General features: G+C 43.0%; 53 protein-coding genes, 1 tRNA gene and 3 riboswitches (1 of these 57 running past the window's edge). Of the genes, 38 read left to right on the top strand and 16 right to left on the bottom strand.

Annotated elements, in window-relative coordinates:
* Positions 1-14: 14 nt before the first annotated feature.
* Together CHH91_RS11635 and CHH91_RS11640 are read left to right on the top strand one after the other, a co-directional pair.
* Positions 15-96: transfer RNA gene (locus tag CHH91_RS11635), tRNA-Leu, on the top strand.
* Between the two features lie 110 nt (positions 97-206).
* Positions 207-833, top strand: coding sequence for a hypothetical protein (locus CHH91_RS11640; protein ID WP_095223625.1), 627 nt, complete (start codon positions 207-209; stop codon positions 831-833).
* 177 nt (positions 834-1,010) lie between these two features.
* Here the strand turns inward: CHH91_RS11640 and CHH91_RS11645 are convergent, their stop codons facing one another.
* Entirely contained in the window at positions 1,011-2,081 is a 1,071-nt protein-coding gene (locus CHH91_RS11645) for an aldo/keto reductase (RefSeq protein ID WP_095223626.1), read from the bottom strand.
* Positions 2,082-2,424: 343 nt separating this feature from the next.
* Between CHH91_RS11645 and CHH91_RS11650 the strand changes: the two genes are divergently transcribed.
* From CHH91_RS11650 to CHH91_RS11670, 5 genes are all read left to right on the top strand, one after another.
* Complete coding sequence (locus tag CHH91_RS11650) at positions 2,425-3,618, top strand: hypothetical protein (RefSeq protein WP_095223627.1); 1,194 nt, start codon at positions 2,425-2,427, stop codon at positions 3,616-3,618.
* Between the two features lie 15 nt (positions 3,619-3,633).
* Entirely contained in the window at positions 3,634-4,863 is a 1,230-nt protein-coding gene (locus CHH91_RS11655) for a Zn-dependent hydrolase (protein WP_095223628.1), read from the top strand.
* A 206-nt stretch (positions 4,864-5,069) separates the two neighbouring features.
* Entirely contained in the window at positions 5,070-7,151 is a 2,082-nt protein-coding gene (locus CHH91_RS11660; protein ID WP_095223629.1) for a bifunctional metallophosphatase/5'-nucleotidase, read from the top strand.
* A gap of 389 nt (positions 7,152-7,540) precedes the next feature.
* Positions 7,541-8,569 (top strand): AraC family transcriptional regulator, encoded by a 1,029-nt coding sequence (locus CHH91_RS11665; RefSeq protein WP_095223630.1) that lies wholly within the window; start codon positions 7,541-7,543, stop codon positions 8,567-8,569.
* A 2-nt stretch (positions 8,570-8,571) separates the two neighbouring features.
* A complete protein-coding gene (locus CHH91_RS11670; protein WP_095223631.1) occupies positions 8,572-9,366 on the top strand; it encodes an SDR family NAD(P)-dependent oxidoreductase in 795 nt (264 codons plus the stop codon).
* 64 nt (positions 9,367-9,430) lie between these two features.
* On the opposite strand, the gene CHH91_RS11675 is transcribed toward CHH91_RS11670, so the two are convergent.
* Both CHH91_RS11675 and sfnG read right to left on the bottom strand, forming a co-directional pair.
* Positions 9,431-10,615, bottom strand: a complete 1,185-nt coding sequence (locus tag CHH91_RS11675; RefSeq protein WP_095223632.1) for a DUF4317 domain-containing protein — start codon at positions 10,613-10,615, stop codon at positions 9,431-9,433.
* A 285-nt stretch (positions 10,616-10,900) separates the two neighbouring features.
* Positions 10,901-11,983, bottom strand: coding sequence for a dimethylsulfone monooxygenase SfnG (gene sfnG, locus CHH91_RS11680; protein WP_095223633.1), 1,083 nt, complete (start codon positions 11,981-11,983; stop codon positions 10,901-10,903).
* A 99-nt stretch (positions 11,984-12,082) separates the two neighbouring features.
* Positions 12,083-12,187: riboswitch (SAM riboswitch) on the bottom strand.
* 127 nt (positions 12,188-12,314) lie between these two features.
* On the opposite strand from sfnG, the gene dhaK reads away from it, so the two are divergent.
* The 6 genes from dhaK to CHH91_RS11710 all read left to right on the top strand — a co-directional run bounded on the left by dhaK (position 12,315) and on the right by CHH91_RS11710 (position 18,042).
* On the top strand, positions 12,315-14,057 hold the full coding sequence (dhaK, locus tag CHH91_RS11685) for a dihydroxyacetone kinase subunit DhaK (RefSeq protein WP_095223634.1): 1,743 nt from the start codon (positions 12,315-12,317) through the stop codon (positions 14,055-14,057).
* Positions 14,058-14,271: 214 nt separating this feature from the next.
* Entirely contained in the window at positions 14,272-15,075 is an 804-nt protein-coding gene (locus tag CHH91_RS11690; RefSeq protein WP_095223635.1) for a zinc-dependent metalloprotease, read from the top strand.
* Positions 15,076-15,197: 122 nt separating this feature from the next.
* Positions 15,198-15,680: a VOC family protein gene (locus CHH91_RS11695; RefSeq protein WP_095223636.1), complete on the top strand. Its 483-nt coding sequence runs from the start codon at positions 15,198-15,200 to the stop codon at positions 15,678-15,680.
* A 16-nt stretch (positions 15,681-15,696) separates the two neighbouring features.
* A complete protein-coding gene (locus CHH91_RS11700) occupies positions 15,697-16,752 on the top strand; it encodes an NAD(P)H-dependent flavin oxidoreductase (protein ID WP_095223637.1) in 1,056 nt (351 codons plus the stop codon).
* Between the two features lie 30 nt (positions 16,753-16,782).
* Positions 16,783-17,397: an NUDIX hydrolase gene (locus CHH91_RS11705; RefSeq protein WP_483372399.1), complete on the top strand. Its 615-nt coding sequence runs from the start codon at positions 16,783-16,785 to the stop codon at positions 17,395-17,397.
* Positions 17,398-17,448: 51 nt separating this feature from the next.
* Positions 17,449-18,042 carry a histidine phosphatase family protein gene (locus CHH91_RS11710; protein ID WP_095223696.1) on the top strand — a complete coding sequence of 198 codons (594 nt, stop codon included), beginning with the start codon at positions 17,449-17,451 and terminating at the stop codon, positions 18,040-18,042.
* Between the two features lie 33 nt (positions 18,043-18,075).
* Here CHH91_RS11710 and CHH91_RS11715 read toward each other — a convergent pair whose 3' ends face one another.
* The 6 genes from CHH91_RS11715 to CHH91_RS11740 all read right to left on the bottom strand — a co-directional run bounded on the left by CHH91_RS11715 (position 18,076) and on the right by CHH91_RS11740 (position 24,783).
* Positions 18,076-19,077 (bottom strand): ABC transporter ATP-binding protein, encoded by a 1,002-nt coding sequence (locus CHH91_RS11715; protein ID WP_095223639.1) that lies wholly within the window; start codon positions 19,075-19,077, stop codon positions 18,076-18,078.
* On the bottom strand, positions 19,074-20,090 hold the full coding sequence (locus CHH91_RS11720) for an ABC transporter ATP-binding protein (RefSeq protein ID WP_095223640.1): 1,017 nt from the start codon (positions 20,088-20,090) through the stop codon (positions 19,074-19,076). The genes CHH91_RS11715 and CHH91_RS11720 overlap by 4 nt, the downstream gene beginning before the upstream one ends.
* A gap of 13 nt (positions 20,091-20,103) precedes the next feature.
* Positions 20,104-20,952, bottom strand: a complete 849-nt coding sequence (locus tag CHH91_RS11725) for an ABC transporter permease (protein ID WP_095223641.1) — start codon at positions 20,950-20,952, stop codon at positions 20,104-20,106.
* Positions 20,953-20,973: 21 nt separating this feature from the next.
* Positions 20,974-21,918 (bottom strand): ABC transporter permease, encoded by a 945-nt coding sequence (locus CHH91_RS11730; RefSeq protein WP_095223642.1) that lies wholly within the window; start codon positions 21,916-21,918, stop codon positions 20,974-20,976.
* Between the two features lie 69 nt (positions 21,919-21,987).
* The gene (locus tag CHH91_RS11735; RefSeq protein ID WP_095223643.1) at positions 21,988-23,574 is read right to left on the bottom strand and encodes an ABC transporter substrate-binding protein; all 1,587 of its coding nucleotides are present in this window, start codon (positions 23,572-23,574) and stop codon (positions 21,988-21,990) included.
* Positions 23,575-23,586: 12 nt separating this feature from the next.
* Complete coding sequence (locus tag CHH91_RS11740) at positions 23,587-24,783, bottom strand: M20 metallopeptidase family protein (RefSeq protein ID WP_095223697.1); 1,197 nt, start codon at positions 24,781-24,783, stop codon at positions 23,587-23,589.
* A 110-nt stretch (positions 24,784-24,893) separates the two neighbouring features.
* Positions 24,894-24,997: riboswitch (SAM riboswitch) on the bottom strand.
* A gap of 198 nt (positions 24,998-25,195) precedes the next feature.
* Positions 25,196-25,299: riboswitch (SAM riboswitch) on the top strand.
* An 80-nt stretch (positions 25,300-25,379) separates the two neighbouring features.
* Here CHH91_RS11740 and CHH91_RS11745 point away from each other — a divergent pair.
* The 8 genes from CHH91_RS11745 to fucO all read left to right on the top strand — a co-directional run bounded on the left by CHH91_RS11745 (position 25,380) and on the right by fucO (position 35,125).
* The gene (locus CHH91_RS11745; protein WP_095223644.1) at positions 25,380-26,480 is read left to right on the top strand and encodes a methionine biosynthesis PLP-dependent protein; all 1,101 of its coding nucleotides are present in this window, start codon (positions 25,380-25,382) and stop codon (positions 26,478-26,480) included.
* A 14-nt stretch (positions 26,481-26,494) separates the two neighbouring features.
* A complete protein-coding gene (locus tag CHH91_RS11750) occupies positions 26,495-27,799 on the top strand; it encodes an aminotransferase class I/II-fold pyridoxal phosphate-dependent enzyme (protein WP_095223645.1) in 1,305 nt (434 codons plus the stop codon).
* Positions 27,687-28,793, top strand: coding sequence for a 5-methyltetrahydropteroyltriglutamate--homocysteine S-methyltransferase (locus CHH91_RS11755; RefSeq protein ID WP_095223646.1), 1,107 nt, complete (start codon positions 27,687-27,689; stop codon positions 28,791-28,793). The genes CHH91_RS11750 and CHH91_RS11755 overlap by 113 nt, the downstream gene beginning before the upstream one ends.
* A 257-nt stretch (positions 28,794-29,050) precedes the next feature.
* Positions 29,051-29,809 carry a lipoate--protein ligase family protein gene (locus CHH91_RS11760; protein ID WP_095223698.1) on the top strand — a complete coding sequence of 253 codons (759 nt, stop codon included), beginning with the start codon at positions 29,051-29,053 and terminating at the stop codon, positions 29,807-29,809.
* 12 nt (positions 29,810-29,821) lie between these two features.
* Complete coding sequence (gene lipA, locus CHH91_RS11765; protein ID WP_095223647.1) at positions 29,822-30,742, top strand: lipoyl synthase; 921 nt, start codon at positions 29,822-29,824, stop codon at positions 30,740-30,742.
* A 133-nt stretch (positions 30,743-30,875) separates the two neighbouring features.
* Entirely contained in the window at positions 30,876-31,781 is a 906-nt protein-coding gene (locus CHH91_RS11770) for a DMT family transporter (protein WP_095223699.1), read from the top strand.
* Positions 31,782-32,313: 532 nt separating this feature from the next.
* Positions 32,314-33,819: an aldehyde dehydrogenase gene (gene aldA, locus CHH91_RS11775; RefSeq protein WP_483372400.1), complete on the top strand. Its 1,506-nt coding sequence runs from the start codon at positions 32,314-32,316 to the stop codon at positions 33,817-33,819.
* A 133-nt stretch (positions 33,820-33,952) separates the two neighbouring features.
* Positions 33,953-35,125 carry a lactaldehyde reductase gene (fucO, locus tag CHH91_RS11780; RefSeq protein ID WP_095223649.1) on the top strand — a complete coding sequence of 391 codons (1,173 nt, stop codon included), beginning with the start codon at positions 33,953-33,955 and terminating at the stop codon, positions 35,123-35,125.
* A 274-nt stretch (positions 35,126-35,399) separates the two neighbouring features.
* On the opposite strand, the gene CHH91_RS11785 is transcribed toward fucO, so the two are convergent.
* Positions 35,400-36,644 (bottom strand): hypothetical protein, encoded by a 1,245-nt coding sequence (locus CHH91_RS11785; RefSeq protein ID WP_095223650.1) that lies wholly within the window; start codon positions 36,642-36,644, stop codon positions 35,400-35,402.
* Positions 36,645-36,815: 171 nt separating this feature from the next.
* Here CHH91_RS11785 and CHH91_RS11790 point away from each other — a divergent pair, with 171 nt between their 5' ends.
* The 4 genes from CHH91_RS11790 (at position 36,816) to CHH91_RS11805 (ending at position 40,429) form a co-directional block, all read left to right on the top strand.
* Positions 36,816-37,361: a hypothetical protein gene (locus CHH91_RS11790; RefSeq protein WP_095223651.1), complete on the top strand. Its 546-nt coding sequence runs from the start codon at positions 36,816-36,818 to the stop codon at positions 37,359-37,361.
* Positions 37,362-37,458: 97 nt separating this feature from the next.
* The gene (gene pdxS, locus CHH91_RS11795) at positions 37,459-38,343 is read left to right on the top strand and encodes a pyridoxal 5'-phosphate synthase lyase subunit PdxS (protein ID WP_095223652.1); all 885 of its coding nucleotides are present in this window, start codon (positions 37,459-37,461) and stop codon (positions 38,341-38,343) included.
* Between the two features lie 18 nt (positions 38,344-38,361).
* Positions 38,362-38,943 (top strand): pyridoxal 5'-phosphate synthase glutaminase subunit PdxT, encoded by a 582-nt coding sequence (gene pdxT / locus CHH91_RS11800; protein ID WP_095223653.1) that lies wholly within the window; start codon positions 38,362-38,364, stop codon positions 38,941-38,943.
* A 190-nt stretch (positions 38,944-39,133) separates the two neighbouring features.
* Complete coding sequence (locus CHH91_RS11805) at positions 39,134-40,429, top strand: aldehyde dehydrogenase (RefSeq protein WP_095223654.1); 1,296 nt, start codon at positions 39,134-39,136, stop codon at positions 40,427-40,429.
* Positions 40,430-40,523: 94 nt separating this feature from the next.
* On the opposite strand, the gene CHH91_RS11810 is transcribed toward CHH91_RS11805, so the two are convergent.
* A complete protein-coding gene (locus tag CHH91_RS11810; RefSeq protein ID WP_095223655.1) occupies positions 40,524-40,892 on the bottom strand; it encodes a hypothetical protein in 369 nt (122 codons plus the stop codon).
* A gap of 137 nt (positions 40,893-41,029) precedes the next feature.
* Here CHH91_RS11810 and CHH91_RS11815 point away from each other — a divergent pair, with 137 nt between their 5' ends.
* Positions 41,030-41,233, top strand: a complete 204-nt coding sequence (locus CHH91_RS11815) for a zinc ribbon domain-containing protein (RefSeq protein ID WP_095223656.1) — start codon at positions 41,030-41,032, stop codon at positions 41,231-41,233.
* A 70-nt stretch (positions 41,234-41,303) separates the two neighbouring features.
* On the opposite strand, the gene pdxR is transcribed toward CHH91_RS11815, so the two are convergent.
* Positions 41,304-42,764: a MocR-like pyridoxine biosynthesis transcription factor PdxR gene (gene pdxR / locus CHH91_RS11820; protein ID WP_095223657.1), complete on the bottom strand. Its 1,461-nt coding sequence runs from the start codon at positions 42,762-42,764 to the stop codon at positions 41,304-41,306.
* Between the two features lie 99 nt (positions 42,765-42,863).
* On the opposite strand from pdxR, the gene CHH91_RS11825 reads away from it, so the two are divergent.
* Positions 42,864-43,388 carry a hypothetical protein gene (locus CHH91_RS11825; protein ID WP_095223658.1) on the top strand — a complete coding sequence of 175 codons (525 nt, stop codon included), beginning with the start codon at positions 42,864-42,866 and terminating at the stop codon, positions 43,386-43,388.
* Positions 43,389-43,553: 165 nt separating this feature from the next.
* Here CHH91_RS11825 and CHH91_RS11830 read toward each other — a convergent pair whose 3' ends face one another.
* Entirely contained in the window at positions 43,554-44,096 is a 543-nt protein-coding gene (locus CHH91_RS11830) for a TetR/AcrR family transcriptional regulator (protein WP_095223659.1), read from the bottom strand.
* A 223-nt stretch (positions 44,097-44,319) separates the two neighbouring features.
* Between CHH91_RS11830 and CHH91_RS11835 the strand changes: the two genes are divergently transcribed.
* The gene (locus tag CHH91_RS11835; protein ID WP_095223660.1) at positions 44,320-46,500 is read left to right on the top strand and encodes an MMPL family transporter; all 2,181 of its coding nucleotides are present in this window, start codon (positions 44,320-44,322) and stop codon (positions 46,498-46,500) included.
* 161 nt (positions 46,501-46,661) lie between these two features.
* Positions 46,662-47,426, top strand: coding sequence for a GTP pyrophosphokinase (locus CHH91_RS11840; protein ID WP_095223661.1), 765 nt, complete (start codon positions 46,662-46,664; stop codon positions 47,424-47,426).
* 65 nt (positions 47,427-47,491) lie between these two features.
* Here CHH91_RS11840 and CHH91_RS11845 read toward each other — a convergent pair whose 3' ends face one another.
* Positions 47,492-47,737: a hypothetical protein gene (locus tag CHH91_RS11845; protein WP_095223662.1), complete on the bottom strand. Its 246-nt coding sequence runs from the start codon at positions 47,735-47,737 to the stop codon at positions 47,492-47,494.
* 152 nt (positions 47,738-47,889) lie between these two features.
* Here CHH91_RS11845 and celB point away from each other — a divergent pair, with 152 nt between their 5' ends.
* The 8 genes from celB to CHH91_RS11880 all read left to right on the top strand — a co-directional run bounded on the left by celB (position 47,890) and on the right by CHH91_RS11880 (position 55,006).
* Complete coding sequence (celB, locus tag CHH91_RS11850; RefSeq protein ID WP_095223663.1) at positions 47,890-49,203, top strand: PTS cellobiose transporter subunit IIC; 1,314 nt, start codon at positions 47,890-47,892, stop codon at positions 49,201-49,203.
* A gap of 168 nt (positions 49,204-49,371) precedes the next feature.
* Positions 49,372-49,956 (top strand): hypothetical protein, encoded by a 585-nt coding sequence (locus tag CHH91_RS11855; protein ID WP_095223664.1) that lies wholly within the window; start codon positions 49,372-49,374, stop codon positions 49,954-49,956.
* A gap of 84 nt (positions 49,957-50,040) precedes the next feature.
* On the top strand, positions 50,041-50,328 hold the full coding sequence (locus CHH91_RS11860; RefSeq protein ID WP_095223665.1) for a hypothetical protein: 288 nt from the start codon (positions 50,041-50,043) through the stop codon (positions 50,326-50,328).
* 225 nt (positions 50,329-50,553) lie between these two features.
* On the top strand, positions 50,554-50,715 hold the full coding sequence (locus tag CHH91_RS20595) for a hypothetical protein (RefSeq protein WP_176465773.1): 162 nt from the start codon (positions 50,554-50,556) through the stop codon (positions 50,713-50,715).
* Entirely contained in the window at positions 50,712-51,122 is a 411-nt protein-coding gene (locus CHH91_RS11865; RefSeq protein WP_095223666.1) for a GNAT family N-acetyltransferase, read from the top strand. The genes CHH91_RS20595 and CHH91_RS11865 overlap by 4 nt, the downstream gene beginning before the upstream one ends.
* Positions 51,123-51,261: 139 nt before the next feature.
* Complete coding sequence (locus tag CHH91_RS11870; protein ID WP_095223667.1) at positions 51,262-52,248, top strand: LacI family DNA-binding transcriptional regulator; 987 nt, start codon at positions 51,262-51,264, stop codon at positions 52,246-52,248.
* 121 nt (positions 52,249-52,369) lie between these two features.
* A complete protein-coding gene (hisD, locus tag CHH91_RS11875) occupies positions 52,370-53,650 on the top strand; it encodes a histidinol dehydrogenase (protein WP_095223668.1) in 1,281 nt (426 codons plus the stop codon).
* Between the two features lie 36 nt (positions 53,651-53,686).
* Positions 53,687-55,006: a GntP family permease gene (locus CHH91_RS11880; protein ID WP_095223669.1), complete on the top strand. Its 1,320-nt coding sequence runs from the start codon at positions 53,687-53,689 to the stop codon at positions 55,004-55,006.
* A gap of 57 nt (positions 55,007-55,063) precedes the next feature.
* Here the strand turns inward: CHH91_RS11880 and CHH91_RS11885 are convergent, their stop codons facing one another.
* A complete protein-coding gene (locus tag CHH91_RS11885; protein ID WP_095223670.1) occupies positions 55,064-56,074 on the bottom strand; it encodes an STAS domain-containing protein in 1,011 nt (336 codons plus the stop codon).
* Positions 56,075-56,355: 281 nt separating this feature from the next.
* Entirely contained in the window at positions 56,356-57,204 is an 849-nt protein-coding gene (locus CHH91_RS11890; protein ID WP_095223671.1) for a YitT family protein, read from the bottom strand.
* Positions 57,205-57,436: 232 nt separating this feature from the next.
* On the opposite strand from CHH91_RS11890, the gene CHH91_RS11895 reads away from it, so the two are divergent.
* On the top strand, positions 57,437-57,671 hold the beginning of the coding sequence (locus tag CHH91_RS11895) for an acrylyl-CoA reductase family protein (protein ID WP_095223672.1). 764 nt of this gene lie beyond the right edge of the window; 235 of the gene's 999 nt are visible here — the first part of the coding sequence; its start codon is at positions 57,437-57,439; its stop codon lies off the right edge, out of view.

A 57,671-nucleotide genomic window follows, 5' to 3' on the forward strand; every position in this document is an offset into this window, starting at 1 on the left:
TATACTTTTAACGTGCCGGTGTGGCGGAATTGGCAGACGCGCACGACTCAAAATCGTGTTCCGTAAGGAGTGCCGGTTCGACCCCGGCCACCGGTATCACACAGATTATCGCATTGCCAAGCGATGATAAAGGACTTCAGAATTTCTGAAGTCTTTTTTTGTGGGAAAAAAGACTTTAGTAAGGTTAAACGAAGGGGGAAACAAAAATGAAAAAATCGGCTTATATTCTTTTCTTATTATTACTTACCTTTCTTGCAGCGTGCTCATCAAATGATGATACTGTGAGCAGCTCAGAGAAGGAAACAGCAAAAGCCTCAGCGAGTGAAGCAAGTGATGAAGAAGGTGGCGTTGAAGTAGATAAAAACCTGCTTAGTGTTGAAGTATCCTTGCCGGCTTCGTTTTTTGAAGGGCAAAGCGCAGAAGATGTTATAGCAGATGCAAAAGATAAGGGAATAGAAGTTACAGCAAATGACGATGGGTCTTATACATATAAGATGTCTAAATCAGAACATAAAAAATTGATGGACGAAATGAGTGCTGAACTTGAAAAATCCACTGCTGAGATGGTATCAAGCGGTGACTATCCATCAATTAAAGATATCAGCTATAACAAAGATTTCTCAGAATTTACTATGGTAGTGGATAAAGAAGCTTATGAGAATAGCATGGATGGATTTGCTAGTTTCGGGTTAGGAATGTCCGGAATGATGTACCAGCTATTTAACGGAGCTGATCCTGATGAATATTCTATAACTATCTCTATAGAAGATGAAGCAAGCGGCGAAGTTATTGGTGAAGTTGTGTATCCAGATGCAATGGAAGATGTGGAATGAATAATAGACTACCTACAGCACTATGACTTTTTGTCATAGTGCTCTTTCTTTATATTATAGATGATAGGAAATAGTCAGTACCAATTAGTATTACGATAAAGTAATTTGCGTTGAAAAGAGTAAGTACAAATAAAGAGATCCCAGTTTTTTTTAGAGCTGAGATCTCTATGTTTAGGATTAGCCATCCAATCCCATCGACTGCTTATAACCCTGCAAATAAGTCATTTCCGCTGGGCTTCCTTTTTCAAAGCTGCTCATAGCGCGGTGCCAGAGCGGGTAAATTGGTACTGGACGGGCTGCTGATTCAATAAGGTCATGCTCTTCTTGTGTTAGTTTTATTTCGAATGAAGCAATGTTTTCCTTCAATTGTTCTTCATTGCGAGCTGCAATAACAATCGGCTCTACGTTTGGACGGTCTCTGACCCATGCGTAAGCGATTTGCGGCACAGAAGCATTATGATTTGCTGCTACTTCTTCCAGTGCATCAATCACCTTATAGAGTCGTTCCTGATCCTGCACATAAGGCTCTGACCAACCGCCGCCTTGGCGGGTGTTTTCGGGTGCAGTTTTATTCCGTCCGATTTTACCGTTTAGCAGTCCTTCACCGAGCGGACTCCAAATCATATTGCCAATGCCGAGTTCCGTTCCTGCTGGAAGCAGCTCATATTCTGATTCACGAGCTTCTGGTGTGTAATAGATTTGCTGCGTGATCGGCGGGATATATCCAGGCTGCTGAGCAACAGTGAAAGTTCTCGCAAGTGCCCAGCCGCTGTAGTTAGAAACACCCCAGTAACGGATTTTTCCTTTTCTAATGAGGTTCGTCATCGTTTCAATCGTTTCCTCGACTGGTGTCTGTCCGTCCCATAGATGGACAAAATATAAATCAAGGTAATCCGTACCAAGTCTTTGCAGCGATTGATCGATGCTTGCTTCAATATTAATGCGCGAAGCCCCTCCATTGTTTGGACCATCTCCTAGTTGGAAGCCCGTCTTCGAATTAATTAGAACTTCGTCCCGGCGTCCCTTGATAGCAGCACCTAGTACGCGTTCTGAATCTCCCTCGGAATAAAGGTTCGCGGTATCAAACATATTGATCCCAGCCTCTAATGACATATCCACCATTCTGCGTGCTTCATCTTCTTTTACATTACCGGCAGCTTCAAAGCCATTCGTACCGCTGAATGGGATCGTTCCGAGTATATACTTTGGAACTCGAAGACCGGAGTTTCCTAAGTTAATATATTCCATGGTCGCCTCCTAATTAAAAGTTGTTTAATATCATGCATCTTAGCTACAATACCCGACCTCCAATTTAGTAAAACTATCCAATGACTAGTGTATATAACTCTCCATTATGCTGAGAAATTGGGCATGCTGTCCTTTCATAATAGGGAAAGAGAAATCCAGAAAAAAGTGTTGTTAGGACAATAATACGGAAAGACTCAAATTGTAAAAGGATATCCAAAAATAATGAAAAGAAAAATTTAAATTGACTGAAAACTTGAAATATATTATCATTCATACATGTCTTTATTTGAATATTAACTATTCAATTGTTTTAAAAATACAGCAAGAAGATAGGAGACCCCTCATGTCACAAATGCTAGCGTTAGTAATACTTACCCTTATTTTATTTATTGGTGATTTAGTCGCGGTTCGGACGAAGGCTTGGGTGCCATCTATATTCATTTGTGCAATTTTATTTCTTGTAGGTTATTGGACTTTCTTCCCTGCAGATATCGTGGCAGTGGCTGGTGTTCCTCCAGTTGTGGCGACGATGATGATGTACCTTTTGATTACCAATATGGGGACATTGCTGTCAGTTAAAGAATTGAAAGCGCAGTGGAAAACGATTGTGATTGCACTGTCTGGTATTTTGGGAATCGTTGTTTTGCTGCTATCGGTTGGAACACTTATTTATGGCTTTGAAACAATGGTCGTTGCAATTCCGCCTTTAGTCGGCGGAGTAGTTTCTGCCCTGATCATGTCTGATGCAGCTAGTGCGGCAGGTCTTTCATCATTAGCGGTGTTTGCTATCGTCATTTACGTGATGCAAGGGTTTGCCGGCTATCCGATTACATCTTTTGTATTGAAGAAAGAAGGGAAAAGACTGTTGAAGCTTTACCGGAATGGAGAGCTTCAGGTGGACGTGACTGATAAAGCAAAAGAAGAAATAGCTGCTACTGTGGAAGCAGCACCATCCAAATGGAGATTGCCTGAAAAATACAACACGGATTTCCTTAAGTTCTTTAAGCTGGCACTAGTTTCTTATGCAGCCTATCTTGTATCAACTCTGGTGGCACCATTATTCGCAGTCAGTCCATTCGTCCTTTGTTTGTTGTTCGGAGTTATTGCCTCTAGTGCCGGTTTCCTTGAGAAACAGGCATTGCAAAAGGCAAATGGATTTGGAATTGCAATCTTAGTGCTGATGCTCTTCATCTTCGACGGATTGAACCAGGCTACACCAAGCATGATGCTTCAGATCTTGTATCCGCTGGTTGGAACTATCGTTATCGGAGTTATTGGCATGTACATCTTCTCCTTTATTGCAGGTAAAATTTTAGGAGTAAGCAAGAATATGGCATTTGCGGTTTCCTTGACGGCTCTTTACGGTTTCCCAGCTGATTACATTATCACAAACGAAGTTATCAAGTCCTTGACCGAAGATGAAAAAGAAAGAGAAGTATTAACAAGCCGGATGCTGCCGCCAATGCTTGTCGGGGGCTTTATCACAGTAACCATCGTGTCAGTCATACTAGCAGGAATCTTTGTTGGTTTCTTGTAATAGGGAGAGAATAGCTTGAGTAAAACAAAAGAACGTATCGAACAGCATATAGAAGCATTAGAAAAGTTTACAGCAACACCTGGAAATGGTACGACTCGGCTCACATACAGCCAAGAGGATGTAAAGGCCCGCAGCTATATTAAAAAACAAATGAAAGCATCAGGATTGAATGTAACGGAAGATGGATTTGGCAATATTTTCGGAAAGCTGGAGGGCACTCTGGAGGATGCACCTAGTGTAATGATCGGTTCCCATTTCGACTCCGTACCAAATGGAGGAGCGTATGACGGACCAGCTGGAGTGGTGGCAGCACTCGAGGTTGCGAATCTTTTCCAAGAATATGATTTGAAACCGAAGTATCCGCTTGAAATTGTAGCATTAGTGGAAGAAGAAGGCTCCCGTTTTGGCGGAGGGCTGATGGGTTCACGAGGAATTACTGGACTGCTAAGTGAAGACGATTTTACTAGCCTAAAAGATAGGGATGGAGTTTCTACAGTAGAAGCGATGCAAAAAATAGGGCTGGACCCTTCGCTACCAAAGGGAAGAGACTCCAAAACGATGAAAGCTTTCCTTGAGCTCCACATTGAGCAAGGGCCGATCTTAGAGGAAAAGAATATTCCTATCGGTGTTGTTGATGCAATCGTTGGGTTGACTCAATATGAAGTGACGGTCAAAGGGCAGGCAGGCCATGCAGGGACCACTCCAATGGACCGTCGTGCGGATGCTTTGATAGCAGCAGCCAAAATCATCAGTCAATTGCCAGAGCTTGCTGTGGAAGAAGGGAACGGCACGGTTCTCACTATAGGGCGGCTGAATGTGTTTCCAAATGGTGCTAATGTGATTCCTGACAAAGTTGTATTCACAGTCGATTTAAGGTCAGGGAAAGAAGAACATGTACGGAATGTGATTGAGAGGATGAAGGAATGCTTAAACACGCATCAAATGGATGGGATTGAGATATTGGCTGAAGAGCAGTTGTACATCCAGCCTAAAGCATTAAATGAAAACATCCGTACACTTCTAGAAAATAAGAGCAGAGAAAGTAATGTATCATATTGCTCCATCAATAGCGGCGCGGGACATGATGCAATGATCTTTTCTGACTTTACAGATGTTGGCATGCTATTCATACCGAGTCGGGCGGGACTAAGTCACTGTCCTGAAGAATGGTCTGATTCAGAACACATTGCAAAGGCCACCGAAATCTTCTACGAAGCTGCGAAGGAGTTAACGGAGGCTGAATAAACTTCTATTTATGAGCTAGACGCCACGAAGCGTCTAGCTTTTTATTTTATAAACATAAAACTTAGAAATTATATATATTATTCACAATATTTTAATGATAAATTAATAGTATACTTCTACAATTATGTAGAAGAGTCGACAATCTTGCATGGTGGATAAGTGTGTATATTGTCGGCGATTCATTAAAAATTTGGGGGTATCTATTTATGAAAGGTAAGAAGCGTTTCCGTTTTCCACTGCGTACTGCCGCAATTATTGCTATTCTATCATCAATAGTTCTACCGACTAGTACATACGCAGCTGATGAAAATGGAGAAGATTTTTCTTTGACGATCATGCATATGAATGATACGCACGCGCGTGTAGAGCCGCTGGCGAATATGGTGACAGCGGTAAAAGAAGTTCGGGAAAATAAGCCAGGGGCTTTGTTATTTAATGCCGGAGATGTTTTTTCTGGGACACTTTATTTCAACCAATTCCAAGGGCAAGCGGATTTGGCGCTTTTAAATATGATGGATATCGATGCAATGACATTCGGTAATCATGAGTTCGATCTTGGTTCCAGTGAGAACGGTCATGCTTCTTTGAATAAATTTATTGAAGGTGCGAACTTCCCATTTGTGTCTGCGAACGTAGACTTATCTGCTGATCCTTTTGCCGGTGGCCGAGTGAGCAGCACATTTACAGAAGATGCGCAGGATAGCACTGTATACGATGGAATGGTGAAAGAAATAAACGGAGAGAAGATTGGTATCTTCGGACTCACTACGGAAGAGACTTTGATGACATCCAGCCCAGGTGCTGCAAAAATCACGAATTACGCAGCCGAAGCAGAGCGGGCTGTTGCAGCGTTTGAAGACATGGGAGTCAATAAAATCGTTGCTATCTCCCACCTTGGCTATGACAGCAACCCTTCAGTCGGTAATGATTTGATGCTGGCAGAGCAGGTTGACGGGATTGATGTCATTGTTGGCGGTCATTCTCATACACAGTTAAACGAGCCGACTGTCGTTACGACGGATGAAAATGGTGCTGCAAAAGATCCGACAGTTATTGTACAAGCATATCAGTATGCGCAATATCTAGGAGAGCTTGATGTAAACTTCAACGAGCAAGGGGTTGTAACCGGCTCCTCTGGCCATTTAATCGATGTAACACAGAAACAAGCTGATCCAGAAGCACTTAACACACTTAGTGCTTATAAATCGGAAGTTGATCAGTTATCTAATCAAGAGACAGGTGCAGTAGCACAAAAACCTCTTACCAATCCAAGACTTACTGACAGTGATGTCAGTGTGCGTGCAAACGAAACGGAACTAGGTAACTTAATTACAGATGCAATGCTCACTAAAGCACAGGAAAAAATGCCGGAAGTATCCATTGCTATGCAAAATGGCGGCGGAATCCGGGCAGCAATCGATCAAGGGCCGATTACAGTCGGTGAAGTTATTACAGTTTTACCATTCGGAAATGACCCAGCAGTTGTGCAATTGACTGGAGATGAAATCAAGCAGATTCTGGAGTACAGTGTTCGCCTGGCACCGGAAGAAAGCGGCGGTTTCCTGCAGGTTTCCGGTATGAAATTTGCTTATGACAGCACGAAGGAAGCAGGTTCCCGTGTTGTAAGCATGCAAGTGAAAAATGGTGAAGAATATGTGGATATCAATCCTGACCAAACCTATTTAGTAACAACCAATAACTTCACTGCCAAAGGCGGGGACGGTTATGAGGTATTCGCCCAAGCGTATGCAGAGGGACGTGTACAGGATCTTGGTGAAATCGATTGGGAACAATTCCGTGACTACATGGTGGAAGATTTGAATGGTGTGGTTGATCCTGTCATCGAAGGTCGTATTACTGATTTATTAGGAGCTGATCCAGCACCGACAGAACCGCCGGCCGAAGATCCGAATGATGAAACACCAGAGGATCCAGGAACTCCAGTAACGCCTGATCCAAATGATGACGGTAATGATCAAGATGAGAATCCAGGGGACAAACCACAGGAAGATCCTAAAGATGATACTAAACCTTCAGACGAAGATAAAGATAATCCAGACGATAAAGACAGCACACCCCCGCCGGGCAGTCAAAATAATGGCGGTGACGGCAGCAACTCAGGTGGCAGTATTGTAAAAGTTTCTGATGACAAAACTAGCCCGATCAGCAGTGGAAGTAAGCTTCCAAAAACGGCTACGAATATGTATACGTACATGCTGGCGGGAGCAGTGTTGCTTGCGGCAGGTGCAGTTCTCTTTATCTTTAAGAGAAAGAAAGCGAAAGCTTAATTAATACAAACAAGGATGCTGCAACGCGCAGCATCCTTGTTTGTATTAATAAGGACCCTATTCATGATTGCTGTGACTGTTGCTGAGCGTCAGCCTAGGTTTACAACCATTGAGGGTATCTTGTTTGGAACTATAGGATCAAAGTCTATTCTCACTAAACAACACGCATCTAAAATAACACAGAAATTCATCCTTTTAATAAAGTACACTTATTTAGAAAGGTAACCATTTATGTGCAGCATAATATTGACGTCTATTACAAGTGTATTGTCACTGAATGCTAATTACTTAACTAGATAATATATTTAAAATAAAAATTGCTATCCCCTTAACTAATCATGCTGATTCACTATCTGCAATAATGGGTTGATAGATAGAGAGGTACATATATGACTTTACATAGTTATATTAGGATTCCGGATGGACTCTGGGCAGGATTTACACAGCTTGGGATTTCGGCTCAAGAGGTAGTTAGAAAAGCAAAAATGCCACTCACTGTGATCACAGATTCAGAGGTGACTACGGAACAATATATCGCTATATGGAGAGCTTTTTCCGACATTATGGGGGACAAAGAAGATGGAATGCTTATGCTTCCCCAAGTCATTGAAACTACTCAATATCCACCACCTGTCCTGGCAGCTTATCATGCTCGTGACTACAGAGATGCTCTTAACAGGATGGCCCGTTACAAAAAAATGTGCCCTCCGGAAAATATTCGAATTGTAGAAGAAGGAAGGCAATGCACGATTGAAATTAATTGGCAGAACACCGATCAACCTATTCCGCTAGTACTGATTGGAACATTACTTGTATTTCTGCTGGAACTAGGACGTCGCGGCACTGGGTTACCTATAAAAGCAACTTCAGTAGAATTTACACACTCAATGAATCACGTACAAGTGCTTGAGAATTACTTTGGTTGTCCTATTCAAGTGGGGGCAGAACGCAACCGATTAATACTGGATAGAAGAGAACTTGATCATCCATTTGTTTCTTACAATGATGAATTACTGAAGATTTTAACCCCGGTATTGGACGAAACATTAAAAAAGCATAGACGCAGTAACTCTTTGAAGGAAATAGTTAAATGGATTTTAGAACGCAGCTTAACGAAGGAAAAACTAGACTTACAAGATGTAGCAGGTGAGTTGGGTATGAGCGAACGAACCTTACAACGGCGGCTGACTGGTGAACAAACCAGCTTTAAAGAATTAGTAAGAGATGTGCGCCACAAGCAGGCAAGAGAATATTTAGCAGATCCATCTTTAGATCTTAAAGAGGTAGCTTTTCTTTTAGGTTATAAAGATCAAAGCTCATTCTATCGGGCATTCCGTTTCTGGGAAGGAAATACACCCTTGAAATGGCGAGCTGAACATAAAATGAAACAGCTTAAAATGATATCAAAGGAGAAATAAAAATGGAAATGGGATTAAACAATAAAACTGCATTAGTTACTGGTTCTACAAAAGGAATAGGGAAGGCAATTGCATTAGAACTGGCTAAGGAAGGAGTGAACGTCCTTGTAAATGGTCGGAATAACGAAGAAGCAGAACAAATAGTCAAGGAAATCAAATCAGCTTATCCCACAACTTCTCCGCAAAATGCTGCAGCCGACATCGTTGATATGCAACAAAGAGAAGCATTATTAGAAAAGTTTCCTTATGTAGATATTTTAATTAACAGCATGGGTATCTATGAAATTATGCAATACGAAGATATAACCGATGAAATATGGGAGAAATACTTCCGTACCAACGTATTAGCTGCAAACAGCTTGTCCAAATATTATTTGCCAAAGATGTTGGAAAAGAATGATGGCCGCATTATCTTCATAGCAAGTGAGGAAGCCATAATGCCTTCGGGGCTGATGCCTCAATATGGTATGACAAAATCTATGCTTTTATCATTAGCTAAAAGCATATCAATGCTGACAAAAGGATCCGAAGTTACAATTAATACAATTATGCCTGGGCCTACTCTTTCTGAAAATGTGCAGCAAATTATCGAGGGAATATACGCTAATGAAGAGATGACGTTTGCAGAAAAAGAAAAACATTTTATGATCCATAATCAACCCCAATCTGCCATACAGCGATTTATCAGACCAACCGAGGTAGGAAGACTAGCTGCTTTCTTGTGCAGTCCATATGCTTCTGCTTTTAAGGGATCACCAATCCGTATGGATGGAGGAATGATTCCGACTATTTATTGACAGGAAAGAGCAACTATATGAACGCTCATAGCAAAACAAAAAGCAGAGTTCCGATGAACTCTGCTTATTCTTCATTTACTTTATTGACCAAAGCTTCCTCCGCCATCTTAAACCCTTCAATAACAGTGTCTTCCTCAACCTCAATCATAATACAGCGTTTGTTATTGAAAACAACTTGCCGTACATAACGCAGATCTTCTGGGCTTATTGCGATATTGGCAACCTTCGTTTTGATTTTAATGGATTTGGAATTGTACTTCGGCAATACACTGGTTGCCTTCATTTCATATTTCTCATCGTCAATAACCTTTTGATAAGCAGTTTCGACTTTTTCCGGGGTCACGTCTTCTACGCCGCTCATAGTCAGGACGCGCTGGATATCCTGTTTATCAAGCTTCGGTGCTTCATCTTCTTCATTTTCTTCTACTACACGATTAATTTCCTCATATACACTAGCAAGGGCAGAGGTATTAAGCTGATCGCCAGTTATATCTTTGACTATCTCTTCAAAGACACTTTTATCATCTCTTGCGGTCATGATTTCTTCAGCATTTAAAACATCCTCGATAAATGCCGTGTCTGGCTCGAATGCTTTTGCTGTAGAGTAGAGCACATGATTCACATCAGCGGCGCTGTCGTTGAAGCATGGGAACAAGAATCCTGATAGCGGTGCTTGCAGATTGATAACAGGATTTACTGTGACATTGTATTTGAATTCTCTTTCCACATAATCAAATTCCAATTCTTTTTTCGGTTCCTGTGTCTTGTTAATACTGCACAGCAGGAAGGAGTGGGAGTACATTGTATCATTGGCGCTTTCCTCTGGATCATCACCCTGGCGTTTCTGGGCTTTCAGGTATTCTGCCTTGATGAATGAGATGACCACATCATGCTCATACTGTCTGTCTTCTAGCATCTTAGCAACAAGCTTCAGCATGTCGTTCGTCCATTCTTCTACATCATTTGTTAGTAAGCCGCGGTGCAGGATGAATTGGCTGCTGTCCTCCACATCCCGTTTGAATTTCAGTTCAAATAGTTTCTCATCAGGCTGACCTGCTAGTACTTTTTTGAAATTGCCCAAGAACAGCTCCTGTTGATCTTCATCCAGCATGCCAAACGGCATACTTTCGTGATGATAGATGTCACTGGATTCTTTCATGATATATACATTGAAAATATCAGAGATTTTAAGTTTATCATTGCCTTTTTTAAATTGCCTGCGAATCGTTGCGATGTCCTTTTTATTCATATCGTTTCCCGTTCCTTATTGATAGAGTGAAAAGCATGTTCACTTATTTTAACATAGAGATAGATTGCGAAACGGGACTTTTAATGTAGGTTTTTGAAATAAATAAGATTAGAAGTTCAAGTAATGAGTATAAGGAGTTTCAAATGAAGCCAAATTCTAAGAGATGATTTGCTTCTAAACAAACGAGGAAAATCTAGTTTTATTTTTGTGAAAGAAATAGAGAGCTAAAAAATAGTATAGAATAATCTGCTATCATGGAAGCTTATTAAGTTAAAACAGCCCATATTAAATGGGCTGTGTCACATCTTCCAGTGCTGCTTCTTTCTCACGTACAAGTGGAATGACTTCACGGCCGAAGCGCTCTAGATCTTCTTCGTAATGGAAGTGACCAGTTAGAACAAGATCGACACCAATTTGCTTCAGACGAATGATTTGCTCAGCCACTTGTTCTGCCGTACCTAACAGACCGGTTTTGAAACCGTCATTATATTGAACAAGATCCTCATAGGAAGAGTCTGCCCACATGCCTTGCTTGCTTTGGGTTGCTTGACCAGCGTCCTTGACGGACGCACGAAAGCCTTCGACTGCTTCCGTATCGGCATGGCTGACAATATCACGCAGCAGTGATACTGCTTCTTCTTCTGTGTCACGGACGATGGCGAAGCCGTTTACAGCGAACTTTACATCACGGCCTTGTTTGGCTGCACGGGCTTTCACGTCTTGGATTTGCTGCTGTAAGCCTTCGAGTGTATTGCCGTTCATGAAATAATAATTGGAAACACGAGCAGCCATGTCACGAGCTACATCGGAATTGCCGCCTTGGAATATAGGAATCTGCTTTTCTGGTTTTGGTTTTAAAGGGGCGTCTGATAGCCTGTAAAAGTCTCCTCGATAGGTAGCTTGTTCTTCCTCCCACAACGCCCGGAGCACACGGATGAACTCTTCGGAACGACGGTAGCGTTCATCATGATCGAGCCAATGCTCACCGTAGCTGATGAATTCTTGTTTGAACCAGCCGCTGACGACATTGACAGCGGCGCGACCTCCGCTAATATGGTCCAGTGTAGCGAGCATTTTGGCGTAGACGCCTGGATGCCAAAGACCTGGGTGGACTGCCGATATTAAGTTTAATTTTTCGGTGACGCTTGCTAGGGCAGAGGCGAGGGTTATTGCTTCAAGCTGTTTATCAGCGCCGTAGCTTGCGATAAAACGTGTTTGCAGAAGGGCATATTCAAAGCCGTTCTGCTCAGCGATTTGCGCGTAGCGTTTATTCGCTGCAAAACTCCAGTCCGTTTTCTGCGGCAGCTTGGATATGACTAGCCCGCCGCTCACATTCGGTACCCAATAAGCAAATTTCACTTTTGTCATGCTTTACCCTCCAGCAGCTCACTTATCAAGAGTGTACGAAAACAGCCCTTCTCCATAAAAGAGAAGGGCTGCGGGTATGTAACTACCATCCGTTCACGCTTCTCATCTTCAGGATGTAATATCCTTCTGAAATTGGCACCGTGCTAGTAACAGTCGGTTGCCGAGGCTTCACTGGGTCAGTCCCTCCGCCTCTCTTGATAAGAAAACTATTTTTTTAGTGATTGTAAACAAATTATTCAGACTTGTCAACCTATTTTGTGCAATTGCTGGATTGTTCTGTTAAGCTGGAGGTAGAAAGACACTTTTGCTTTGTATTAGAGGAGGATAACCAATGAAAAAAATCATTAACCGACCTGAGGATGTTGTCCTGGAGATGTGTCACGGATTGGTATTGGCTCACCCGGAACTCGAATTATTGAAGAAGTATAAAGTGATCAAAAGAAAACAGCCGCAAACAGATAAAGTTACCTTGATCAGCGGCGGTGGCAGTGGGCATGAGCCGTCCCATGCAGGCTTTGTCGGAGAAGGTATGCTGGATGCAGCGGTTTGTGGCGATATGTTTGCTTCTCCTTCTCAAATACAAGTGTATCAAGCTATCAAGGAGACGGCAGGAGAGAAAGGTACACTTCTTATTATCAAGAATTACAGCGGGGATATTATGAACTTCAAGAACGCGGCCCACCTCGCTAAGGAAGATGGGCTGGAAGTGGATTATGTGAAGGTAGATGATGATATCGCAGTGGAGGATAGTCTGTATACAGTTGGAAGACGTGGTGTTGCTGGAGTGGTACTTGTACATAAAGTCGCTGGAGCAGCTGCGGCTGAAGGGCGTGACTTACAGCAGGTAAAAGCGGTAGCGGAAAAAGCTGTCTCTCGGACACGCAGTATCGGTGTGGCCTTGACATCCTGCACATTGCCAGGAGGTGAACCGACCTTCAAGCTTGCAGAGGATGAAATGGAGTATGGCGTCGGGATCCATGGGGAACCTGGTATCCGACGGGAAAAGGTTCTATCAGCTGACGAATTAGCCAAACGGATGGTCGAGGATCTGCTGAAGGAAGGACAGCCAGAGGAAGATGCAGCTTTATTGATTAACGGATTTGGCGGGACACCATTACAGGAATTGTATCTGTTCAATCAATCGGTCAATCGTGAACTGGCTGAACGGAATATAAAGGTAAACCGGATATTCGTAGGAAACTATATGACCAGCATTGATATGGCAGGTGTTTCCGTTACAATCATGTCACTGGATGATGAGCTGCGTACACTGCTTTCCAGCCAGTCTGATACACCGGCCTTCAAGATTGATGGACCTGTGGAGCAGCCAGCATTTTCTGATTTCAAAGAAATAGCAGATAATACCGATGTATCCTACCAAGTAGAAACGGATAATTCATATGCAATAGTAAAAGAGGACTCTATCACACTGGAAAACATCATCTATTTAGTGGATAAGATGAGTGAGATTATCATTGAAAATGAAGCTGCCTTCAACAAGCTGGATACACATGCTGGAGATGGGGATTTCGGTAATAGTGTGGCAAAAGGCTTCCGTCAATTGAAACGGGAATGGAAACATATTCTCGATGAAGACAACCTTACGATTGGCAGCTTCCTTGATGCCTCTTCCATGGTGATCATGGAGCATTGCGGTGGTGCTTCAGGTCCAATATGGGGTGGCGCATTCCGTGCTGCCGGAAAAGCAGCTGGTGAGAGGAAAGAGCTCACTGTAACAGAATTCGCAGATATCCTGCAGCGTGTCGTAACGGCAATCCAGGATATTGGAGAACGCTCCTTTGGCCGCGGAGCTGAGGTCGGGGATAAGACATTGATTGATGCACTCGCACCATGTGCGGATAGCTGGAAGCAGAGTGCTGCAGCTAATGAAGATGTGAAGACAGCCTTCAAAAAAGGCGCAGAGGCTGCTGTTACTGGTGCGGAGAAGACGAAGGAAATCGTTGCACGGATGGGTCGTGCTGGAACGGTAGGAGAGCGCAGTCTTGGTTATCCGGATGCTGGAGCGCATGCACTGGGGGTCATTTTTACTAAATTAGCTGCTGCATTGAAATAATCCTATGCAGCAGAGAGTGAGTTTCCTAGATTAGTTCAGGTTTTGGGTTGCTTTGGTTAGTAAGTAGTATATCTTTGTCAAAAACCTTGTAAAGGGAAGGTGACAAAAGCTATCTTTTCCCGACAAACTAGGTCTTTCTTTCCCAATCCAGATAGACAGGAATCTGACAGAAAATCATAGAATTCTACTTTAAATCTATTTAAGGAGGATTCATATGAAAAAGAAATCGATTCTTGCTGGAGCTCTGCTTATCACGTCCTTATTATCAGTCCCTTCTGTATCGTTAGCTGACGAAGTGCATGATCATGGGCATAACCATGAAACAGTCGGTTTTGACCATATTGGAGACAAGCTCCCTAAAGCAGGGGATTTCAAAGACTTGGAGTCTGCACCGTCTATTGAGCAATCAACGGATGTAGTCGAGTTTAACAGTAAAGGAAAAGAAGTGGAAAAACACCGGACAGAAAGTAATACAGGCGGATTTAGTATAGCGGATACAGGCAGCCAAAAGGTGACAGTCCTGGCTGTTGCCGATGAAGAATATCGAGCTGCTTATCCAGATTGGCAGCAAAGGATTATTTCAATTGTGGAACAAGCAGACAATGCTTTCAACCGTGATCATGATGTGGACTACGTCGTCGAGGCTGTTGGACAATGGTCGTCCAGCGGATCAAATAGCTCTGCTTTGCTGCAGGACTTACAGCGTGACTGGGATGGACGCGGGTATGATTTTGTTGCTGGTTTTACAAGAGACAGCCGATTTGATGCAGGTGGTATTGCATATGTTTATAGCGGAGCACCTTCCGGAAGTGCGATTAGTGTAAACCTTGATCAAGGAACAAGAAATACTGCATACGCAGCACAGCATGAATTTACGCATAACTATGGCATCGGTCACGATGCGCAGGGAAGCGGAATCCGCTGCATCATGAACTATGATTATTCATACACAGTAGACTACTGGGATGAAGGTCATGATCGTGTGCTGTCACAAAATAAATTCTGGTACGGATCTTAAGAAAAGCGGCGGCCGATATGGCCGCTTTTTTTATTTTCTATTTTCAGAAAATACTTTCAATCTTTTTTTATGATGGATTTTTTGTTATATATTGGTAGTGGGGCGAGGGAGGAGCGGAACTAATGATAGAATGTTTGTACGAAGCACAACTCCCAGTTAGTAATCTGCAAAAATCTATTACATTTTATCAGGGGTTAGGTATAGAGCTATCACATATTCATGAAGATAGGCTAGCTTTCTTTTGGATTAAAAAGGACCGTAGCTGGCTTGGTCTCTGGGAATCGGATAAAGCGGAGCTTGTCTATCATCCATCCATAAGACATGTCGCATTTCAAGTGAGTTTAGAAAATCTAAAAGGTGCATCCGGATGGTTAAGAGATAGAGGCTATCAGCCGAGAGAGGCTTTCGGTTTTGGGCCTCATGAACCTTTTGTGATGGCGCATGATGGAATGGCACATGCTAAGATTCATTTCAATGATCCAGATGGAAACAGTCTGGAGCTGATTACGAAGATAGGCAACCCAAACAATGTCACTTCCAGGATGTATTTGAGTGAATGGGAGAAAGAGAACGCTAATAAGCAGAGTAGGGATAGAAGTTTGTGAAGGGAGAAATCAGAGAATGGCAAATCGTTTATTTGAAGCCTTATCTATTACTCATCCAATTATTCAGGCACCTATGGCGGGAGGAATAACAACAGCAGAATTAGTGATAGCTGTATCTGAAGCGGGCGGATTAGGGATGATTGGTGCTGGTTATCTAAATGCGGAAAGTACGCGGCATCAAATACGGGAAGTGAAAGCTAGTACAGACAAGCCCTTTGGTATCAATTTGTTTGTACCGAGTCCTTACAAAGAAGAAAAGGACGCAATTGCCAGGGCGCAACAATCACTAAAGCCCTTCTTAGATAAACTAGGCTCAACTAGAATGGGAAGTGGATTCATATCTTATGAACAGACCATAGAAATCTATCATAAACAGGTGGATGTTATCATTGAAGAAAAGGTCCCCGTTTGCTCATTCACATTTGGTATGCCTTCATCTGTAGTAATCAACTCTTTAAAGCAAGCGGGCACATTCATTATTGGCACAGCAACTACTCTGTCAGAGGCGTTAGCAATCGAGGCCGCTGGAATGGATGCGGTTGTCCTTCAGGGGAGTGAGGCAGGAGGCCATCGCGGCAACTTCTTAGCTGGAGTGGAACAAAGCATGATTGGACTGATGGCTCTCATACCCCAAACTGTCGATCAAGTGAATATCCCAGTCATTGCAGCAGGAGGTATAATGGACCGTCGCGGTGTTCGTGCGGCTCGCTGTTTAGGCGCACAAGCAGCGCAGCTCGGCACCGCATTTTTAACATGTAAAGAAAGCGGTGCAAACCCCTTACATAAGCAAGCAATTCTGGAGGGGCAGCAAGAAGACAAGACAACATTAACGAAAGCTTTCTCTGGCAAGGCGGCCAGAGGCATCGAAAATGATTTCATCCGTGAAATACGGGAAGTTGAGACGGAACTGCCGGAATTTCCTATCCAGAATACATTGACAAAGCCTATTCGATCCGCTGCTGCACAAAACAATGATAGAAACATGATGTCCTTATGGTGCGGGCAAAACCCAAATTTAGCAGAGCCTATCACTGCTAAGGAACTGGTGCATAAACTAGTAGACGAGGAATGAAATACGATAACGGGATAATAGGTGATAGTCTTGGAAAAATGGCTCGAATGGGCAAGAAGAATACAGGCGATTTCCCAGGCAGGACTGCATTTCTCTAAAGATGTATTCGACCAAGAGAGATACGCGGAACTGCAGCAGCTCAGTGCGGAGATTATCGCAAACTACACAGGCCAGCCGGAAGATGAGATCGGGGAAGTTCTTGCTGCTGAAAAAGGGTATCCGACACCAAAGCTGGATATCCGAGGAGTTGTGTTTCAGGATGGAAAGCTGCTGTTGGTGAAGGAGAAGATGGATGAACGCTGGTCGCTGCCAGGCGGTTTTTGTGAGGTTGGGCTATCGGCCAGTGAGAATGCTGTGAAGGAAATCAAAGAGGAGTCGGGGTACGATGTTGTACCTAAGAAGCTTTTAGCGGTGCTTGATTCGGATAAGCATACCGACAAGCCGCAAATGTTCCATTACTACAAGATTTTCCTGCAATGCGAGCTTGTCGGCGGAGGAGCACAGGAAAGTGTGGAGACGAGTGAAATAGGCTTTTTTGGTGAATCGGAGCTGCCGCCATTGTCGTTGAAAAGAAATACAGAAGCTCAAATCAAGATGCTGTTCGAAGCTCTGCGCAATCCGAGGAAAGAGAGTGTATTTGATTAAGTGAATTCTGCCCTGGAGCTGATAAGTTATTTAAAGATTGGAGGTGCAAACATAACTACTATAATTTATTTGGTTAGACATGGTGAATCGCCTAAGCAAGGTAATGAAAGAACAAGAGGTTTGACTGAAAAAGGAAAGCAGGATGCTTTAAAAATTGCCGAATCTTTAAAGGACGAAGGGATAGAGGTCTTTGCTTCAAGTCCTTACACGCGTGCAGTTGAAACAATCCGAGGCTTGGCAGAACATGCGGGAAAAGAAGTAGATGAAATCGAAGATCTGCGGGAGCGCGTCTTTGTTTCCGGTGATGCGCGGATTTCTGATAAGGAGCTATTACCTTTGTTGAAGAAATCTTTTGCTGATCCAAACTTCTGTTTACCAGGAGGCGAGTCGAATGCTGCTTGTCAAAAGAGGGCTATAGCAGTATTGGAGGATTTATTGAAAACCTATCAGGGATCTAAAATAGCGATAGGCACACATGGTGCTGTTATGACCTTGATGATGGGGTATTATGACAGTCAGTATGGTTTGGATTTCTTATTACAATCGTCTAAGCCGGATTTATATAGGATGGAGTTCAATGGTTATAAACTGACAGGGGTAGAAAGATTATGGATGAATCCATGGGAGAATGGTTATAGTACATAAAAAGCAACCTGCCAACGCAGGTTGCTATTCAATTTATAACGTAATTCTCGCTTTCTCCTCCGCTCCAACAGGATAGAAGCAAGCCACTTCCTGTCCAGGTACGCCGCGTTCTTCCGGAACGGGGACGTTGGTCTTACAGAACTCAGTTGCTTTCGGACAGCGAGTATGGAAAACGCAGCCCGATGGCGGATTAGCAGGGGAGGGCAGTTCTCCTTTTAGGACGATGCGTTCTCGCGCGCGTTCTTTGTCTGGATCTGGCAGCGGCACAGCGGATAGCAGTGCATTTGTATAAGGATGCTGCGCATGTGTCTGGAATGAATCCCGATTGGATCTTTCCATCACTTTGCCGAGATACATGACGGCGACACGGTCAGCAATGTGATTAATGACGGAAAGGTCGTGTGCAATGAATACATACGTCAGATCCAACTTTTTCTGAAGATCCTGGAATAAGTTGATCACTTGGGCCTGGACGGATACATCAAGCGCACTGACTGGTTCGTCACAGACGATCAGCTGCGGCTCCAGAGCAATAGCGCGGGCAATACCAATCCGCTGGCGCTGACCGCCTGAGAATTCATGAGGCAGCCGGTTATAATGGTCATCTGGATTCAAGCCGACGAGTTCCATCAGCTCTTTCACGCGCGATTCCAGGTTCTTAGTCTTTTTGTACGCTTTAAGCGGAGCGGCGATGCTCTCGCTCACTTTCATGCGCGGATTCAAGCTTGTATACGGATCCTGGAACACCATTTGCATATTGCGCCGCAGCTCGTATAGCTCTTTGGCAGATGCGTCTGTATATGTGTTTCCTTCAAAAAGAATGTCTCCAGAAGTAGGCTTTTGCAGTCCGACGATGCTTCGGGCGAGTGTGCTTTTCCCGCAGCCGGATTCGCCTACAATTCCTAGTATTTCCCCTTTTTTTACTGTCAAATCTATGCCATTCAAGGCTTTCACATGACCTGTTGTCCTTTGTAAAACACCGTTCTTAATTGGGAAATGGACGTGAAGATCCTTTATTTCCAATAATGCAGTCATGACAGCAGCACTCCTTTACCTTCGGCTACAGCTCGTTTTTCTTTATCGAATTCAGGCTTGCTGAGCATACACGCAGCCAAATGATTTGTTCCGCGTTCCGAGAGCGGCGGGTCAGTCTGAAGGCAAGCATCTCTCGCAAATGGACAGCGAGGATGGAAGTTGCAGCCTTTTGGCGGGTGAATCAGATTCGGCGGATGCCCCTCGATATGGAGCAGCCTCTCGGGAGCCCCTGCATCGAGTCTTGGGATTGAGCGCAGCAGCGACCATGTATATGGCATTGCCGTTTTATAGAAGATGTCAGCTGTACTGCCGGATTCAATAATTTTACCGGCATACATGACAAGAATCCGGTCTGCTAGATTTGCCACAACGCCTAAATCATGGGTGATCATTATTATTGCGGTACCATATTTCTGCTGAATGCTTTTCAATAACTCGATGATTTGAGCTTGGATTGTTACATCCAGTGCTGTTGTCGGCTCATCAGCTATAAGCAGTTTCGGTCTGGCAGCCAGTGCAATGGCGATCAGAACGCGCTGGCGCATACCGCCGGAGAATTGGTGCGGATAATTTTGCATACGTCGTTCGGGATCCGGGATGCCGACATCTTTCAGTAACTCGATTGCTTTTTGCCGAGCCTCTTTTTTAGGGAGTTTCTGATGCGTCTGGATGGCCTCCATAAGCTGTCTGCCAATCTTGAAAACAGGATTGAGGCTCGACATTGGATCCTGAAAGATCATGGCGATTTCTTTTCCACGCAAATTGCGCAGGCGTTTTTTATCCATTGTCAGGATGTTCTCGCCTTCGAACAGAATTTCACCCTTTGGATAGGTTGCGGGCGGTTCTGGATTAAGCTTTGTCAGCGAGTGGGCGAGTACACTTTTCCCGCTGCCGGATTCCCCGACAATGCCGACTGTCTGCCCGGCTTCCAGCCGGAAGGATACACCATCAACTGCTTTGACGAGGCCAGCTGCGGTATCCAGGTGTACATGCAGATCATTTACTTGTAGCATAATGAAACCTCCTCTAGGCAGCTGGTGCTGTCTGCTTTGGTTTTCGTTTCCGTTTTTTCTTGACGCTATGCGGATCAAAAGCATCCCGTAGCCCGTCCCCGAGTATGTTCAACGACAAAACAGTAATGACGATCGCTATACCAGGGAAGATCGAGAACCATGGAGCTATCGTGATATAAATTTGTGATTCCTGCAGCATATTTCCCCATGTCGGTGTGGACGGATTCACTCCGACACCAAGAAAGCTCAGGGCTGCTTCAGCCAGGATTGCTTTAGCAAAGATGAATGTGCTTTGCACAATGATTGGAGAGAGTACATTCGGCAGGATATACCGGAAAATGATCACCATATTATTCGTTCCTGTCGTTCTTGCAGCTTCAATGTATTGTGCGTTTTTTATTTGCAGCACGGCAGAGCGTACGACTCGAGCCATGACTGGGAAGAAGGCAATTGTCAGGGCGATGACGATATTCGTAATGCTTCCGCCTAAAGCTGCAACTAGTGCTAATGCAAGCAAAAGGGCAGGGAAGGCGAGAAAGCCATCCACAATCCGCATCAGAATGAAATCTGTCTTACGGAAATAGCCGGATACAAGTCCGATCAGTGTGCCAATCACAGTTGCTACGACGGCTACTATGACGCCGACAGCCAGTGACACGCGTGCAGCTACAATAACCCGTGCAAAGATGTCCCGGCCAAAATCATCTGTACCAAACCAATGGGTGCCAGATGGTGAAAGCAGACGCTGGTTGGCATCTATCGCCGCAGGGGAGACCGGCAGCCACAGATTTGCCGTTATGGTTGCCAATGCAACGAGTAAGAAAATAGTAAGTGCAATTATATTTCGTTTCTTGGACATCATCGTGTATGTACCTCCTTCGGCTCAATCATAGCGGATTCTCGGATCAAGGAATGCATACAAAAGATCGACGATCAAGTTGACCAGGACATAAATCGCGGCGATGAATAGCACGACACCTTGAATCACAGGGTAATCCCGTCGGTGAATCGAATCGATAAGCAGCTGTCCGATCCCAGGGATGGTGAAAAGTGTTTCAATAATAACCGTTCCGCCAAGCAGACCAGCCACTGTGGCACCTAGAACAGTTGTTGTCGGGATAAGCGCATTGGAGAATACGTGCTTCATCAATACATCACGTTCACGGACGCCTTTCGCCCGTGCTGTTTTTGTATAATCCTGGTTCACGGAATCAAGCATGCTGTCGCGCAGCATTCGGGCAATGATGCCGATTTCCACTAATGCCAGCACTAAAGCAGGCAGCAGCAAATGATAAATCCATGGACCAAAGCCTTCCGCAAGCGGCATATAGCCTGCAACCGGGAAAATCGGGAATGTTACGCCAAAAACGAGTACAAGCAAAATCGCAAGCCAGAATTCCGGAATTGATACGCCTAGAAGGGAAGCGTTAGTAAATAACGGATCCAGAATCGTCTTACGCAAAGACACAATCAGGATTGCAAGCGGAATGGAGATGACCAAAATAAAGAGCAGGGACAATACCATCAAGCTGATTGTCGGTCCAAAGTTGCCAAAAATCAGTTCCGTCACTGGCTGGGCAGAATAGACACTCGTCCCGAGGTCGCCGGTGATGACTTGTTTGAGCCAGTCGAAGAATTGGATATACAAAGGCTCATTCAAACCAAGCTGCTCTTCCAGCTGCGCAATAGCTTCAGGAGAAGCGTCTTCACCAAGGATGATGAAGGCTGGATTTCCTGGCGTTAGGTGAACGAGCAGGAATACAATGATGCTGACGACTAGCATAACCGGTACAACAGATAACAGTCTTCGGATCGTGTAACGAAGCACGTGCGTCACTCCTTCATTTAGAAATGGAAGAAAATCGCCAGCGGTAACGCAGGCGATTTTCTCGGGGCATTACTGTGATTTCCATGTATTCCAGAAGCGAGGACCATACCAATCATCATAATCCTGCAGCTTGGAAGTTCGTGCATCCAATGTGGAAAGGTTGCTTACTTTCTCAAATGGAAGCTCGTCATAAATCGTCTTATTCAGCTCAGCGAGTATTTCTTGCTGAGCAGCCTCATCTTCCGCTTCACCCCACTGGGCGATTAGCTCCTGCCAGCGTTCGCTGTTGTACCAGCCGCTGCTGTTGGAATCCTGGCTCACTACACCAGCTTGGTTTGGCGAGAAGAAAGGAGACCAGCCTACTACGACCATATCCCAGTTAGCGCCATCGCTCCATTTTTCCAGGTAAGTTGCCCATTCATAGGACTCCAGCTCGACGTTGAATCCAACTGCCTCAAGCTGCTGTTCTGCGATTTCGGCAATTTTCTTATACTCTGCATGGTCATTGGAGAAGATGATTTTCACCGGCTGCCCATCATAGGAGCTGTCTTCAAGCAGTTTTTTAGCTTCATCCTGATCAAACGCGTCGAAATTATCAATGTTTTGATCTGAGTAAAGAGCTGTCTGATCTGGTGTGAACAAGGCGCCGTCCAGATTATAAAATTCGCTGTTGCCATATGTTGCTTTCGCGATTGCTTCTTTATCCAGTGCAGCATGCAGTGCTTCTCTGACCTTGATGTCATCGAAGGGTGCTTCTGATTTATCCGGTGTAATGACGGAATAGCCATTGCTGGAAATAGCTGGTTCAACATTCGGTGTCGTATCAACTACATCATATAAATCAAGCGGAATGGACTGTACGTAATCATAAAGATCTGTCTTCAGACCATTGAGCATTACTTGCGGGTCTTTTACGATTTTAAAGTGAATCGTATCCAGGTATGCGGTCTTCTTACCAGTCAAACCTCCCCAGTCTTCCTCCTCACGAGATTGATAGTCTTCGAATTTGGATAATACAATCTCATTCCCGCGCTTCCACGAATCAAATTTGAATGGACCTGTACCGATCAGCTGCTCGTTTGTCAGCGGCTGTTCACCTGCAGCTTCCGCAATGTCAGCTGGAAGGATGACAGCTGATGCTTTTGGTGCAGACATATCAGTAAGCAAAGCGGTATACGGATCGTTAAGCGTAATGACCAATGTCAGGTCATCCGTTGCTTCTACGGAATCAACATGCGTTGCAGTGATCTTACCGACAGAGGAGACCTTCAGCCAGCGGTCGATAGATGCTTTTGCGTCTTCCGCTGTTACGTCTTGCCCGTTATGGAACTTAAGTCCGTCACGAAGCGTGATCGTATAGGTTTTCTTATCATCACTAACGGTATAATCATCAGCAAGCAAAGGGCGTACTTGATAATCATGATCTAGTGCAAATAAACCTTCGTAAATATGCCAGCCAATTTTTCTGGTGGCACTTTCTCCGGAATACATCCAGTCAAGCGTATCAGGATCAGCAGTCATGGCAACGTTCAAGTCACCGCCTTCAACGGGCTCTCCGCCGCTTGCGCCGGAACTGCTGCTGGAACTGCTGGAGCACCCGAACAGGGCGATGGTGGCCATCAGGCCGAATAATATAAGTGCAAGCTTCTTATTCAATATACTTCCTCCTTAGCTTCCCAATAACGAGAATACGATTTTCGTGAATGCTTTTTCCGTGATGAGCAAAGCTCGCTCATCGATGTCGAATTTAGGGTGGTGATGCGGATAATGGGTGCCTGTATCGTCATTGCGGGAGCCGACTTTAAAGAAGCTTCCCGGTTTCTCTTGCAGATAGTAAGCGAAATCCTCTGCTCCCATCCCGGTTTCAAGTGGAATAACCTGTTCTTCACCGAATTGTTCGCTAAAAAGACGCTGCAGAAGTGCAGTTTCTTCTGGATAGTTATAAAGAGCAGGGTAGCCATGTAAATAATCGATGGAATAGGTTGCGCCGAAACCAGTTGCGATACCAGCTACAATGGACTCTATTTGTTTCCTTACCTGCTGGCGTATGTCTGCGTTGAATGTCCGTACTGTTCCTTCCAATCTGGCGGTATCCGGAATAACATTGAATGCTTGGCCAGATTGAAACACACCAAGTGTCACAACTGCTGATTCCAGCGGATTGACTCTGCGGCTGACAATTTTTTGCAGGGCGCTGACGATATCACTTCCGATGACAATTGGATCGACAGCCTCATGAGGAGCTGCACCATGACCGCCTTTTCCTTGGATAGTAATCGCGAATTTATCTACTGCTGCCATCTTGAAGCCTTCGCCCACACCGATCTTTCCGATAGGGGCAGCTGAATTAAGGTGGGCACCATAAACATAATCCACACCATCAAGTGCACCATCTTCAATCATCGCTTTTGCGCCGCCTGGAGGAACTTCCTCAGCCGGCTGGAACAGGAAGACTACTTTACCTTTCAGGCTATCCTTATGCTTGATCAGTGCTTTGGCAGTTCCAAGCAATGCCGCTGTATGGCCGTCATGACCGCAAGCATGCATCACGCCAGGAGTCTTGGATCGATAGGCTGTTTCTTTTTCATCTTCTATCGGCAGGGCATCGAAATCTGCTCGCAGCGCAATCGTCGGACCTGCTGCCTTACCTGATAGGGAAGCGACGATACCAAATCCGCCAATATTTGTCTGGATATCTTCATAGCCGAAGCTGCGCAGCTTGTCGGCGATAAAACGGGCAGTCTCTGTCTCCTGGAAACTCAATTCTGGATGCTGATGCAAATAACGTCTCCACTCCACGACTTCTGCGAAATTGTCTTCCAGCTCCGTATGTACTTCCGCAAGTGTCTGCTTGATCTGTTCCATTTTCAAACCTCCTGTAACAATCTTGATATTTCCAATGAAAATAATCGGGATTAAGATCAAAAAAAGACCCTCTTCTAGACAGAAGAGGGTCTTTTAAAGATTTTCCGCTCTTCTTATCTTCAGTGTTAAACACCTGGAATTAGCACAGTACTGCGGCTTGCAGCCTGTTGCTTTGGTTTCGTTGGGCCATTCCCTCCACCAATCTCGATAAGAAATATCAGTTGTAAGGAAAAGGATAGACTGAAAAGTTCTAGGTGTCAATCCTATTTTTTTTTGCTATTTCTCCTGATCGGCATGACTACGCCAAAAATTCCATTAGTAAAAGAGTTATTTGGCAGAAAATTTTAAATACTGCTTGACTGTTCATTCTTTTGTGATAACATAGCTTTAATATAAAAATTATATAGAACTTTTCTTATCAAGAGAGACGGAGGGACTTGGCCCAGTGATGTCTCAGCAACCAGTCTGAGAAGACACGGTGCTAAATCCAAAAGGTATCCGCCTTAAAGATAAGAAGCTGATTCGGTCATGACTGAACCTTCTTCCTTTTTGGGGAGAAGGTTCTTTTTTTGTTGAAGAGGAGGGGGAGAAGCGGTATGGGAAATAGTTTAGAAACAGCATTTGTACAGCTTGGAAATCGCAGTGATGGAGTAACTGGGGCAGTCAACCCGCCAGTTTATCTGTCCACGGCTTATGCACACACAGGAATCGGCGAATCTACAGGATATGATTATTCACGGACGAAGAACCCCACTCGATCAGTTCTGGAAGAAGGGTTTGCAAAGCTGGAAAAAGGCGATCAGGCATTTGCGTGCAGCTCAGGCATGGCGGCAATCCAGCTTGTATTGTCACTTTTCCGTTCGGGCGATTCCCTGCTGGTGCCGGAGGATATTTATGGAGGCACCTATCGGCTGTTTGATTTCTATTCAGACGCCTATGACGTCTCGCCAATTTATACACCATTTCATTCCGTCGAAGAGACTGCGATATTGATAACGGACGATACAAAAGCAATTTTCCTTGAAACACCGACAAACCCGCTCATGCAGGAAATTGATATTGCTGCCTATGCGCAGCTGGCAAAAGCAAACAACCTGCTGTTAATTGTGGATAATACGTTTCTGACACCTTATTACCAGCAGCCGCTTACAGAAGGAGCAGATATTGTCATCCATAGTGCAACGAAATATATTGGCGGCCATAACGACGTTTTAGCCGGAATTGTTGTGAGTAAAGGCATCGAGCTATCAGACCGGTTAGCTGCATTGCATAACGGTACGGGAGCTGTCTTGTCTCCGCTCGATTCCTGGCTTCTCATCCGAGGCTTGAAGACGCTGCCGCTTCGAATGCGGCAGCATCAAGCAAATGCACAGCGCATCGCAAGTTATCTTGCAGAGGAGCCGAAAGTGAAAGACGTCCTGTATACAGGAAAAGGCGGCATGCTTTCCTTCCGGGTCCAGGAAAGCAGCTGGGTCGATCCATTCCTTCGAAGCCTGGAAATCATCACCTTTGCCGAAAGTCTTGGCGGAGTGGAAAGTTTTATCACATATCCTACAACCCAGACACATGCAGACATCCCTGTTGAGGAACGGGAGGCCAGAGGAATTTGCGATTGTCTGCTTCGTTTCTCGGTCGGGATTGAAGAAGCGGAGGATTTGATTGGTGATTTACAGCAAGCATTCGCCAAACTGGATTAGGAGGCCATCATCATATGGGAGAACAACATTCAGAAACGACATGTATACGGGGATTACACAAAGAGCAGCAAACAGGTGCGGTGAACGTCCCGATTTATCTATCGTCTACCTTCCACCAGGAAAGCTTCGATGATTTCGGTCCATTCGATTATAGTCGTTCTGGTAACCCGACACGAGAAGCGCTGGAGCAGAAGGTAGCTACACTAGAGGGAGGTACAGATGCTTTCGCATTTTCATCTGGCATGGCAGCAATATCCTCCGCATTCATGCTGCTGTCAGCAGGGGATCATGTGATAGTGACCGAGGATGTGTACGGCGGAACGTATCGTTTTGTGACAGAGATCCTTCCGAAATTCCAGATCAGTCATTCCTTTGTTGACCTAACCGATTTGGATGCTGTAGAAGCAGCTGTACGACCAAACACGAAGGTCATTTACTTGGAGACACCGTCCAATCCGTGTTTGAAGGTGACTGACATTCGGGCCGTGGTCCAGATAGCAAAGCAACATGATTGTTTAACTTTCTTGGACAACACATTTTTGACGCCGCTGTATCAGCAGCCATTGGCATTCGGTGTGGATGTAGTCATCCATAGTGCAACGAAGTTTCTTTCAGGGCATAGTGATATTATCGCAGGACTGCTGATCACTAAGGATACAGAACTCGCAGGAAGACTGGCTTTCATCCAGAACACATTTGGTGCTATTCTCGGAGCTCAAGATAGCTATTTGCTGCTCCAAGGAATAAAGACGTTAGGTACAAGATTGCGTCAGTCATCGGAATCGGCGGAGAGGATAGCTTTGTTCCTGCAGGAGCATTCGCTTGTGGAAGATGTCTTCTACCCTGGCTTGCCCACTCATAAAGGACATGACATACATACCGGGCAGGCCAGTGGAAATGGAGCAGTAGTATCATTTGCTCTGCCAAGCAGGGAACACGCAAAGATTTTTGTTGAACAGCTTCGCATTCCTATTTTCGCTGTCAGTCTCGGCGCTGTGGAATCCATCCTTTCCTATCCAGCTTCGATGTCACATGCTTCCATGCCTGAAGCTGAGCGAAAGAAACGAGGTATAACAGATGGGCTCTTACGTTTATCTGTTGGCCTGGAGCATGTGGAGGACCTCATGGAAGATCTGCTGCAGGCCTTGAAGGCTGCTGAAGGCGTAATAGAAAAAAGTAGAAAACTAAAAAATGGGAGAGATGAACATGACAACGAAAACAAAAACGGCACCATTCAGAGCAGATCACGTAGGGAGCCTGCTTCGTCCAGATGTACTGCACAAGGCCAGACAGCAATTCAAAGAAGGCCAAATCAGTAAACAAGATCTTCGCGAAATCGAAACGTCAGAGATCAAAAGAATCGTAGACAAGCAAATTGAAGTCGGCTTGGAGCTTGTGACAGACGGAGAATTCCGGAGAAGATTCTGGCATACAGACTTTTTGGAACATCTTAACGGCATCACAGGTTATGTTCCGGACACTGGTTACCTGTTCAAAGGAGAAGAAACAGAACGATATAACATTAAAAATACGGGCAAAGTTTCGTTCAATCCTGATCATCCTTTCCTCGAGGACTATAAGGTATTCCAAGACATCGTTGCGGGAAGGGCGGTAGCTAAACAGACAATTCCTAGTCCGAATCAGCTCTTCCATACAGATATTCGTGATCACTCCATTTATCCGGATATTGAGGATTTTGCAGCTGATGTTATTCAGACTTACAAAGATGCCATCCAAGCATTTTATGATGCAGGGGTACGCTATTTGCAGCTAGATGATGTTTACATTGCTACACTATCTTCTCCTGATGCGAAATTCGATGGAGAGCATTCCAGAGAGTTCTTGATTGATTTGGCACGCCGGGTGATCAATGGTGTATTGGAAGGTAAGCCGGAGGATCTTACTGTGACGACGCATCTCTGTCGAGGAAACTATCGCTCTACATATATGTTCGGGGGCAGCTATGACTTGATTGCAAAGGATCTGTTAGCAAAAGAGAAAGTCGATGGTTTCTTCCTAGAGTATGATGATGAGCGATCAGGTACATTCGAACCGCTTCAGTATATCCCGCAGGATGGTCCAAGAGTCGTTCTAGGCGTTGTAACTTCAAAATTTGGGGAACTGGAAGATAAGGATGCTGTAATCAGCCGGATTGAAGAAGCAACAAAGTATATCCCTCTTGATCAGATTTGCTTAAGCCCGCAATGTGGCTTTGCCTCCACACATCATGGCAATAAATTGACTGAAGAAGAACAATGGGAGAAACTGCGCTTCATCGTCGATGTTGCGAAGACTGTTTGGCCCCAAGCGTGAGAAAAAGCCGTCCATTTTGACGGCTTTTTTACTTGCCATAAGATCCTCACAGTTAAGTAAGTACTCTGGGAATTGGTAAGTAATTGGGAGTATTTAATCCTAGTAGGAAAGTAGGCTTTTGAGAAAGCGGTTGCTTCACCGTCTTGCCGTTCGTTAGAATTGAATTGTTAATATTATTTGAACTTTGTAAATGAGAAGGTGACAGCGTGCGGAAATGGGTTTTCTGGGACGACGGTGATCATTCGCCTGCCTTTAATATGGCGGCGGATGAAATGCTTATGCAATGGCACCGCGAGGGACGGATCGCCCCAGTGTTACGTTTTTACGGTTGGAATCCTGGCGGGTTTTCCGTTGGGTATTTCCAAAAGACAAACAAATTCAATTTAGAAGAAATCGAGAAGCGAGGATTTGAACTGGTCCGACGGCCTACTGGCGGCCAAGCAGTACTGCATCATCAGGAACTGACGTACAGCATTATCGTATCGGAGGATTATCCAGGAGTACCATCGACTATCAAAGAAGCGTACAAAGTTTTATCACAAGGGCTGCTGATCGGCTTTGAAAATCTGGGCATCAAAGCGGAATTCGCTTTACCTGCTGACTCGAAGCCGAAGGGGACAGCAAATTGCTTTGAGGAAGCTTCTTGGTATGAGATCAATGTGGACCGAAAGAAAGCAGCCGGAAGTGCTCAGACGAGGCAAAAAGGTGTCATCCTCCAGCACGGATCGATTCCAATATGGCTGAAGCAAGAGGATTTGCTGGAATTGTTCCTATACCCAAGTGACCGTGTCAAAGAGCGTGCTTACAAGAGCTTTAGGAACAAAGCTGCCAGTCTGCAGGAGTTTATCTCTGTGCAGACAACTATGGAAGATATAAGAGGTGCCTTTTATGATGGTTTTCAAAAGGGATTAGGTGTAACATTCGAAAGACTTGAACTGGATGAAGTACAACTAAAAACAATCGAAGAACTTGCCAAAGAGAAATACCAAAATCACGAATTCTTATATGCACGTTAAGGAGGAACGAAAATGGTAAAAAAAACGATGGCGCAACGTCGGGAAGGTATGCTCCGTAAGCCCGAGTGGCTGAAGATTGATTTCAACACGAATGAAGACTATATGGATTTGAAGAAAATGATGCGGGAAATGAATTTACATACTGTATGTGAAGAGGCGAAATGCCCCAATATCTATGAATGCTGGTCGGTCCGGAAAACGGCAACATTCATGATCCTTGGTTCCATTTGTACAAGAGGCTGCCGCTTCTGTGCGGTTACTTCAGGCAAGCCGACAGAACTGGACTGGGCAGAACCAGAGCGTGTCGCGGATTCTGTTGCTAAAATGGGACTGCGTCATGCCGTTGTCACAGCTGTTGCCAGAGATGACTTGGAAGATGGAGGTTCAGCAGTATTCGCGGAAACAGTACGTGCCATTCACCGGAGGATGCCTAATACAACAGTAGAGGTACTGCCGTCCGATATGAAAGGAACGTATGAAAGCATCAAGACACTGATGGATGCCAAGCCGGATATTTTCAACCATAATATCGAGACAGTACGACGATTGACTCCTTCTGTCCGTCATCGTGCAACATATGACCGCTCACTCGAATTACTTGACCGTGTCAAAACAATCTCTCCGGACACACCAACAAAATCAAGCATCATGCTGGGCTTGGGAGAGACAAAAGAAGAGATTGTGCAAGCCATGGATGATTTGCTGGAACATCGTGTTGATATCATGACAATCGGCCAATACTTGCAGCCATCATTCAAGCATCTGAAAGTACAGAAGTACTACCATCCAGATGAATTTGCTGAACTGAAGGAAATTGCCCTGCAGAAGGGCTTCCGTCACTGCGAATCAGGCCCGATGGTACGATCCTCCTATCATGCAGATGAACAAGTAAATCCAGAAGCGAGACAGCGCCAGTTCGGCGGCTGTTCGTAAAAAAGAGGTCATGCATATCATGCATGACCTCTTTTTATCAAAAGTTAAAATTTTATCAAGACAATTTGGCAAGCGAAGAGCTAGAATGAATGTACTCGATATCATTATTATAAAGCTTGAGAAGGGGCTGCATATGAAACAAAATCAAACTGCCATTTTATTAGTTATATCCATCGTGGCCATTTCTTTCGCGGCCATCTTCGTCAAATGGTCTGATGCACCGGCTACTATCCTCAGTATGAATCGAATGTATTTAGCGTGTCTTTTGCTGGCTCCGATTGTATGGATAAAAAGAAAGGAGTTTAAAAAGATTGGAAGAAGAGAAGCGCTGGCCTTCATATTATCAGGTGCATGTCTTGCAGCGCATTTTGCTCTCTGGTTCAGTTCCTTGAAACTGACGACTGTGGCAAGCTCGACGATCATTCTTTCACTTCAGCCGATTGTCGCGATGATAGGGGGATTTCTGATTTATAGAGAGAGGGCGTCAAAAGCTGTAATCTTGACTATCGGTATCTCGATTATTGGAGTTGTGATGGTAGGGTGGGGAGATTTCGGTTTGCAAACGCCATCCGTTTTGATCGGTGACCTCTTATCCTTGCTATGTGTAATTGCTGTTGTTGGCTATTTATTAATCGGGCAGAACAATGTAAAAAAAGTATCACATTGGATATACAGTTTCTGTGTCTTCCTTTCAGCAGCTGTATGGCTCAATATCTATAATCTAGTGACCGGGGTTCCTGTTCGCGGTTATGACTTCGATGAGTGGAAGATATTCTTACTGTTAGCTATTTTCCCGACAGTAGCGCATGTCATATTCAATATGCTCTTGAACTATGTGAATTCGACTACGATTTCGATGAGTGTTTTGGGTGAACCGGTAGGTGCAACCCTTCTGGCTGTCTGGTTATTAGGGGAGAAGCTAAGTCCATTGCAAATTGTTGGGGGAGCCATTGCATTGGTTGGAGTTCTTATGTTTTTGATTCGACAAAGTAGTGAGTATCGTGTGGTGGAAGAAGAAAGTAAACAGGAAGTACGTTAACAGATAAGAACTAATAGTAGAAAGGAAGCACGCCCGCAAATGGGACTGCTTCCTTTTATTTGTCTGATTAATAAGAAGACAATACTGGAACCAAAGAGATAGTTTAGAAATTCACATTACATAGGGAAATTCATAAGTTACAAATTGACAAATATATCTAGTTAATGTTTAAATAGCAGTAGATATTTAGTCATCTGATGACTAGATGATTAGATGTCAAAAAAAGGAAAGGTGGTTAAAGCTGACCGTATAAACGAAACGATAAAAATAACTATTTTACCTCCTCGAAAATCTTTCTAATTGAACTATCTAGAAGGAGCTATGTACTTTTTTCTCCTGACCCCTTAGATGAATTTGGCATACGCAGTTTTTCAACTAAACTTCTTTGACTAGTACAGCATCGTTTATAAAAGATAAGCAGTACTTAATATCTTTTCGGCCCCTAAAAGAACCTGACTCCTTTTTTATTTCCTGACATCTTAGATGAATTTGACTATATAAGTCAGTTAAAACGTATCAATGATACTAAAAAATGACAGCGCTTGCATTGAGTGCGATATTTGAAAGGAGAAAAACTATGGAGATTACTACGAAGAAGTATCAAATGTTCATAGATGGTGAATTTGTAGACTCTAGTTCCCAGGAAACACTAAACGTTGTGAATCCTGCTACTGAGGAAATTATTTCAGAGATTCCTAGAGGAACTGTTACAGATGTAAGAGCAGCAATTGACTCAGCTAAGCGTGCACAGAAAAAGTGGAAGAAAATACCCGCCTTTGAAAGAGGGAATTACTTACTGGAAATTTCTAAAGAGATACGTAATAACGAAGAAATCTTAGCACAAACAATATCAGAGGAAATGGGAAAAACGCTGGCTCTAGCTAAAACAGAGGTAAACTTTACAGCCGATTACATCGATTATATGGCTGGGTGGGCAAGACGCTATGAAGGAGAAATAGTCCAAAGTGATCGGCCAAATGAACAGATATTTGTTCATAAAGAGCCTATTGGAGTTATTGCCGGTATTTTACCTTGGAATTTTCCTTTTTTCCTCGTTGCTCGTAAAGCAGCGCCTGCTTTAGTCACGGGGAATACAATTGTCTTGAAGCCAAGTGATTTATCCCCTAATAATGCTTTGGAGTTTGCAAAGATTATTGAAAAAGTGGGTCTGCCTAAAGGTGTTATCAATATCGTAACAGGCAGTGGACGTACCGTTGGTCAAGAATTGGCGAAAAATGAAGATATAGGCATGGTTAGTTTGACAGGAAGTTATAATGCTGGAGCAGCTGTGATGCGTGCTGCGGCAGATAATATTACAAAAGTATCGTTGGAATTGGGAGGGAAAGCGCCAGCGATTGTTATGGATGATGCTGATCTGGATCTAGCGGTGCGTTCCGTTATCGATTCTCGCATCATTAATACAGGGCAGGTATGTAACTGTACGGAACGTGTATATGTTCATGAAAATATTGCTGAAGAGTTTATCTCAAAGGTAACAAAAGCAATGGCAGAAGTAAGCTATGGTAACCCATTAGTTGATGGTGATATTGATATGGGACCTCTTATTAGCAATGATGCGCTTGAATCTGTAGATCGAATGGTGCAAGAGGCAGTAGCTGATGGTGCCAAGATTTTGACAGGCGGTAAACGTGCTGCCCGAGATAAAGGGTACTTCTATGAACCAACTGTTCTCGTAGATGTAACCAATGAGATGAACATTATGCAGCAAGAAATTTTCGGTCCTGTTCTTCCTATTGCGACATTCACGGATTTAGACGATGCCTTAAAACAGGCAAACGATTGTGAATTTGGCTTAACGTCATCTATCTATACACAAAACCTTGATGTAACCATGCGTGCAAGCAAGGAATTGGAGTTTGGAGAGACATATGTCAATCGTGAAAATTTTGAAGCAATACAAGGATTCCATGCCGGATGGAAAAAATCCGGTATTGGCGGAGCTGATGGAAAACACGGACTAGACGAGTACCTGCAAACACATGTTGTGTATCTGCAGTATAACCAAGAGAAGAAATAATTTTGTCATTAAAAACAAGCTGGAATTTTCTACATCGTATGACGGGAAGTACAAGAGGTCAATATGCACATAGCTATATGAAGCAACAAAAAGGAATTAACTAGTCTATTAAAAAAAATGGAGGTCTTTGAAAATGGCTTATCGTTTTATCTTGAATGAAACTAGTTACCATGGTGCTGGAGCTATTAACGAAATCGTTGGTGAAGTGCAAAATCGCGGATTCCAAAAAGCATTGATTGTTACGGACGCTGATTTAGTTAAGTTCGGTGTAGTAAAAAAGGTAACTGATTTACTAGATGACGCTAACCTGCCATATGACATCTTTGACCAAGTGAAAGCTAATCCGACTGTTGCTATCGTTAAAGCTGGTGTCGAGGCCTTTAAAAATGCGGGTGCCGACTATATTATAGCTATTGGGGGAGGTTCTCCTCAGGATACTGGAAAAGGTATCGGTATTATCATCAATAACCCGGAATTTGCAGATGTTGTTTCCTTGGAAGGCACTGCTCCAACAAAAAACAAAGCAGTTCCGATGATTGCTGTTGCTACAACAGCCGGAACAGCTGCTGAAACTACCATCAACTATGTTATTACGGATGAAGAGAAACGCCGGAAATTCGTTTGTGTCGATCCGCACGACATTCCAATCGTTGCTGTCGTTGATCCTAACATGATGTCCTCCATGCCGCATGGGTTATCTGCTGCCACTGGGATGGATGCGCTGACACATGCCATTGAAGGTTATACGACACAAGCTGCTTGGGAGCTTGCTGATACGTTAAACTTAAAGGCTATCGAATTGATTTCCCGTTCGCTTCGGGATGCTGTCAATAACGATCCAAAGGGCCGCGAAGACATGGCTCTTGGTCAATATATGACAGGCATGGCTTTCTCTAACGTAGGTCTTGGCGTGGTTCACGGTATGGCTCATCCATTAGGCGCATTCTATAATACGCCTCACGGTATAGCCAATGCTGTACTGCTGCCATATGTATTGGAATTCAACAAGGATTACACTGGTGAAAAGTTCAAGGAAATCGCTCGTGCAATGGGGGTTGAAGGAGTTGATGATATGACGCAAGACGAATATCGTCAGGCTGCTATCGAAGCTGTCCGTCAATTATCCATTGACCTTAATATTCCTCAAACATTGGACGAAATTGGTGTGAAAGAGGAAGATCTCGATGCGTTGGCAGAAGCTGCTATGGCTGATGTGTGTACAGGAGGTAATCCTCGTCCATGTACAAAAGAGTCGATTCTTGAGGTTTATAAAACTGCCTTCTCACTTCCTGTGAAAAATAAATAAGTTCTGAATTTATCAATATGTCAACCTAACAAAATGTTAGAGGTATAGGTAATATGTCTAAACTTTATCACTTAGAAGTTAAATAAATAAAATGTCTTTAAATTTCTAGATGAAGAAAAGGTATACGCAAACACAAACGTTTACGTATACCTTTTTTATTGGTGGATTTATTATAATTTATCAACTTCAGATAAGTTATTGCTCTTTAAAAGAGCATGATGTGTACGTTTAGGTAGTCTTATTGGAAATATAGAAAAAATAATAACAGAATAAATTAATTAGGATACAAGACATGTGTACCATCAAAGAACATCCAGAAGGGACTTTCCCCCTTTTGCGTCAACGCTGTTGTGACAGTTATTTGTCCATCGCCAAATACGAAGTGGATATCTCCCTGGTTCCCTTGACCGTCCTCATCATAATGAAGTGTAGCTTGATTATCAGTGATTGCAATTGTTCCCTCCACAGATGCCATGCGGATTGCGTTTGGTGGTTGATCGGATGTAACCCTCACTTGAGCTGTATTTTCATCAATCGCTTCAAAGTTCATGTAAGGTGATCCGTCATTATTACCTGTGCTCCAGAAACCATTATAGTCGGAAAGATTCTCCGTTGTAGTTTCCTCTGATACAGTTTCTGATTTTGTAGGTTCAGCGGCTTCTTCCGGTTCCACTGAGTTATCTTCTTCAGATGTTTCGGTTTCATTAGATACTTCTTCAACTGACTCTTCCTCTGTTTCTTGCTCTTCTGTAACAGTAGAATCACTTGCAGAGGCATCGTTATCAGTAGTCTCTTGTTCAGCAGTACTTTGTGTCAGCATGCCATTTGTCGAGTTGACGCCTATTTCCCAATTGGTGCTATTAGTGAAAACGTAAATCTTGTCTCCATCTGCATCATATTCGGAGATACTTTCAAAATCATCTTCGTATGTAGCTTGCAGAAGTGCAGCAGCTTCATCAGAAGTCAATTTAAGATCCTCTTTGGGTTGTTCGGATGACCAATCATCTAATTTCAACTTGTTCTTGTCATTAACTAGTTTTATCGTGTAGACATATGCATTATTGTCCATATCATTCCCAGCCGCTATTGCTGTCACAATATAATTCTCATTTTTTTTTGTAATCTCTACCCGTGAATCGAAAGCAAGGTTCGGTTTTGGATTTGCATCGCATTCACAATATGTAGCTTCGGCTAATTCTGGCATTTTATTTTCTAAGAAACTTTCCGTTGCAACAGGCTGGATAATCTCATTCAATTTATCTATATCATAATTGCCTTTTACAAAACCGTATTCCTCTTGTCCTTTTTGGAATGCGTCATACACTTGCTCAACACTTTTCTCAGCTGCTGTTTTAACTTCATCATCTGTGAATTCTTTTACTTTTTCTTCTTCTTTTGCAGCGGGTGTTTCTGCTGCAGCTTCCTTTTTTTCAGGATTGATAATTTCAGTGTACGTGTAATAACCTCCTGCACCAAGTACTGCAGCTGCTATTATTACAGTCAATAACTTTGAGAACATATGTCTTTTGTCCCTCTCTATTTTCATTTTGGTTCATAATACCTATTATAGAGGGAAGTATTTATTTTAAGTAAATAATTTTCCTTTTTTAATTAAAATTAGTAGATAATGATGGTGTATATCAATATCTTTACGGAACGATTAATAAACAGAATATACAGAGGTAAAAAAATGACTATATTTAACATGAGAATAGAAACACAATATTGGCTTTCCAATGAGGAAGAAGATTTATGCTCACATGGAGAATTATATTTAGAAGTGGATGGTACTGTCATTACACAAGCTGGCAGGGGAGAAGAATGGGGAATTAGTGAATCAGCACTAGCTTTACTTCGGACCTTGGATGCGGACTATATTAGTCATCCAGAGTGTGAGGAAGGGTTAATTCTCCATGGTTGTGGGACGATGCTGATGTCTGGATGTCCAATCTCTATCCACTGGTCAGTTCAGCACAAAGGTGACGAAGTGTTTTTGTCAGACTTCGTTAAATTTACAAGCACTAGTCTGACAGAAGGAAAGGTCGTATACCAAAATGTAAGTGTATCTGTTAAGAAAACTTTGTATAAACAAAAGATCTTGCAGTTTGCTAAACAAGCAAAAGTATTATTCGAGAGTTCGCAGGAGAAAAAGATAGACGAGGAGTTCGACCTGGAAATGTATGAAGATTTCTGGAAAGAATACAACCACCTTCTGCAAAAGCATTCAACAGATTGAATTGTTATACTCCAACCTTGCGTGTTATACCCTGATGATATGTACAATACCCCTATCAAACTTTTCCGACAACGGAAGAGAAATAGGAGGAGTCAACATGGCGAAAACAGGAACTGATTTAGTAAAACGTGGTATGGCGGAAATGCAAAAGGGCGGCGTCATCATGGATGTCATAAATGCAGAACAAGCAAAAATTGCTGAAGAGGCGGGTGCAGTAGCGGTTATGGCACTTGAGCGTGTGCCTTCTGATATTCGTGCTGCTGGCGGCGTTGCGCGCATGGCGGATCCGACAATTACAGAAGAGGTATTGAATGCTGTTTCTATCCCGGTCATGGCTAAGGCTCGAATCGGACATATTGTGGAAGCTCGTGTGCTGGAAGCGATGGGCGTTGATTATATAGATGAAAGTGAAGTGCTAACACCGGCAGATGAAGAGTTTCACTTGAACAAGCGGGAATTCACTGTACCGTTCGTATGCGGAAGCCGCGATCTTGGTGAAGCTGCCCGCCGTATCGGGGAAGGTGCTTCCATGCTTCGTACAAAAGGAGAACCCGGAACAGGTAATATCGTAGAAGCTGTACGTCATATGCGTAAGGTGCAATCCCAAGTACGCAAACTAATATCCATGGATTTGGATGAAGTGATGACATTCGCGAAAGATCTTGGTGCACCATATGATGTATTGCTACAAATTCGTGAAGCAGGCAAGCTTCCGGTCGTAAACTTTGCTGCTGGCGGTGTGGCGACTCCTGCAGATGCCGCACTGATGATGCAGCTTGGAGCGGATGGCGTCTTTGTTGGTTCTGGTATCTTTAAGTCAGATAACCCAGCGAAATTTGCGAAAGCCATCGTTGAAGCAACAACACATTATCAGGATTATAAACTGATTGCTGAGCTTTCCAAAGGACTTGGCACACCGATGAAAGGAATCGACATCGCAAGCCTATCTCCAGAAAACAGAATGCAAGAACGCGGCTGGTAAGGAAAGGAGATCTGCTCAATGAAAATTGGTGTGTTGGCACTTCAAGGTGCAGTGCAGGAGCATGCGCGGACAGTAGAAGCCGTCGGAGCAGAAGCTATTCTCGTCAAGCGAGTGGAACAGCTGGCAGAATTGGACGGTTTGATTTTGCCAGGCGGTGAGAGTACTGCCATGCGCAGGCTTATCGATCGGTATAATTTCCTGGAGCCATTGAGAGCTTTTGGTGAAGGGGGAAAACCAATCTTCGGTACTTGTGCAGGTATGATCCTGCTGGCAAAACGGATCAACAATCAAGATTCGAGTCATCTTGGCTTGATGGATGTGACAGTGGAACGAAATGCTTTTGGCCGTCAGGTGGACAGCTTTGAAACGAATCTTGAAATCAAAGGTGTGGCAGAGGATTTCCCAGCAGTATTCATTCGCGCGCCCTATATTCTCGAGGCAGGACCAGGAGTGGAAGTGCTGAGTGAAGATACGGGCCGCATCGTTGCAGCAAGAGATGGCCACTATTTGGCGACTGCTTTTCATCCGGAGCTTACTGCAGATACTCGGTTGATGGGGTACTTCCTAGAGATGGTAAAAGAAACGGCTGTAAAAGTATAAAATAGCATTTTTCCAAAAAGAAGATCATTTTGTGATCTTCTTTTTGTTGTGTGGATCATTTCCCTTCCAATTCGTATCCCTTGCAATCTATTCTGCTGTGTATTATATTTTTCCTCGTTGAATATTTGATACGTCAACTAATTGGATGCAATGAGGTGGATCATCTCAACATTGCAAAGGAGACCTTAAGATGGAAAACTATCAGGACCTTTTAATGAGTCAGCGTACTTTCTTCAGAAGCGGACAAACGAAAGATGTACAGTTTCGTATAGATACATTAAATAAATTGAAAAATTTAATTCAGACGCATGAACAGAGCATCCTGGACGCAGTGAAGCAGGATTTGAATAAATCTGAAATGGAAGCTAAACGGGCAGAGGTAGGGCTGGTTTTGGCTGAAATCAACTTTACTATAGAGAATTTGGAATCATGGGCTGAAACAAAAGAAGTCCCTACAGCTGCCTCCCATGAAGGTGCAAAAAGCTTCATCAAGCCAGAACCTTATGGATCTGCACTCGTAATCGCACCTTGGAATTATCCATTCCAGCTGGCGGTATCCCCATTGGTAGGAGCAATTGCTGCTGGAAACACTGCTGTATTGAAACCGTCTGAATTGACGCCGAAAACATCAGCAATACTTTCAACAATATTCAATGATAACTTCCCGGAAGAATATCTCCATGTAGTGGAAGGGGAAGTGGAAACAAGTACAGCACTGCTCAAAGAAGACTTTGATTACATTTTCTTCACCGGCAGCACGGGAGTCGGTAAAATTGTAGCAGAAGCTGCAGCTAAGCATTTGACTCCTATGACATTGGAGCTTGGCGGTAAAAGCCCGACAATTGTTCATAAGGATGCAAATTTGGATGAAGCAGCACAGCGAATTGCTCGCGGCAAATTCGCAAATGCAGGCCAAACATGTGTAGCACCAGATTACCTTCTTGTTCATAGCAGTGTGAAAGAAACACTGTTGGAAAAACTGAAGGATGTAATAACTGCAACATACGGCGATAACATCGTCCAAAACCCGAACTTCGGACATGTGGTCAGCGAAAGACATTTTGATCGACTAGCAGGATTCCTGAACAATGGAACAATTGCGGCAGGCGGACAATCCGACCGTTCACAGCTTATTATTGAGCCGACAATTCTTGATTCCATTTCGTGGGATGATCCAATCATGCAGGATGAGATCTTCGGGCCAATCTTACCAGTTATCACATATGATGATCCAGCTGACATCATCGATCGAATTGTAAAACGGCCAAAACCGCTTGCACTTTATCTATTCTCAGAAGATGAAAAATTCCAGGATGAAATCGTAAACAGCATTTCATTCGGCGGTGGTGCAATCAACGATACAATCAGCCATATGACTTCCCACTACCTTCCATTCGGAGGAGTCGGGGCAAGCGGTATGGGAGCATATCACGGTAAAGCAAGCTTTGATACTTTCTCTCATTACAAGAGCATTTTAAAACGCTGATATAAAAATAAAAAAAGAGGAGTATGGCCGATAGGGACTGACTCCTCTTTTTTATTTGACTACTATGAATGGGAGAAATAAGAAATAAGTAAATTCAACCTAGCATTTTATCTTTTAATTTTTTGGCTAATCGAATAGCGATTACCTGAGGAATCAAAAATAGAACACTAGCAAAGATTAATAGTTGATTTGGAGTTAGAGGCTTGAAGTAGCCTCCCCAGTCTTCATTCCATGCCATTTGGCTAATGAAATAAAATGATATTATTACCGAAAAAATATTACCGATTATAAGATAGATTGGATGGCTAAAAAGTTTCCCTAAGAAGGAAAGAAGTAAAGTTGCCACAAGCATAAGTAAATAGCCAAGCATAGAACGGTAAGTAAAATCTTGATACATCGAATTATAAACATAAGGAAAACAGTATAAACAAACTATTAGAATACCAACTACTGCTTTTTTCATAGTTTCACTCACTTTATGTATTATATTAAATTTGTTAGATTTCATATTGTATCATTTATGTAATGATTTGGATATAATTTGAAACCTTGATTCTACTTTCTGCGTATAATTAATAAAAAATAAAGGAAGTGGCATACATGCAAGAAAGAGGCTGTGTGAAGTGTGGCGGGACAGAGGTTTCTGAAAGGGAAGTTGCGATGACAGGAACTGGTCTATCGAAATTATTTGATGTACAGCACAATCAGTTTCTTGTGATTTCTTGTACGCAATGCGGTTATTCGGAATTTTATAATAAGCAATCTTCACAGGGCAGCAATCTTTTGGATCTATTTCTTGGTTAAAAGCTATCCGATTAGGGATAGCTTTTTCCTTGGCATTGAAAAAACATATCCCTATAGGAGAGCCGAGTTGTTAGAAAGTAGGCGAAGAAGAGCTTGCCGGGTGCATTGCCTGCATAATATCGCATAAAATCATGACACCTTCTTGTAATAGCTTTTCATTTGCATATGAATAGCTGAGACGGAATGTACTATGCTCATTTTCGATGGCAAAACAAGCTGATCCTGTCAGAAAAGAGACGTGGCGCTTGTTCGCTTCATATAAAAGAACGTTGCTGTCGATCCATGCGGGCAGCTGAATCCAGATATTCAAGCCACCCTTTGGAATGTGCCATGTAACGCCTGAAGGTGCCTGCTCTGACAGTACTGCCAGCACGGTATCCCGCCGGCTCTTCAGTGCAGCTCGCAGTCGTTTCAAATGCTGCTCCATTTTGGTAGAATCCACTAATGGGAGGATTACCTTCTGCGGCAGGAGCGGGCTGCCAAGATCCATATTTGCTTTTGCGGCATAGAGCCGCTTAAAAATCGATCCAGAAGCTGCAATAAGTCCGATCCGGCATCCTGGAGCAATCGTTTTGCTTAAGCCTTTTAAATAAATGACATGTCCTGTTTTATCCATACTTTTGATCGGCAGCGGGGGCTTGCGGTCAAAGTAGATATCACTGAATGGATCATCCTCCATGATCAGGCAATGATGGCTCTCTGCGATGTCGAGCAATACTTTACGACGCTGCAGCGGCATGATAGTTCCAGTCGGGTTATGGAATGTTGGTGTTGTGTAAATCAGTTTTGGTTTGTGTTTTTCACATAAGCTATGGAGCATATCTACGCGCATGCCATTTTCATCAACCGGAACCGTAAGGATTGTTGCGCCGCGGCTGCGGAAAACATCAATGGCACCTGGATAGGTCGGTGCTTCCATGATGACAACATCCCCAGGGCCGATAAACGTACGGGCGACAAGGTCGATACCTTGCTGGGATCCGCTTGTGATCAGCAAATTTTCTGGCGTGGTTATGATTTTGGATTTCTCCATGTTTTGAGCCATTTTCTCACGTAGTGCCAGATCTCCTTGTATGCCGCCGTACTGCGAAAGAATACGGGGATTTTGCATAAATACTTGTGCAATCAACTGATCCATGTATTGATTCGGAAATAAAGCTGGATCTATCATAGAGGAAGAGAAATGATAACTCGCATTCGAATCTTGAAAACGCGCATATTGGGAACGATGCAAATAATCGGGTATGCTCAGCTGCCAGTCAAAATCCTGTCCAGGTATACTTGGTTCTGATTGCTGCTGTGTTTTTACATACGTGCCTTTTCCCTTGCTTAATTCCAGAAATCCATCTTCTTCAAGCTGTTTATACGCCTTCATAACCGTGACGAGACTAACCTCAAGATCTTTAGACAGCTGTCTTACAGTTGGCAGCTTTGTTCCGCCTGATAATAAACCAGAACGGATCTTATCTACGAAAGAAACATATATTTGTTTGGAAAGCGGAATAGCTTCATTTTTATTGATTGTAATCATATAAACTGCTCCTATGTGTTATAGCTTGTTATAGTGTGCTGTTAGTATAGCATGTTTCTTGTATACTAGGTGTGATGAACGAGGGAGCAGGTGGATGACATGACAGAAAAGCATTATTTAGCCGCTAATAAAAGACTCAAGCAAGGTGATTATGGGAGCAATCCGTTGTGGATTCTTGCTGAACAAATAGATGAAAATGAGCTGAGAAAAGTCTATTTTAGACAGATGCATGAGTGGAAGGGACAGAAGTACTGGCTTATTTATAAGACAAAAGATGATTGTCTTGGTATAACGATAGAACGTCGAAAGGAACTTGTCCTACCGCATGTTACCAATAAGTTTGTGTATGAATTGGAATGTGCTGATGAAAGACACTCTTATGAAGCTCTCTTCCGCTTTGTAGATGAGCAACTGTGTTATGGAGAGAAGGTAGAGCTATATACTTGCTGGGATGGGGAAGAAGATGCTGACCGACTTACAGAGTGTGATACTGTGATTCAATTGGCTGCTGGTCTATACATTTCCGGAGGAGCGTCTTTTCCGATAAGCAGAGAAAATCAGATAGCTGATCTGGCTCGGAAATTCAGATGGCGTGATCGGCAGTATGTTGTGATACAACGTTGATAGAGAATTACTTTTTTTATAATTTGCATTCATTGTATCAAGACTTATGCGCAAATCATGCTTCTATGGCCTGAGCTTCATCTGTTCCATCTGCTGTCACTTTAAAAGTTTTATGTTATATATACTTAAAAAGAGAAAGAGCATCAGCCTTTCTCTCTTTTGCATTCATTTCTTTAGAGCCGAACTAGGAAGGGAATCTATGATCATTGCCGCGACGGACTGAGGAGACTCTTGCAAGTCATTCTTGAACCACTGGATGATGATACTGAACATGCCGCCTGCTATGAATAACACCTCTGAGTGGTTCAGCTTTTTGCTGAAGACGGTATCTGCTTGCGAAAGGCGACTGATTGCATGTATGAAATAATCAAGAATCACCCCATGCGTATTAGCGTTTATCTGACGCTGAAGGGAAGTCGGATTGGCAGCTATTCCAGCAGTAATGTCTGCAATGACATCCTGTATATTATCTGTTGTGTTTATGTTAGAGAGCTGCTCTATTGCACGCTTGATACTTACTTCTACAGATGCATTCATCACATCATAAATTGTGTGGTAGTACTTGTAAAACGTAACCCGGGCAACTCCCGCTTTCTTACAAATCTCCGTTATCGTGATATCTTCAAGAGCGTTTTCTTCCAGTAATTGATTCAAAGCTTCCATGATATATTGCTGCGAATATAAGCTATCCTGTCTCGATTTCCTCAAAAACTAACACTTCCCTTCGTTCTGTTCGTTTTATGTTCAATTTATCACATATTTATTGAAAGATATTGATACGTTAGTATACTTACAAATGTAAGTACAAACGTTAGCGTTAATGATGAAGCAAGTTTATCCGAATGTGTAAGCAGAGTCAAACGTGCTGTGATCACAGCATCCTTACTACTAACATGTTTGTATGCAATAGAAGACACTGGAGGAGATTACAATAGCAAAACTTCTATATAGGTTAGGGAAATGGGCAGTAAACTATAAAAAAAGCGTCGTATTCGGAGCTTTGGCACTTCTTATTGCCTTAGCTATCGTAACAGTCAGCTTGGGAACGGCATTTAATGAGGATTTGAGTATACCCAATACACCGGCGGAAGAAGCCAATGATTTGCTGAGAGATGCATTCCCTGATTCAGAAGCGGGAGCGCAAGTACAGGTTGTTTTCAAAGCCTCGGATGGTGAGGCACTCGATTCGGAAGCATCCAATAAAGTTATTACAGATATGCTGAACAGCATCCAAGAAGATGATTCGGATGTTGTCTCCGTAGCAACACCAGTTCAGCTGCAAAATCTGAATGAAGATAAAACGGTCGGTTACGGTACTGTTACTTTCAAGGATGAAGCAGCAGAAGTAACACAAGAGTCGATCGATAATGTGACGGAGAAAGTCGAAGAAGCACGCGATGCAGGAATCCAGACAGAATTGACTGGGGACGTAGAATTCTCTGGCATGCATTTGGGTGCAGGGGAGATTGTCGGAATCATTGTTGCCTTCCTTGTGCTTGCAGTGACGTTCACTAGCTTCTTGGCGGCAGGTATGCCAATTCTATCAGCATTGATTGGATTGGGAATAAGCTTGCTGACAATCGTGATCGGTTCCAACTTCTTTGAAATGCAGAATGTCTCGCTGACGCTGGCAGCGATGCTCGGTATTGCGGTAGGAATAGATTACGCTTTATTCATCATGACTCGATTCAGACAGCAGCTGGCTGAGGGTAATTCTGTCAAGGAGTCAGTGGCTATTGCTATAGGTACTTCCGGCAGTGCCGTTGTATTCGCAGGATTGACAGTTATTATCGGTCTGTTGGGACTTGCTGTAACAGGAATTCCATTCTTGACTGTAATGGGAGTAGCGGCTTCCATCAGTATCCTGTTGTCTGTAATAGTATCGATTACGGTACTGCCTGCTATCCTTGGAATGCTTGGTCACAGAATTGCTCCTTCTAAAGGAAATCGACTCCTTAAGAAAATCACGCGGACGACAGAAAGCAAGCCTGGCAGCAATAAATGGGGTAAATTTGTTACGAGACGGCCATTGCTTGTTACATTACTTGCTGTAGCAATCCTTTTGGTTATTGCTATTCCATTCACACATATGAATCTAGGTCTCCCGGATGACGGAACTGCAAAACAAGAGGATACAACAGAACGGAAAGCTTACGATATACTGGCGGATGCTTATGGCGAAGGCTTCCATTCTACCTTAGTCGTTGCTGCTAAAATCGATGATGATGAAAATATCGAAGAAGTCCAACAGGATTTACAAGGAGTCAGCCAGGATATCAGCGAGCTGGATGACGTAAAAACAGTCACCCCAGCAATGCCGAATGAAGCCGGGGATGTATTTATCATAAGTGTGACACCGGAAACCGGACCAAATGACCAGGAAACAAAAGATATCGTAAATGAAATCAGGAACTTGTCCAATGAAGATATGGAATTGCTTGTCACAGGTACTGCTGCCGTCAATATTGATATTGCACAGAAACTGAACGATGCACTGCCAATCTTCGCATTACTAATCGTGGGGCTTGCATATGTCCTTCTTGTGCTAGTATTCAGATCTATTCTTCTGCCGCTTAAAGCAGTTCTAGGATTCCTGCTTTCCATCGGTGCAACATTAGGGTTTGTTACGTTTGTTGTTCAGGACGGGAACATGATCAACCTGTTCGGATTTCCAGGAGAAAGTCCGATACTGGCCTTCCTGCCTATCATTGCGATTGGTATCCTATTCGGTTTAGCGATGGACTATGAAGTATTCCTTGTAAGCCGGATGCGCGAGGTGTACTCCCAAACTCGTGATCCGAAAGAAGCGATACTTGCGGGTATGCGAGATAGTGGTAAGGTTGTCGTTGCAGCTGGATTGATTATGATGTCGGTATTCGTCGGCTTTATGGTTACTCCTGATGCGATGATTAAATCAATCGGGATGGCACTGACATTTGGTGTCCTATTCGATGCCTTCGTTGTACGGATGACAATCGTTCCGGCTGTTATGTCCATAATGGGCAATGCGGCGTGGTATATGCCGAAATGGCTCGATAAGATTTTACCGAACATTGATATAGAAGGGGAAGCACTCCTTCATGATAAAGAAAAGGAAAGAAAAACAAGCTGATTAGGAAAAGAGATGCTCTCACGGAGAGCGTCTCTTTCTTTTTACAGACAATGTTCATAAAGATATACTGAGAACCTGACCAATCCTGCTAAAATGGAAACAGGGCAGGCCGTCTTCTGTCGTCATAACATTCTGTGCAGCAAGAAGAAAGGAACGTTAACATGCAGCCACTGACACATGAGAATCTATCGCAGCTTAAAGAACTGAAAACAGAACTTACAAGATTTACTGCCGTATACAAATTCGCTCTGGATGAAGTGAATACGAAAATCAATATCTTAAAAGAAGAATTTTCTATTATTCATGATTACAATCCAATCGAACACTGCAGTTCACGATTGAAATCACCAGAAAGTATTCTGAAGAAGATCTTTAAAAAGAATATAGATTTTTCATTGGAAGCAATAAAGGAAAATATTAAAGATATTGCTGGGATTAGAATCACTTGTTCGTTTAAGTCTGATATCTATGCATTGAGCGAAATGATTGAAAAACAAAAAGATATCGAAGTAATAGAAAGAAAAGATTATATAAAGAACCCAAAGCCAAATGGCTACCAAAGTCTGCACCTCATCGTGAAAGTACCCGTCTTTTTGTCGGACCGGGAAGAAAGCGTGTGTGTGGAGATACAAATAAGAACAATCGCTATGGATTTTTGGGCAAGTCTTGAACACAAAATATACTATAAATATGAGAAAGATATACCCAGCCGGCTGGCAAGCGAGTTAAAAGCAGCGGCTGATTCTGCGTCCGCATTGGATGATAAGATGGAGAAAATCCATAATGAAGTGAAAGAGCTTAAGAATGAAAGCTTAAGCGAACAATTAGATGAAGTTCTCGATTTAAGCAGTTTGACTGCAACCCGGGACAAGATTATGCAGGGAATACTGCAGCAGCTAATAGATAAGCCAAAGAAACTAAACTAATTGAAAAAGGTCCGTTCATGTAATTTGATGAATGGACCTTTTCTTTATCTGTATTAAAATATTAACTATTTCCGAGAGGTTTTCTGCATGTTCCTAAGTTGACCCAATTCCCACTTTACATTTACAATTGGGGAACCATTGTAGATGGCGTTTAAGGTGGCAGTTATAATATCCAGTTCTTCCTGTTGTATGGTGTTTCCTGACAACAGATTTTCAAGCCATGATTGAATTTTAATAGGAGCTATATTGCCGGCAATTCCGTCGTCTTGAAATGCCGTAGGTACAGCGATATGATAGTTTTTCTTCAACAAGGGCTAACTCATCCTGATAAATTATAAGGATCTGCTGCTCCACCATAACCTAGTTCATCAAGATTTATATAGAAGATAATTGGGCAGAAAAAACCTCATCATTTTGAAAGCGTTTACATAAACTGCTGTAAATCCGCTGAGGAGGTACAGTCATGAGTAAAGTGAATCAGTTCCTGGAGGAGAAAGTAATGCCAGTTGCTGCGAAGGTAGCGCAGCAGCGACACTTGAATGCACTCCGTGATGGACTTATTTTATCAATGCCGCTTATCATCATCGGTTCTTTCTTTTTAATTCTTGCCAATTTCCCGATACAGCCGTATATGGATTTCCTAGCTGAGCGGCCGCAGCTTAAGGAGAGCTTATTGTACCCATATCGCGGCACGTTTGAATTGATGACTTTGATTGCCGTTTTTGGGATCGGCTATCGTTTGGCTGAGTCATATAAAGTGGATCCTCTTGCGGCTGGTGCTGTATCTTTATCAGCATATTTCGTCGGCACACCATATGTAACGTATATAATAGGCAAGACACCAGAAGGCGTGGATATTACCGAAACAGCGTATCAGACAGCGATGTTCACAAGTAAGGGACTATTCGTGGGGATGCTGATTGCGCTGCTTTGTACAGAAATTTATCGATTCATTGTACAGCGCAATTTGGTCATCAAGCTGCCAGATGGAGTACCGCCGGCAGTCGCTCGCTCTTTTACCGCTTTGATACCAGGATTCTTTGCCATCATAGCTATCTGGGTTATCCGCTTACTCGTGGAAAACGTCGGTTCATTCGGCAGTATCCACAACGTCATCACTGTACTGCTTCAAAAACCGCTCACATCCATCGGAACGAGTCTTGCTGGTACACTGATTATTTTCTTATTGATCACATTGCTTTGGAGTACTGGTTTACATGGAGCGACAATTGTCGGGGCAGTAACAGGGCCAATTTGGCTGACGTTGACAGCAGAAAACGCCAAATCCTTCGAGCTTGGCGAACCTGTTCAGCATATCGTCACGAACGAAATCAATGATATTGTCTTTATCGGAGGTTCTGGAACAACCCTGGGCCTTGTGCTGGCAATGCTATTGTTCGCGAAAAGTCAGCAGATGAAGCAGCTTGGCAGACTAAGTATAGGTCCTGGTATATTCAATATCAATGAACCGGTACTATTCGGGATGCCTATCGTCATGAACCCGCTATTGATTGTACCCTTTATAGTGACACCCCTCATATCGGTACTGATTACGTATTTGGCTATGGACTGGGGAATCGTTGCAAAGCCAATCGGAATCGTACCTCCGTGGACAATGCCGCCTATATTACAAGGCTATTTGATTACGGGCAGCATATCCGGTGCAATTCTGCAGATTGTCATTCTAATTCTATCCTTCCTTATTTATTACCCATTTTTCCGACTGTGGGATAAACAAAAAGCAGCGGAAGAAAGAGCAGGAGGAGAAGAGCAGTAACTGCTCTTCTTGTTACATAGAAAAGCCTAAATCTGAAGAAGCTGTGAAAAGATAAGGATTGTGGAATGGTAACTTAGGGAATCTTTCAATATAGAAAAATTGAAATATTTGCAGGAAATAGCACAATCAATCGAGAAACAAGTAGAAAAAGGCTATAGGAGGGGAATTATGACGACGTCGTACGAGGCATTAGTGGCAGAGATGGAACGCATTTCGACAGTGATACAGAAGTTTCCGGAAAATCTGCAAGGCAAGGTTTTCGACATAATGGTAAAGAGCTATCTTGGGGAGCAAGGTTTTGGATATGAAGCGGCAGCAGCAGAGGAACCAGAAACAGAAACAGTACAGCACATATCGGTCGTCGACTCCAATCGAGTCCAATCAATCAAGAAGCGTCCGATCCGCCGGAATAAGGACTCCTATAGCATGGTGAAAGATCTTGACCTGCTAGGTAAAAGCGGTGTGGAACCATTCCGTGATTTCCTGGAGCGATATGAAGTGAATTCTAATATCAAGTTCAATACAGTGGCAGTCTACTATTTGAAGAATGTCCTGCATATACCGGATGTGACAATCGATCACATCTATACATGCTATAAAAATGGCGAGCGGAAGGTGCCAGGCAATCTCAGACAAAGTATTACAGATACTTCCAGTTCTAAATATGGCTATATCAATATGAGTGACAATCATATTACACTCAGTGTCCTAGGAGAAAATCTTGTGGAGTTCGAACTGAAGCAGGAAGCATAATTCTAGTTTGAAGAAAGCGCAAACAAGGAATATATAATCAGAGCGTTACTGAATCATCACAAATGAGTGGAGGGAAGTAACAAGATGAAGAAAACGAATATTGGATGGATTGCAGGAGGAACAGTCGCAGTAGCCGCAGCAGCAGGTACCTTTTCATATTTAAAACGCAAGAAGGATGATCCGGACGTGACTGGATCGAATTTGCAGGGGAAAGAGCGAGAGGATAAGATTCCTAGTCCGGATGCTGAAAAAGACGACGCAGAGAAAGGCTTGACTGCATTGGACCACCATTATCGGGAAGAATGGGTGGCTAATACAATCACACCAACTGAAGAAGAGATCAAAGCAGCAGAAGAAAAAGTGAACAAATGAACCTAAGCCGGCTATGAACTTATCTCATAGCTGGCTTTTTGTGTGCATATCAACTACAAACAAAGATATTGTGTGGCGGTTTGGAATTATTTCAAGCTAGCCTTCCTATCTAGTCAAATTAATCCCTGTAACTGTACGAAGCTATAATTTGTAAGATGTTCTTGGTTTTCCATATGTTTTATATCTATAATGGAATTAAATTTGAGATAGAGAGGTCAAAATCCCATGACAGCAATATCCTTTTATACCGTTGCCATCATTGCGCTTATTCTGGTGATTGTGATAGGAGTTATCACCGGTATCTATCTAGTATTCAGAACGTACAACCGAAGACGGCAGCAGGCATATATGGCAGAATGGCAAGCAGCTCGGAGACAGCGAAAATGACAAAGTATCAGATTGTACCTATGACACAGCTACAGGCAGTATCGATTGCGAACACATGGAGATATGAAGGTATCTATGCTTTTTATGATATGGACCAAGATGAAGAAGACATGGCTGAATTCCTCGACCCTGCAGCCAGAGAAGGAAAAGTTTTTGTGGTGACACAGATGGAAGAGGTCATCGGATTTTGCAGTATCGAATCAGAAAAGGAGGAAGTAGAAATTGGATTTGGTATGCGGCCTGATCTGACCGGGAAAGGCAACGGGAAAGATTTTGTGTCATTTCTGGTTGATTACATCACAAAAGCATATCATCCGAAAAAGATCTGTCTTGCCGTAGCTGGTTTCAAGCAAGCGGGCTATTACGTTGTACGAGCGAATTGGTTTCCAGCAGACGGAGTACTTTGATCAGTCCACAAATGGTGATGTATATCCTTTTGTACGGATGATACTGGAAAGCAAAAAGGATTAGTTGCTGTTACATCTAGATTCTACTAGGATCAAAAACAAGCAAGACACCAATAGAAATCAGATATGGGGAATTTAAATGGAGACAAAAATAACGTCAGCTATCGAAGTCGCTAAATTAGCAAATGTATCACAGTCAACGGTATCACGAGTTTTTACACCAGGTGCTAGTGTATCCGAAAAAACCCGGATAAAAGTAATGAAAGCTGCTGAAGAGTTGAATTATCAGCCTAATGCCTTGGCTCGCGGACTCATTACTAAGAAAACAAATATGATCGGCTTGGCTATGAAAGATATCCAAAATCCCTTCTACCATGAAGTATTAGGTCTGTTTACTAAAAAGCTTAAGGAAAAGGGGTATTCCGTGTTATTTGTGTATACGGAGAATGAGGAAATCCAGCAAGAAGAGATCAACCATTTCCTAGAATACAATGTGGAAGCAATAATTGTGACTGATGCACTTTTGTCGTCAAATGTTGTAACCCGTCTTAAAGCAAATAACATTCCAGTTATATTATTTAACCGTCATGATAAGGATCTCGAGTGCCATTCCGTTGTTTGCGATAATGTAAATGCTTCAAAGAAAATAGGTGCCTACATTTACGATCTAGGAGTACAGGACATAGTATTTATCACTGGAAAAGTGAACACATCAACAAGCCGTGATAGACAGAAAGGTTTTACTGAATTCTTTAAAGACAAAAATACTGACATCACTATTTTGGAAGGCGATTACACCTACGAGAAATCTTTTTTTCTTACACGGGATCTGATTCAAAAAGGTAATACGCCGGAGGTAATATTCGGTGCAAATGATATAACAGCATTAGGAGCATTAGATGCCTTGAAAGAATGCAGCGTTCACGTACCTGAACAAACAATGGTTATTGGTTTTGATGATATAAAGATGTCTTCTTGGCCCAATTACTCTTTGTCTACTTGGGCCCAGCCAATCAAGGAAATGGTAGAAACAACAATTGAATTGATTACACGGAAAGAAGAAAAGCATGGGCCCGAATTCATCAAATTAGAGGGAAAGTTCATTCGCAGGACAACAACAAGATAAAATAGTTTGACAAATGAAAGCGTTTCAATTAATATACTGACTGTAATTAATTTTTGCATACGTATGCAAATTCATGTTAGGTGTTTTGCATACGTATTCATTTCACTGGGAGGGATTTAGCATGGCTGTTTATTTTAAACAAGGTAAAGTTGACGAAGATATTAAGCGTGATGATGAGAAAATTGCAGAGATAGTCAGATCAACGATCCAAAGGATTGAGGAGGAAGGGGACAAAGCAATCAGAGAATTGTCTCTTCAGTTCGATAAGTGGACACCAGAAAGCTTCCGTCTTACAAAAGAAGAAATCGAGGAAATTTGCGCTTCTATACCTGAACAAACGAAGCAGGATATTGAATTCGCTCAGAATAATATCAGACGTTTTGCAGAGGAACAAAAAAAATCAATGAAAGATATTGAAGTGGAAACGATGCCGGGAGTAATTCTGGGGCACAAAAATATCCCGGTTGGCAGTGTGGGCTGCTATATCCCAGGCGGACGATATCCAATGGTTGCTTCTGCTCACATGAGTGTATTGACGGCTAAAGTAGCAGGCGTTAATAGAGTGATTGCATGTACACCACCGATTAATGGTGAAGTACCTGCGGCTACTGTTTATGCGATGCATAAGGCTGGAGCGGACGAGATATATATCCTAGGCGGTATCCAAGCTATGGCGGGAATGGCAATTGGTACCAAAACGATGGAGCCAGTAGATATGATTGTTGGACCAGGGAATGCTTTTGTAGCCGAAACGAAGAGACAGCTGTATGGTCGTGTAGGTATTGATCTTTTTGCAGGTCCGACAGAAACACTAGTAGTTGCTGATGAAACAAGTGATCCAGAATTTATTGCGACAGATTTGCTCGGACAAGGAGAGCATGGGCCAACTTCCCCTGGTGCATTGATTACTACATCTAAAGAAATAGCTGAAAAAACTGTAGAAGAAATTGAAAGACAGTTAAAGATTCTTCCAACTGCGGATGTGGCAAGTGTCTCATGGAATGATTATGGACAAATAATCATTGTAGAAGATGAGCAAGAAGCGTTAAAAGAAGCAGACAGATTGGCTTTTGAGCATGTTGAGATACTTACTAAAAATCCTGATTTCTTCTTGGAGAACATGAAAAACTACGGCTGTCTATTCCTCGGACCTGAAACAAATGTTGCGTATGGTGACAAAGTTATAGGAACAAATCATACGTTACCAACTAAAGGGGCAGCTCGATATACTGGCGGACTTTGGGTCGGTAAGTTTTTGAAAACGGTTACTTATCAGCGGATCGAATCCAAAGAGCAAAGTGCCTTTATTGGGGAATATGCTGCTAGACTATGTCAGCTGGAGAACTTCGCTGGTCATGCAGAACAAGCATTACTGAGAGTGAGAAAATACAAATCAAACTAAGAAATCACACTTCAATTATGGGAATAGGTGACCACTATGTTAAGTATGATAGGTCTTATTGGTGGTTTAGTATTACTGACGATTCTAGTTATGAAAGGTATGAATCTGTTAGTTGTCGCACCGATATCTGCATTATTCGTGGCAATTTTGAATGGTATACCAATATTCCCTCAGTTTGCCGATGAGGGTCAGGTAGATTTTATAACCGGCTATATGGATGGTTTTGCCGGATTCATCACCTCTTGGTACCTTATGTTTTTGGCCGGTGCTATTTTCGGGAAAGTGATGGAAGATAGCGGAGCAGCTGATAGTGTTTCGCATTGGATTATCACAAAGATAGGAATTAAGCATGCTGTACTTGCAATAGTACTCGCATCTGCTGTATTGACATATGGCGGGGTTAGTTTATTCGTAGTTGCATTTGCAGTATATCCGATGGCGGTCAGCTTATTTAAGGAAGCGGATTTACCAAGAAGGTTCATACCAGCAGCATTGGCGTTCGGCTCTACCACATTTACAATGACATCTGCAGGATCACCTGAGATACAAAACTGGATCCCGATTCCCTTTCTCGGAACAAGTCCTTATGCAGGGTGGGAAGTCAGTATACTGACAGCTGTATTCATGATTGTCTTTGGGTATTGGTGGCTGATGAAAATGATCAGAAAAGCCACTAAAAAAGGGGAACGTTTCATTGCAAGAGATGCAGATCAAATAGAAATAAGAAAAGATCTCCCGAATCCGTTAAAAAGCATAATTCCATTATTAATAGTTTTAATTATTGCTTTTGCTTTCCATAATACATTAGCCCAGTCAGCATTGATTCTTGCTTTGCTTGGCGGGATTATCTCTACATGGTTATTAAACAGAAAGTACTTTAGGAACTTCTGGAATGCAGTGGGTGAAGGTACGACTGGAGCAATTATTGCAATCGGTAACACGTCAGCAGTAGTCGGTTTTGGCGGAGTTGCAAAGATAACCCCAGCTTTCGATGATGCAGTGAACTTTATGACTAGTATTCCAGGATCACCATTAATAGGCGGAGCATTAGCTGTAATGGTTATTGCGGGATTGACTGGTTCATTATCAGGGGGCCAATCGATAGCCTTGCCAATCTTGGCTCCGCATTATTTGGATATAGGAGTAGATCCAGAAGCTCTTCATAGGACGGTATCAATTTCTTCCGGTACTTTAGATTCTCTGCCGCACGGAGGTTATGCCGTTACTACGATAAGAGCGATTGCGGGCGAAACACATCGAGATGCATATCCCGCATTTGGAGCAATGACAGTAATCGTTCCATTAGCAGCAGTTATCTTAGCTGTATTATTATTTAGTTTGGGATTAGGCATTTAATAGTTGTCCGCATAGATACAAAAAAGAGCCCCTTCATTATTGAAGGGGCTCTTAGCATTAGATGATCTGTTTACCCATTTGCCCTAAAGCATAATGAATCCCGTGCTGCAATGTTTGGAAACAGTCGAATGTTGCAAGTGAGATGCCGGAGTTGGTAATTTGCAAGCCAAGCTCAGGTGAAATTCCGACAAGTAATGTCTGCGTACCAATCAAGGATGAAGCCGATCCAACCTTGCTTATAAGGTTCGCGGTATACTGGCTGACGTCCTTATCCAGTCCTGTCAAATCGAGGAGCAGGTATCTTGCTTTATATGCAGGCAAATTCTCGAGCGTTTTAAATAGCAGCTCCTCGGATCGTTCTTCGTCATATTTTCCAATCAAGGGAACGACAACAACATGATCGAGTACAGGAATGATCGGTGATGATAAATCACGCACCAGCTTTTTCAATTCCCTTGTCTTATCTTCGACAGTCGCTTCCAATTCCATGATTTTCTGTGATTCTTTTTTCCGTGCTAACTGATGGATATTCTCTGAAACTGTAACATCTGAAGGAAAGTAATGGATGATGGTGCTTTGATAGCCTTCCAATTGATAATGCTCCACCTTATACCACACATTTGTTCCGAACATACCGCTGAAGATGCCAGCGTAATGGGCTGGCAAGAAGCGGCCGCCTTCGGTCTTTCCTTGAGAAACATTTATTTTATGTTCCCAGCTGTCAACCAGCTCTGCTGTCAATGTATGGTTTTCGGGATCAAGATCTTTGATTATAGTCCTTCCCCAGCCTGCTGAAGCATACGTGTTTGTAATGAGTTCCGCAGCTTTATGGATTCCAACATCAGGTTTGTTTTGGAAATACTCTCCAACAACAATTCCTTGCCGATATCCTGTTGTTTCAAAAACAAGGTTGGAAACCTCTTCTCCGGAAATCTCCTCTATGGTATCAAAAAATTCACGCATAGCACTGGAAATCCAAAATAGTACTGCATCTTGTTCTTCATATATGAATCTGCCTTTATCCAGTTCCCAACCAAACTGGAGGCCGCCAATTTCTATCTTGTCCAATGGTTCCGTACTCCTTTTTCGGGCGAATTATAGTCCAAGTATCATTATAAATTTTATGTAGATACAATGCCAGTTCTTTGCGGTCACGCAGTAAGTCTATACTATCATTTCTCTATATCGTGCCAATATACTAACAATAGCACATATTATGGATGGTTGCTGGCATGCAATCCATAATCCTTAATACGATTTACGAGTAATACGTACGATAATTACCGTTGGCTAACTGCACAGGAGAATATGTATAAAATAAGAGCGTGCCGAATGGACACGCCCTTGACTCATTTTGTAATATCCATAAATCCTTCACCGAAAACGTCTCGTACGTCGTATAACGTAATGAATGCTTTCGTATCGATAGAGCGGACTATTTTCTTCAATGGAAGCAGTTCCTGTTTATTGATGACAACATACAGAATTTCTTTCTGGTTCTGTGTATAATACCCACGTCCTTCCAGCAGCGTAACACCTCTGTCGAGCTGCGTGGAAATTGTTTTGGCGATCGTATCTTTCTGATTGGAAATGATGAACACAGCTTTCTTTGGATTTAACCCTTCAATCACGAATTCCATTACCTTAGTTGCGATATATAGCATAATTACAGTAATCAAAAGCTTCTCAGTACCGATGATGAACCATGAAGCTGCCACTACGATCAAATCGAAGAACAGCAGGGCAAAGCTAGTGTTCCAATCAAGATACTTATTCGCAAGACGGGCAAGAATTGCAGTGCCTGCTGTCGTGCCGCCTACTTTAAGTACAAGTCCAATGCCGACACCTGCAAATAAACCGCCGAAAACTGCGTTTACTAGTACTTGATCAGAAGCTATTTCCCAGCTCTCAGTTATATGAAGGAAAATAGAATTGAGTATGACGACGATAATTGTATAAAAAACAGTCTGTTTGTCTAGGAATCGATATCCTATGATAAGCAAGAGTCCATTCAAAATTAAGTTCATGATACTCGGAGCCCAGCCAAGAGCATAAAATAAGATTATAGTAACACCTGTTACACCGCCTTCACCCAGCTCACTTGGAATAGCGAAGATATTCACTGCCAGGGCAAATAGAAAGGATCCAGCTATGAGGAATACGAGGTCTTTGAGGAAGTGCTGCTTTATCTGTTTCATCTGATAACCCCCTTTTATAATGTTGTTTCTTCTCTGATAGACCACGAGATTATATCACACTGCATTATAGCTTGCCATATTACTTGACAAGATTCTGAAAGAATATCTGTCGGTTTCATTGCAGATAAAGAAAGGGTAATGGAATATGAAAAGTGAAATATTTAGCAAAATGCGCATAAATTGTGTCTGATTATGAAAAAGATTAGTATGTAGATAGTAGGAGGGTATGCAGATGAATGAAACATTTAAAGCGTTAATTGCAGATAAACAGGGAGAAGACTTCTCGGTCCAGGTGAAGGAATTGACCGTTGACCAGTTGCCGGAGGGAGAAGTATTAATCAAGGTCCACTATTCTGGCGTCAACTATAAAGATAGCCTAGCAACGATACCAAATGGAAATGTAGTGAAGTCTTACCCGATCGTACCGGGGATAGATTTAGCTGGAGAAGTTGTCACTTCCGAAGATG

The organism is Virgibacillus sp. 7505 (assembly GCF_002272135.1).
Taxonomy (GTDB): Bacteria; Bacillota; Bacilli; order Bacillales; family Amphibacillaceae; genus Terribacillus.

Coding starts and splice junctions, on each gene's coding strand:
- CHH91_RS11770 (WP_095223699.1), top strand. CDS start 30,876: ATGAAACAAAATCAAACTGCCATTTTATTAGTTATATCCATCGTGGCC.
- pdxS (WP_095223652.1), top strand. CDS start 37,459: ATGGCGAAAACAGGAACTGATTTAGTAAAACGTGGTATGGCGGAAATG.
- CHH91_RS20595 (WP_176465773.1), top strand. CDS start 50,554: ATGACAGCAATATCCTTTTATACCGTTGCCATCATTGCGCTTATTCTG.
- CHH91_RS11700 (WP_095223637.1), top strand. CDS start 15,697: ATGGCAAATCGTTTATTTGAAGCCTTATCTATTACTCATCCAATTATT.
- CHH91_RS11815 (WP_095223656.1), top strand. CDS start 41,030: ATGCAAGAAAGAGGCTGTGTGAAGTGTGGCGGGACAGAGGTTTCTGAA.
- CHH91_RS11645 (WP_095223626.1), bottom strand. CDS start 2,081: ATGGAATATATTAACTTAGGAAACTCCGGTCTTCGAGTTCCAAAGTAT.
- CHH91_RS11665 (WP_095223630.1), top strand. CDS start 7,541: ATGACTTTACATAGTTATATTAGGATTCCGGATGGACTCTGGGCAGGA.
- dhaK (WP_095223634.1), top strand. CDS start 12,315: ATGAAAAAAATCATTAACCGACCTGAGGATGTTGTCCTGGAGATGTGT.
- CHH91_RS11840 (WP_095223661.1), top strand. CDS start 46,662: ATGCAGCCACTGACACATGAGAATCTATCGCAGCTTAAAGAACTGAAA.
- CHH91_RS11755 (WP_095223646.1), top strand. CDS start 27,687: ATGACAACGAAAACAAAAACGGCACCATTCAGAGCAGATCACGTAGGG.
- CHH91_RS11650 (WP_095223627.1), top strand. CDS start 2,425: ATGTCACAAATGCTAGCGTTAGTAATACTTACCCTTATTTTATTTATT.
- CHH91_RS11825 (WP_095223658.1), top strand. CDS start 42,864: ATGACAGAAAAGCATTATTTAGCCGCTAATAAAAGACTCAAGCAAGGT.
- CHH91_RS11715 (WP_095223639.1), bottom strand. CDS start 19,077: ATGACTGCATTATTGGAAATAAAGGATCTTCACGTCCATTTCCCAATT.
- pdxT (WP_095223653.1), top strand. CDS start 38,362: ATGAAAATTGGTGTGTTGGCACTTCAAGGTGCAGTGCAGGAGCATGCG.
- CHH91_RS11805 (WP_095223654.1), top strand. CDS start 39,134: ATGGAAAACTATCAGGACCTTTTAATGAGTCAGCGTACTTTCTTCAGA.
- CHH91_RS11675 (WP_095223632.1), bottom strand. CDS start 10,615: ATGAATAAAAAGGACATCGCAACGATTCGCAGGCAATTTAAAAAAGGC.
- CHH91_RS11720 (WP_095223640.1), bottom strand. CDS start 20,090: ATGCTACAAGTAAATGATCTGCATGTACACCTGGATACCGCAGCTGGC.
- CHH91_RS11750 (WP_095223645.1), top strand. CDS start 26,495: ATGGGAGAACAACATTCAGAAACGACATGTATACGGGGATTACACAAA.
- hisD (WP_095223668.1), top strand. CDS start 52,370: ATGGCTGTTTATTTTAAACAAGGTAAAGTTGACGAAGATATTAAGCGT.
- CHH91_RS11810 (WP_095223655.1), bottom strand. CDS start 40,892: ATGAAAAAAGCAGTAGTTGGTATTCTAATAGTTTGTTTATACTGTTTT.
- CHH91_RS11790 (WP_095223651.1), top strand. CDS start 36,816: ATGACTATATTTAACATGAGAATAGAAACACAATATTGGCTTTCCAAT.
- CHH91_RS11660 (WP_095223629.1), top strand. CDS start 5,070: ATGAAAGGTAAGAAGCGTTTCCGTTTTCCACTGCGTACTGCCGCAATT.
- CHH91_RS11690 (WP_095223635.1), top strand. CDS start 14,272: ATGAAAAAGAAATCGATTCTTGCTGGAGCTCTGCTTATCACGTCCTTA.
- CHH91_RS11740 (WP_095223697.1), bottom strand. CDS start 24,783: ATGGAACAGATCAAGCAGACACTTGCGGAAGTACATACGGAGCTGGAA.
- pdxR (WP_095223657.1), bottom strand. CDS start 42,764: ATGATTACAATCAATAAAAATGAAGCTATTCCGCTTTCCAAACAAATA.
- CHH91_RS11670 (WP_095223631.1), top strand. CDS start 8,572: ATGGAAATGGGATTAAACAATAAAACTGCATTAGTTACTGGTTCTACA.
- CHH91_RS11860 (WP_095223665.1), top strand. CDS start 50,041: ATGAAGAAAACGAATATTGGATGGATTGCAGGAGGAACAGTCGCAGTA.
- CHH91_RS11640 (WP_095223625.1), top strand. CDS start 207: ATGAAAAAATCGGCTTATATTCTTTTCTTATTATTACTTACCTTTCTT.
- CHH91_RS11745 (WP_095223644.1), top strand. CDS start 25,380: ATGGGAAATAGTTTAGAAACAGCATTTGTACAGCTTGGAAATCGCAGT.
- CHH91_RS11695 (WP_095223636.1), top strand. CDS start 15,198: ATGATAGAATGTTTGTACGAAGCACAACTCCCAGTTAGTAATCTGCAA.
- CHH91_RS11725 (WP_095223641.1), bottom strand. CDS start 20,952: ATGATGTCCAAGAAACGAAATATAATTGCACTTACTATTTTCTTACTC.
- CHH91_RS11880 (WP_095223669.1), top strand. CDS start 53,687: ATGTTAAGTATGATAGGTCTTATTGGTGGTTTAGTATTACTGACGATT.
- celB (WP_095223663.1), top strand. CDS start 47,890: ATGAGTAAAGTGAATCAGTTCCTGGAGGAGAAAGTAATGCCAGTTGCT.
- CHH91_RS11785 (WP_095223650.1), bottom strand. CDS start 36,644: ATGTTCTCAAAGTTATTGACTGTAATAATAGCAGCTGCAGTACTTGGT.
- CHH91_RS11865 (WP_095223666.1), top strand. CDS start 50,712: ATGACAAAGTATCAGATTGTACCTATGACACAGCTACAGGCAGTATCG.
- CHH91_RS11870 (WP_095223667.1), top strand. CDS start 51,262: ATGGAGACAAAAATAACGTCAGCTATCGAAGTCGCTAAATTAGCAAAT.
- aldA (WP_483372400.1), top strand. CDS start 32,314: ATGACAGCGCTTGCATTGAGTGCGATATTTGAAAGGAGAAAAACTATG.
- sfnG (WP_095223633.1), bottom strand. CDS start 11,983: ATGACAAAAGTGAAATTTGCTTATTGGGTACCGAATGTGAGCGGCGGG.
- fucO (WP_095223649.1), top strand. CDS start 33,953: ATGGCTTATCGTTTTATCTTGAATGAAACTAGTTACCATGGTGCTGGA.
- CHH91_RS11855 (WP_095223664.1), top strand. CDS start 49,372: ATGACGACGTCGTACGAGGCATTAGTGGCAGAGATGGAACGCATTTCG.
- CHH91_RS11890 (WP_095223671.1), bottom strand. CDS start 57,204: ATGAAACAGATAAAGCAGCACTTCCTCAAAGACCTCGTATTCCTCATA.
- CHH91_RS11760 (WP_095223698.1), top strand. CDS start 29,051: ATGGCGGCGGATGAAATGCTTATGCAATGGCACCGCGAGGGACGGATC.
- lipA (WP_095223647.1), top strand. CDS start 29,822: ATGGTAAAAAAAACGATGGCGCAACGTCGGGAAGGTATGCTCCGTAAG.